The organism is Lactobacillus helveticus, assembly GCF_046109915.1.
Classification (GTDB): domain Bacteria; phylum Bacillota; class Bacilli; order Lactobacillales; family Lactobacillaceae; genus Lactobacillus; species Lactobacillus helveticus.
The window spans coordinates 979,325-1,036,995 of the sequence record NZ_CP151471.1 but is presented as its reverse complement, the minus strand read 5'-3'; the positions used below and the strand labels follow the sequence as shown (position 1 = coordinate 1,036,995).

The following is a 57,671-nucleotide window of genomic DNA, read 5'->3' as shown; positions in this document are numbered from 1 at the left end:
AGGTACCATACGTACCAAATAATAGCTACAGAACAATTACTTTGTTAATTGGAAAAGCTAAGAAGACTACTACTCATCAAACTAATGATAATAATAGTCAAAATGGTACAACTAGTGACAATAATACTAATAACAGTAATACTACTACTCAAAATCAAACTCAGAGCAGCTCTACTACTAGACACAATACTCAAACTAGTCACCAACCATCATCAACTACTCAAAGCAGTCAAACAAGACAAAGTAGTCAAACAAAACAATCATCTACTACCCAATCATCAACAACCACTACGCAAAATAATAATGCCGGTGGAAACGATAATGGCGGCAGTGGCAATGAAAATAATGGCAATTAAAGCTTAGGAGAAAATAAGAAGAATGAATTTACCTAATAAACTTACTGTTTTTAGAATCTTTTTGATTCCAGTATTTATGTTAATTATAATTTTTGGTGGCAATGCTCATACTGAAGTAGCTGGTTCAACCGTAGTTTGGAGCTGGGTAATTGCAGCTATTATTTTTGCTGTAGCTTCAGCTACTGACTGGTTCGATGGTCATATTGCTCGTTCACGCAACATGGTAACCAATTTTGGTAAGTTTGCTGATCCATTGGCAGACAAGATGTTGACTATGACAGCATTCATCTTCTTGGTTGAATTGAAGCTTGCTCCAGCTTGGATTGTAGCTATTATTGTTTGTCGTGAATTAGCTGTTACTGGTTTACGTTTGATTTTGGCTGAAAACAAGGGTCAAGTTTTAGCAGCTAAGATGCCAGGTAAGATTAAGACCACTTGCCAAATGTTATCAATTATCTTCTTGTTAATCGGTAACTTCTGGCACATTGGTACTATTTTGCTTTGGCTTGCATTGATCTTTACTATTTACTCAGGATATGATTACTTCCACCAATCATGGGGCGTATTTAAAGGATCTATGTAAAATTAAAGATAAATTAAAAGAAGCAGAAAATTGCTTCTTTTTTTATTTTCTCAGAAAAAAATTGCCCTTTTTTGCGTATTTAATAGTGTAGGCTAAATACTTTGAACATTAGTTTGTATATTGCTTGCAAAGTAGATAATGATCAAAGTATACTTATTGAGTACAAAAATTTAGGAGGAAAATATGGCCAAAGATGAAAAAAAGGCTGCTTTAGATGCAGCGCTCAAGAAAATCGAAAAGAACTTTGGTAAGGGTGCTGTTATGCGTATGGGTGAAAAAGCTGATACCCAAATTTCAACAGTTTCAACAGGTTCACTTGCTTTAGATTCTGCTATTGGTGTTGGCGGCTATCCTCGGGGACGTATTATTGAAGTATATGGACCTGAATCATCTGGTAAAACCACTGTTGCTCTTCATGCAGTAGCTGAAGTACAAAAACGTGGTGGTACAGCCGCTTATATTGATGCAGAAAATGCAATGGATCCAGCATATGCTGAAGCATTAGGTGTAGACATTGATTCACTTATTTTATCTCAACCTAATACAGGTGAAGAAGGTTTACAAATTGCTGATACTTTAATTTCTAGTGGTGCCATTGATATTGTGGTAGTTGACTCTGTTGCAGCGTTAGTTCCACGTGCTGAAATTGAAGGCGAGATGGGGGATGCTCATGTTGGTCTTCAAGCTCGATTAATGAGTCAGGCTTTGCGTAAATTATCTGGTACTATTTCAAAGACTAAGACCATTGCAATTTTTATTAATCAGATTCGTGAAAAAGTTGGGGTTATGTTTGGTAACCCAGAAACTACTCCAGGTGGTCGTGCTCTTAAGTTTTATTCAACTATTCGACTTGAAGTAAGAAGAGCAGAACAGATCAAGCAATCTGGTGATGTGATTGGTAACCGTGTCAAGATTAAAGTAGTGAAGAACAAGGTTGCTCCACCATTTAAGGTGGCTGAAGTAGATATCATGTATGGTAAAGGTATTTCCCAAAGTGGAGAATTGCTTGATATGGCCGCTGACAAGGATATTATTGATAAAGCTGGATCATGGTACTCATACAAGAGTGATCGGATCGGTCAAGGACGAGAAAATGCTAAGAAATATCTTGAAGATCATCCAGATATCTATAAAGATATTCAACAACAAGTTCGTCAAGCATACGGCATTGATAAAAAATCAGTAGCTGATCGTGAGGATCCTGAAAAAATAAAGGAAAAACGCGAAGAAGCAAAAGCAGAGAAGACTGCAGAAACTAAAAAGGCAACTGATGACAAATAAAAGATAATTTTTACCTTGGAATTATGTTCCAAGTTTTTTTCTTGTGGATTGACATGAACCAATAGGTTCTTTATCATAAAAGTTGTGTGAATAATTCTAAAAAAAGGCGATAGTAATCATGGATACAATAATTATGATTCCCGTCGCAACTGCCATTGTTTCACTTTTGGTGGGTACAGTGATTGGTTATGCTATTCGCAAACATTCTTGGGAACAAAAGGTTCAGAATGCTCAAAATGATGCTGATCATATTTTAGCTGATGTTCGAGCACAAGTTGCTGCAGTAGAAGCTGAGGTTAATGCACAAAAGCAAGCAGCAGAAGCTGTTAAGCAAAGTGCTGAAAACACTAAGAAAGAAAAAATTCTTGAAGCTCAAGAACAAATTCGTGATTATAAGCAAAAAACTGAAGACAAATTAAATTTAAAAAAGGATGATTTGGCTCGGCAAGAAAATCGTTTAAAACAACGTGAAGATACTTTAGATCACAAAAATTCTTTGTTAGATGAAAGAGAAGCTGAACTCACTAAAAAAGAAGATCAATTAAAGCAGCAAGATACTAGCTTGAAAGCAAAATTAACTGAAGCTGATGAATTAGTTGAAACTAGACGGCAAAAGCTTTATGACGTAGCTAAGTTGGATAAGGAAGAAGCCAAGAAGATTGTGCTTAATAAATTATCTGCTGAACTCGTTAAAGAACGTGCTGAATTGATTAGAAATAGTAATGAAGAAGTTAAAGCAAAAGCTGACCATTATGCTAATCAAATCATAGTTGATGCAATTCAGAGTAGTGCGGCAGATACTGTAGCAGAAACTACAGTGTCTGTTGTTGATCTGCCAAATGAAGAAATGAAAGGACGAATTATTGGACGTGAAGGCCGTAATATTCGTTCATTTGAAGCTTTAACTGGTATTGATCTAATTATTGATGATACGCCAAAGGTTGTAACTTTGAGCGGCTTTGATCCAATTAGACGTGAAATTGCTAAGAGAGCAATGGAACGTTTAATTAAAGATGGAAGAATTCATCCAGCACGAATTGAGGAAATGGTTGATAAAGCTCGTAAGGAAGTTAATGACGATATTTATGAAGCTGGTGAAAGTGCCTTAATAGAACTTGGAATCCACCGCATGAATCCAGAACTTGTTAAGACACTGGGCCGACTTAAATATCGTACGTCATACGGACAAAATGTTTTGTCACACTCAATTGAAGTTGGTAAGTTAGCTGGTACTATGGCTGCTGAATTAGGTCTAGATGAAAAATTAGCAGTTCGCGCGGGATTATTACACGATATTGGTAAAGCCATCGATCATGATATTGAGGGTTCACACGTAGAGATTGGTGTAGAGTTGACCCGTAAATATCATGAATCCGATGTTGTAGTTAATGCGATTGCTGCACACCATGGTGATGTGCCTAAGTTATCGTTTATTGCTGAACTTGTAGTTGCAGCAGATACGATTTCTTCAGCTCGACCAGGTGCAAGAAGTGAAAGTCTAGAAAATTACATCAGACGTTTGACTGAATTAGAAAAGATAGCTAAGAGTTATCAAGGTGTCAAACAGGCATATGCTATTCAAGCGGGACGTGAAGTTCGCGTGATGGTTGAGCCTGATGAAATTTCAGATGATCGTACAGTTATTTTGGCACGTGATATTCGGAATCAAGTTGAAAAAGAGCTTGATTATCCAGGTAATATTAAGATTACCGTTATCCGTGAAAAACGAGTTGTAGCGATCGCTAAATAAAGTAAAAAAGGTTTGAAATTAAAAGTTTCAAACCTTTTTTGGCTCTTTGTCAAATCCTGTTGATAGAGAGTAAATGAATAGAATCAGGCAGTCATTAAAAGGCTGTTTGGTTCTTTTTCTTTGTACAGATCTTCTTCCAAACGAATTCTGGTTAAGAGATTGGTAAAATTGGAATAGCCAAAAGCTGTTCGTTCGATTTGTTTGATTTTGCGATTGAAGCCTTCAAGACAGCCGTTAGAATAAGGCAGAGCTGCTCCGTTAAGCACAGCTGTTAGATTATGCTTAAAGGTTAATAGTGTTTTGTGCATTAAAGTTCCAATTTGATCTTGGCAGTTGATTAACGATTTGAGCTCATGCGTATTGCCAGTTTCAACGGCTTGAATAAAGCTTTGCATCAGGTTATATGAATTCTCTAAAGCAGTGCTGGTGTTAATGCCTTCTGTAACTACTTGTGCTTGAGTTAAGCAGTCTTTGTAATGCCAGTTGTAGCGAGGATGAACTTTTTCAAGCTCATCAAACTTCTTCAAGTATAATTTCCAGGGAGATTTGAGCAGCTGATACTGTCTGGATCTTTTATCAAAGGTCTTCATGACTTGGACTCTCAGTGAGTTGAAAGAACGCGTAAGCATTTGAATCATATGAAAACGATCGATGACAATCTGAGCATTAGGGAAACAAGCTCTGACAATGTCCTGATAGTAAAAGTTGAGATCCATCGTAACGGTTCTAACGTTAGCTCTAGCTTGGGGCGAGAAACGACCAAAATACTTAAGCAGCGTCTTCTTGTAGCGAGTTCTAAGAATCTGCACGACTTGATGACTATCGCCGTCTAAGCAGATAAAGTGCAGCTGACGGTCGACTCCTTTAAACTCATCAAAAGCTAAATGAGCTGGCAAATATTCGTAGCTGTCAATAAATCGGTGTGAACAGTTGCCCAGCACTCTCTGGACGGTATTGATCGAAACATTGTTTTCCCTGGCAATGCTGGTCATAGATCGGTCTTCAGTTAAAGCTGATAATACTTTAAGCTTGGAAGCATTAGAAATAGAACAGTATTTGTTTACTAATTCAGATTGAGCCATGGACCAGTGATCACAAGCGCGACATTTAACTCGTTGCTTAGCTAATCTGATAATGACAGGCAAACTTGCATTAGCTGTTAAATAGCGAATGTTGGTAACCAGATGTCCATTATGCAGGAGAGCCAAGGAGCCACAGTAAGGACAAGCAGGCTGAATCAATTCTGCTTCATAGATTTTGTGCTTTTTCATCTGGACCATTTTGTAGAAATAGGCTTTGAAAACAATATTTTTTTCTTTAATATCAAGATCAAATTTAATACAATGATTAAGAGAGGACATAGAAACACACCTTTATTTATAAAATATTTAGTAGGATAGATTTTTTATTACAGGGGACTATGTCCTCCTTTTTTATGCAATAAAAAACCTGTTAACAGCTTATCATATAGATAAGTCATCAACAGGAAAAATTATAGAGCCCCTTTTTTGTGTATTTGTGCAAAATCGGCTCTACTTGTATAATTAGAACAAGTAAATAAGGAAAGTAGCCAATTATGTTTAAAATTATTGTTGAATTATTTTTATTAGTAATTATTTCAGCGGCAATTACGCCTTTTATTCGGCGTTTGGCTTTTGTGTTAGGGGCTGTTGATAATCCTAATGCACGTAGAGTCAATAAAAAGCCAATGCCTACTATTGGGGGATTAGGGATTTTTGTTACTTTTAATATTGGTACATTTGTACTACTGCGAGAGCAATTTCCTACCCATGAAATTTTTTCAATTTTACTGGCATCAAGTGTAATTGTGTTGACGGGATTAATAGATGACATTCTTGAATTAAAGCCTAGACAAAAGATGTTTGGTATCTTTATTGCATCTTTAATTATCTATTTCTTGGCTGGCATTAGAATGAACGTCTTAAAAATACCATTTGTTACACATGAAGTTAATATCGGATGGTGGAGTTTTCCAATCACAATTTTTTGGATATTAGCTTTAACTAATGCTGTTAATTTGATTGATGGATTAGACGGACTGGCAGACGGAGTATCGATGATTTCTTTAACAACTATGGGAATCGTAGGATATTTCTTTTTGCACACGCATCAGCTATATGTGCCTATAGCTTGTTTTATGTTAGCGGCATGTTTATTAGGTTTTTTGCCTTATAATTTTCACCCTGCTAAGATCTTTTTGGGAGATACAGGTGCATTATATATCGGGTTTATGATTGCGGTTCTTTCGCTGAAGGGCCTGAAAAATGTTACTTTTATTTCTTTGTTAGTGCCAATTATTATTTTAGGTGTGCCAATTACAGATACTGTGTATGCCATGATCCGGAGAAAGTTAAATAAAAAACCAATCTCAGAAGCGGATAAACATCACTTACATCACCAATTAATGAGAATGGGATTAACGCATAGACAAACTGTTTTAACGATCTATGCACTGTCTTTGGTATTTTCTTTCATCTCATTATTATTCTTGCTATCACCTGCTTGGGGAACTTGGCTTTTGATTTTAGGATTATTGGTTGCACTTGAGTATTTCGTGGAATCAATTGGACTGTTGGGTGAAAAATATCATCCATTAATGTACGTTATCCAGAAGATTATTAATCAAAAGAGCAAAACAGATCCTACAGTTGAAGTTTGGCATTTAGGCGACGAAAAGCCAGATCAATTAAAAAATAAAAAGAAGACAAAATAAAAGAGTTTGGCTAGCAGCCAAGCTCTTTATTGTTCATGGTAGTTATTTTGTTCAACCGGAATTTCGTTATACCGTTTTTCACCGTTAGTGAAACTGATTTGACCAGCTAAAAGATTGGTTAAATCTTTTTTTGTTTGCTCTTGATCATCCATATCTAAGAAAATATGAATTTTGATATCTACGCCATATTCGGTGTCAGCTACAAAAAACTTATTTGTCTTAAGATAATGATCGACTTCATCAAATCGGTTATAAGATACACTGAAGATAAGTTCTTGTTGTAATACGCGTTTAACTACACCAATTTTTTCTACGGCATTGGTTACGCTGTTGGAGTATGCGCGAATCAAACCGCCTGCACCTAATTTAATACCACCAAAGTATCTAGTAACAACGACCGTGACGTTTTTTAGGTTCATTAATTGCAGAGCCTTTAATTCAGGGATGCCAGCCGTACCTGAGGGCTCACCGTTATCGCTAGCCTTCACCTGGTCATCATTTAAGCCAATGGTATAAGCAAATGTGTTATGGGTCGCATCACGATTCTTTTTTGAAATTTCTTGAATAAATGCGTTTGCCTCGTCTGTAGTAGTGGTTCGTGCCATACTTGCAATAAATTTACTCTTTTTAATTATTAGTTCCGCAGAACCGTTTTCTTTAATTGTTAAAAAATTTTCTTCTTTTGACAAAAAAAATCGCCTCTTTTTGCGTAATAGATAATAGAGGTGAAAAATATGGAAGATTTAACTCTATTATCAGGTCGTCAATGGATTGCTAATCAAGAGGATTCTAGCATACTTGAGGATTGTAGCAAAGTTCCAGTAATTGAAAATCATGTTTGCAATCGCTGTGGCAGTAAAGTTGAATGCAAATTGCCTAGTGGCAAATTATATTGCCGCGCTTGTATTGGATTAGGGCGAGCAAATGAAGGGGATCTTTTGATACGCTGCCACAGAAAAGTTGCATTTCCTGAATTGTCAGATGGCGGAATGACTTGGCGAGGTCAGTTGACTCCACTGCAGCAGCAAATTTCAGATAAGTTGGTTATTAATTTTAAGCAAAAGCAAAATAGCTTAGTTCATGCGGTAACTGGAGCAGGAAAGACCGAGATGCTGTTTCAATTAATTGCAGAATGCATGAAAAAGGGGAAGCGTGCCTGTATTGCTACACCAAGAATTGATGTGGTTAATGAATTATTTCCGCGATTTGAAGTGGCTTTTGCTGAAATTGGGATTGGTAAATATCACGGTCGCGAACACCAAGAGCCTAATTTAGATCAATTAACGATTTGCACTACCCATCAGCTATTGAAATTTTATGAAGCTTTCGATTTGCTAGTAATCGATGAAGTGGACTCCTTCCCATATGTCGGCAACGAACAATTGCATTTTGCGGCTAAAAATGCTGTAAAAAAAGATGGTGTTCGTGTCTATTTAACGGCAACACCGACAGATGATTTATTGGCAGAAGTTAAACAAGGGAAAATCCAGATTCTAAAACTTAATCGACGTTTTCATGGTGGTCTTTTACCGGTGCCACGGGAAAAACTATTTATTAAGCCCTTCTTAAATAGGCAGGGACAAATTCATGTCAATTTGCTTTCTGAAATAAGAAAAGTCGTTAAAAGTAAGCATCCCTTGTTAATTTTTATACCTCGAATTGAACAGATCCAAGTTTATCTAGCAGCTTTAAGAAAGAAGCTGGCAAATGATAATGTAAAGATTGCAGGCGTACATGCCCAAGATCCGCAAAGAATAGAAAAGGTGGCGGCTTTTAGACAGCGAAAGTATGACATCCTTTTAACTACTACGATTTTAGAACGTGGAGTAACTTTTAAAAACGTCTGGGTAATCATTGTTGCAGCTGATGATCCAATTTATACTGCTGCCAGTTTAGTGCAGATTGCAGGACGAGTGGGTAGAGCAAAAGACGATAAGACTGGCTTAGTGCTGTATTGCTATCATCGTTATACTAAAAATATTCGCATCAGCATTAAGCAGATCAAGGAGATGAATAAATGAGACGCTGTTTATTGTGTGAGCAAGAGTTTATTCCTCCGATTCGTTTTGTTCAAATATTTTCGTTAAAAACTTTTAGACAACCCAAAATCTGCTTTCATTGTTTAAATCAATTTGAAAAACTAACAGGAAATCGTTGCTCTATTTGTTCAAACATGATGGAACAGGGAATTATTTGTGCTGATTGTCAAAAATGGCAAAAAAAGTATCAAGGAGAAGTTTTGCATAATTTTTCCTTATATCGCTATAATTCTGCTTTCCATGATTTAATGGTGGCGTACAAGCGCAGGGGAGATTACGTTTTACGTGAAGTTCTGCAAGAATTGAGCTGGGAGTATTTGACTAAAGCAGAATTTGATTGTTACGTGCCAGTACCTACTTCACCAGAGCATCAGGCTAAGAGACAGTTTGATACAATTTTAGCTATTTATGGAGATATTGTGCCGCTCACACGGCTTTTAGCTAAAAAAGAAGGTAGTCATGCCCAAGGTGAGAAAAACAAAGAGGAAAGGCTAAAAACGCCCCAAAGCTTTTTTGTTGATAAAACTATAAAAATAAAAGAAAATATACAAACAGGGAAAGTGTTGCTATTAGATGATATTTATACTACCGGACGGACACTTTATCATGCACGAGATTGTTTGAAATCAAGTTTTCCAGGGATGCATATTGAAAGCTTTTCAATTTGTCGATAGATTTATTATGGAACGCTTACATTTTTTGGTATAATATATTTGTAAAGAAAAAAACGCTTTGCGGTGAAAGGAGAATCTTATATGTTAAAGTATAATGTTCGTGGAGAAAATATTGAAGTAACTGATGCTTTAAGAAGTTATGTAGAAAAACGGTTAAATAAATTAGAAAAATATTTTGAATTAAATCAAGACGTGATTGCACACGTAAACTTGAGAGTATACCGTGACCACTCTGCTAAAGTAGAAGTTACTATTCCTTTACCATACTTAGTTTTGAGAGCAGAAGAGACCACGGACGATATGTATCGTAGCATTGACTTCGTTTCCGAGAAACTTGAACGTCAAATTAGAAAGTACAAGACTCGTGTAAACAGAAAGAGTCGTGAAAAGGGATTACAAGATTTCTTTGTGGAACAACCCGAAGAAGAAGAAAAGAAGCCTAGCGAGTTTGATATCGTTCGTAACAAGCGAGTAAGCTTAAAACCAATGGATCCAGAAGAAGCAATTTTGCAAATGGACATGATGGAACATGATTTCTTTGTATTTGAAGATGCTGAAACCAATGGTATTAGTGTTGTTTACCGCAGAAACGATGGTCGTTACGGTTTAATTGAAACTAATGAATAATTAAGGTAAAATATTTATCAGTACGAAACCTCGCGTTTAACTTACGCGAGGTTTTTATTTAGAATGTTTTTAATTTATAAATAATCATGTTAAAATTAATCTGTATTTTTAGACTTTACGATATATAAGGACCGATTTAATGCTAAATATTTTATATAAGGACCGATTTAATGCTAAATATTTTAAAGAAATTATATAACGACGATAAAAGAGAACTTAAGAAATTCGAAAAATATGCCAACAAAGTAGAAGGCTATGCTGATGAAATGAGCAAGCTTACCGATGAACAATTGCAAGCTAAGACTCCAGAGTTTCGTGAACGGATCAAGAAGGGTGAAAGCTTAGATGATCTTTTGCCAGAAGCATTTGCTGTAGCACGTGAAGGTGCTAAGCGTGTTCTTGGTCTTTACCCATTCCACGTTCAAATTTTAGGTGGTATCGCACTTCACTTCGGTAACATTGCCGAAATGATGACTGGTGAAGGTAAGACTTTGACAGCTACTATGCCTGTTTATTTGAATGCCCTTGAGGGAAAAGGCGTTCACGTTGTTACTGTTAACGAATATCTTTCTAGTCGTGACGAAGAAGAAATGGGTCAACTCTATAAGTGGCTTGGTTTGACTGTAGGCTTGAACTTGAATTCAATGTCCCCAGATGAAAAGCGCGAAGCTTATAATTGTGATGTTACTTACTCAACTAACTCAGAATTAGGCTTTGACTATTTGCGTGACAACATGGTTGTTTATAAAGAACAAATGGTTCAACGTCCGCTTAATTACGCTATCATCGACGAAGTTGACTCAATTTTGATTGATGAAGCTAGAACGCCATTGATTATTTCTGGTGAAGCTGAACAAGCAAACAGTGACTACATTCGTGCAGACCGCTTTGTTAAGACTTTATCAGAAGATAAAAGCGATGACGATGTGGATGATGACGAAGATTATGGCGATTACAAGATCGATTGGCCAACTAAGACTATTTCTCTTACCAGAACTGGTATTGAAAAGGCATGTAAACACTTTGGTTTAAGAAACTTATATGATGTTGAAAACCAAAAGCTGGTTCACCATATCGATCAAGCTCTTCGTGCTAACTACATCATGCTTAAGGACATTGACTACGTTGTTCAAGATGGTGAAGTTTTGATCGTTGACTCATTCACTGGTCGTGTAATGGAAGGACGTCGTTATTCAGACGGATTGCACCAAGCCATTGAAGCTAAGGAAGGCGTTAAGATTCAAGAAGAATCTAAGACTCAAGCTACAATAACTTACCAGAATTTCTTCAGAATGTATAAGAAGCTATCCGGTATGACTGGTACTGCTAAGACTGAAGAAGAAGAATTCCGTGAAATCTACAACATGCAGGTAATCACAATTCCAACTAACCGTCCAATTGCCAGAAAAGATATGCCTGATATTTTGTACCCAACTTTGGATTCAAAATTCCATGCTGTAGTTGAAGAAATTAAGAAGCGCCATGCTAATGGTCAACCTGTTTTGGTTGGTACTGTTGCCATTGAAAGTTCAGAAAGACTTAGCCACTTGCTTGATGAAGCAGGAATTCCACATGCTGTTTTGAACGCTAAGAATCACGCTAAGGAAGCTCAAATCATTATGAATGCCGGTCAACGTGGAGCTGTTACTATTGCTACTAACATGGCTGGTCGTGGTACTGATATTAAGCTTGGGCCTGGTGTGAAAGAACTTGGTGGTTTAGCCGTAATTGGTACTGAACGACATGAATCGCGTCGTATTGATAACCAGCTTCGTGGTCGTTCTGGTCGTCAGGGTGACCCTGGTTATACTCGTTTCTATTTGTCACTTGAAGATGACTTGATGAAGCGTTTCGGTGGAGATCGTGTTAAGGACTTCTTAGATCGTTTATCAGATAATGATGATGATAAAGTGATTGAAAGTCGTTTGATTACCCGTCAAGTGGAATCAGCTCAAAAACGTGTTGAAGGTAACAACTACGATATTCGTAAACAGACTTTGCAATACGATGATGTTATGCGTATTCAACGTGAAATTATTTACGGTGAAAGAATGCAAGTAATTGATGCTGACAAGTCATTGAAGAATGTTTTGATTCCAATGATTCACCGTACAATTGATAGTCAAGTTGATATGTTTACTCAAGGCGATAGAAGTGAATGGCGTCTTGATTCATTGCGCGACTTTATTTCTTCAAGTTTGACTTCTGAACAAGTTACAGACTCAATTGATTTTAAGACTATCAGTGTTGAAGACTTAAAGAAAAAGTTATACGACATTGTAGAAAAGAACTTCGAAGATAAAGAAAAAGCATTGGGCGATCCTAGTCAAATGCTTGAATTCGAAAAGGTTGTTATCTTGCGTGTTGTTGATGATCGCTGGACTGATCATATTGATGCAATGGATCAATTGCGTCAATCAATTGGTCTTCGTGGTTATGGACAGCTTAATCCGCTTGTTGAATATCAAGATTCTGGTTACAGAATGTTTGAAGAAATGATTTCAAATATTGAATTTGATGTAACTCGTTTGTTCATGAAGGCTGAAATTAGACAAAATCTTAGTCGTTAATAAAGAAAGAAGGGGAGTTAACAGCTTCCTTTTTTTTGCAATTTTAGTAAAAGGAATTTGGTTTATTATGGAAATTAGTGAAATTCAAAGTGTGCTAGACGAACTAAAGAAGCGCCTAGATCACTTTAGGGGGTCTCTTTGACCTTGATACAATTGATGAAAGCATCGAAATAAATGAAGCAAAGATGATGCAGCCTGGTTTTTGGGATGACCAAGAAGGTGCCCAAAAATTAATTAGTGATAATAATTTGTTAAAAGAGAAACGTGATTCGTTTTTAAAATTACAACAGGATTATGAAGATGAATTAACTGCTCTTGAATTGTTGCGAGCAGAACCAGATGCTGATTTGCAGCAAGAAGTTGAAACTGATTTAAAAGATCTGCAAGAAGCGTTTCATAATTATGAATTAGACTTATTGTTATCAGGTAAATACGATAGTCATAATGCATTGCTTGAAATTCACCCAGGTGCTGGTGGTACTGAAGCCATGGATTGGGGGCAAATGCTTTTTCGGATGTATCAAAGATACTGTGATGCAGCAGGTTTCAAATTTGAGATTAATGATTATGAATCTGGTGAAGAAGCTGGCCTTAAGAGCGTAAGCGTTAGAATCAGTGGAAATAATGCTTATGGGATGCTTAAATCAGAAAATGGTGTCCATCGTTTGGTTAGAATATCACCTTTTGATGCTGCTAAAAGACGACACACTTCGTTTGCTTCGGTAGAAGTAATTCCCGAAATAGATGATAGTATTAAAATTGATATTGATCCTAAGGATTTGCGAATTGATGTCTATCGTTCTAGTGGTGCCGGTGGACAACATATTAACAAAACTTCTAGTGCTGTTAGAATCACTCACTTGCCTACAGGAATTGTTACTACTTCTCAAGCTCAGCGTTCACAGCTTCAAAACCGTGAAACTGCAATGAATGAATTAAGAGCTAAGCTTTTCCATTTGGAAGAAGAGAAAAAACGAAAGCAAAAGCAAGCTTTAAAAGGTGATCAAAAGGAAATCGGCTGGGGATCACAAATTAGGTCCTATGTTTTCCACCCATATAATTTAGTTAAAGATTTACGTACAGGGTATGAAACTGCAGATGTAAATGGCGTAATGGATGGAAAATTGCAACCATTTATTTATTCATATTTGCAATGGCTTCTTAGTCAAGAAAATCCGGAGTAAATGAAAGATGAGTTTTTTAGGCATTGTAACGTTAGTTTTAATAGCGTTAATTATTTTAAGTTTATTATTTGTCTTTTTTAAAGCATTTATTCTCTTATTGCCAGTAGCTTTAATTGCAATCGCAGTTATTTGGCTAATTGGCTGGTTTACTGGAAGAAAAAATAAGAATAATATGCCAAGTAGTGGTAATTACTATGATTGGTTTAAAAATGTTAATTCTACTCAGTCACAGACTCGCGCACGAAAAAAAGCTAAAAATGTGACTACAAAAGATATCGATAAATAGTTGGGAGGTAATCACTATGGCCGATGCAGTAAAATTAAGCAATTTAATTGAGGACAATAAGAGTATTCTTGAGGTATATCAAGGACATGAATATATTAAGGATGATGAAATATATGTTTCTGATATTTATCGTCCGGGATTAGAGTTAACGGGATACTTTGATTTTTATCCTGCACAACGTATTCAATTATTAGGTCGTACTGAAATTTCATATGCTGCTAGATTAGACCATGACATTAGAATGCATGTTTTCAATAAAATGGCGACTAAAGCCACACCATGCTTTTTAATATCACGTTCTTTACCTGTGCCTAAGGAATTATCAGAAGCCGCAGAAGAAGCTGATATTCCAATTTTGCAGACTGGCGAATCAACTACCTATATTTCAAGTATTTTAACTGAATATTTGCGAGCACGTTTGGCTAAAAGAACCAGTATCCATGGCGTTTTGGTTGAAATTAAGGGTATGGGTGTCTTGCTAACGGGTGCTTCTGGTGTTGGTAAATCTGAAACGGCACTAGGTTTAGTTCAAAGAGGCCACCGTTTAATAGCGGATGACCGAGTAGATGCCTTCCAAAAGGATCACAACACAGTTGTAGGTGAAGCTCCAAAGATTTTGCGTCACTTGATGGAAATCAGAGGTATCGGGATCATTGACGTGATGAACTTATTTGGTGCTGGTGCTGTAAAGAGTAGAACTGAGATTCAATTGGTAATTAACTTGGTTAACTGGGATCCCAAGGCTAACTATGATCGTTTGGGCTTTGAAGAAAATACGCGCACGCTTTGCAACGTGCCTATTCCACAAGTTAATATTCCAGTTAAGGTTGGACGTAACATCGAAAGTATTATCGAGGTAGCTGCAATGAACTTCAGAGCTAAGCAAATGGGTTACGATGCTACACAAACTTTTGATAATAATTTAACCAGTTTAATTTCAGAACATTCAAAAGAGGATACAAATAAGGAACCACATAATGATTAATATGGTAATTAATCCGGTTGCATTTCAATTAGGAAATTTAAGTGTAAAATGGTACGGTATTATTATGGCTGTGGCAATTATACTTGCTGCGTGGATGTCCATTGAGGAAGGCAAGAAAAGACAAATAATCAGTGATGATTTTATTGATTTGCTCTTATGGGCTGTGCCATTAGGCTATGTAGGTGCTAGAATATATTACGTGATTTTCGAATGGGGATACTATTCTCAGCATCCAGATCAAATTATTGCTATTTGGCATGGTGGTATCGCAATTTATGGTGGATTGATCGCAGGTCTAATAGTACTTTTAGTTTTTTGTTACAAAAGAATGCTACCACCGTTTTTGATGTTAGATATCATTACGCCAGGTGTAATGGCCGCTCAAATCTTAGGACGCTGGGGCAACTTTGTAAATCAAGAGGCGCACGGTAGTCCAACTACACTTCATTTTTTACAAAGTTTGCATTTACCAGAGTTTATTATTCAACAAATGAAAATAGGTGGAACATATTACCAGCCTACTTTTCTTTATGAGTCTTTTTTTAACTTGATAGGCTTAATTTTGATTCTGGCTTTGCGTCATCGAAAACACGTATTTAAGCAAGGAGAAGTTTTCATGACTTATCTTCTTTGGTATAGTGTAGTAAGATTCTTTGTTGAGGGTCTGAGAACGGATAGCCTGTATGCCTTTGGTATGATTCGAGTATCACAAGCATTAAGCTTGGTTTTGTTTATTGCGACGATTATTTTATGGATTTATCGTCGTAAAGTTGTTAAACCAAAGTGGTATTTGCAAGGTAGTGGGTTAAAATATCCATATACAAGAGATTAGTTTAGATAATAAAATTTCAATTAGAAAGTTTGAGAGAGAAAATGACAAAGATTGCAGTTTTAGGTAATGGTTCATGGGGTTCAGTTTTAGGTTCAATGTTAGCCGATAACGGTAATGACGTAACTCTTTATGGCAATATCGAAAGTGTTAACGAAGAAATTAATAAGACTCATACTAATAGTCACTACATGAAAGATTGGAAATTGAATGAAAATGCTAAGGCTACTGGAGATCTTGAAGAAGCACTTAACGGTGCAGAATTAGTTTTATTCGTTTTACCAACTAAGGCAGTAAGAATTGTTGCTAAAAATGTACGTAAAGTACTGGACAAAACAGGTGCTAAGCCACTTTTAGTTACTGCAACTAAGGGTATTGAACCAGGTACTAAGAAGCTCATTTCAGAAATCTTAACTGAAGAAGTTTATCCAAATGACGAAGATAAGATTGTAGCTATTTCTGGTCCAAGTCATGCTGAAAATGTTGCTCAAAAGGACTTAACTGCTATTGCATGTGCTTCAACTGATGAAGAAAATGCTAAAAAAGTTCAAAAGATTTTCTCAAACGACTACGTTCGTTTTTACACCAACGATGATTTAGTTGGTGTAGAAGTTGGTGGTGCCGTTAAGAACGTTATTGCCATTGCTGCCGGTATTTTAGTAGGACAAGGCTATGGCGATGATGCTAAAGCCGCACTTATGACTAGAGGTTTGGCTGAAATTACTCGTTTAGGCGTTAACTACTTTGGTGCTAAGCCAATGACATTCAGTGGTTTATCAGGTATTGGTGACTTAATTGTTACTTGTACTTCAGTTAACTCACGTAACTGGCGTGCTGGTAAACAAATTGGTGAAGGCAAGAGCTTAGATTACGTTCTTAAAAACATGGGTCAAGTAGTTGAAGGTGCAACTACTGTGAAGGCTGTTCACGAACTTAGTGAAGAAAAGAACATCGATATGCCAATTTGTGATGCTATTTACCGTGTTCTCTATGAAAATACTGATGTAGCTGAAGAAATTAAGCAAATGATGGGTAGAGATCCTAAGCCAGAAATCCGTCTTTAATATTTAGTAATAATGGCTCTTTGTCAAATCCTGTTGATAGAGAGTAAATGAATAGAATCAAGCGGCCATTAAAAGGCTGTTTGGTTCTTTTTCTACCTTAAGTCAAGTAATATCAATAATTTAATAGATTATTTTATTAGAATTATTGGTACGAATGAAGCTAATTAAGTTAGAAAACTAAATTTATTAATAATTATATGTAACACAAATAAGCCTATGAGTACTTGTAGTTTTTTCATAGGTTGTTATACTGAAGTTGATCATTTGATTTCAACTAAAGTCTTTGGTTATGTGTGGCTACGTTGTAATCATATAATTGATCATGTTTGATAAGAGCAAACATTGTACGTATCAGTTTATGAACTGATGCAATGGCGATTTTCTTATAGCCCCGGCTATTTGAAGATCGTTTTTTCTTATCATAATAATCAGTGATATGACAAGGCTGAGTAGCTTTGACAGTTTCCATTTGAGTAATTGTTCGATAAAGAATCTTTCTAGCTAAGTGATTGCCATGTTTGGTTATTCCTAAATGACTGTCCTTTTCACCTGATTGATAGCGGCCTGGATCAATGCCAACAAAGGCATCAATTTGGGCTGAAGTATCAAACCGTCTTAAATCACCTAATTCGGCTACCAACCTAACAGCAGTAGTTTTGGCAATGCCAGGAATACTCTCATAGATATTCAAAGACCGTGCATTTGCTTGCATAGCAAGCTTTTCCATATAATTGATCACATTATCTCTTTCGGCACTTAGAGAAAGCAAATTGGCAATATTACGCTGAATTGCTCGAATAGTAATACTGCTTTCATTGTCATATGGATAAGCTTGTCTGGCTAAGGCATAGAGCCTAGTTGTTAAATAATGAGCTCTTTGTCTGCCAATTCCTGAAATGGCCAACAAACTTTGAAAGACCTGGTTTTCATTGTGATTTAAAACATATTGGGCATGCGGGAATAAGCTGACAATCGTCCAATAAACTCTGCCAGATGAAGTTGAAAGGATACTCTCTATCTGAGGAAAAGTAGACTGCAAATTACGATGGAGCTGATTTTTATTGATTATCAGGGCTTGAGTAAGCTCTTCGTAATAACGACTCGCATTTTGCAGTTCATGATATTCCTTAGGTTGAGGAGCACGCAATTTTTGTGGCGCATTGAATTGAATTAAAGCTAACCGATAAGCATCAACTTTATCGGTTTTATTATGCCTTAGATTATTGTCCATCAGCTTCTTAGCCTTTAAGGGATTAAGCTTTAAATACTTGATATGATAATCTTCTAAAAAAGCCTGTAAACTCAATGAATAAACTCCCGTAGCTTCAAAAACTACTAAAGGCGTGATCAAGTATTGATTTAAACGATCCAATAGATCTTGATAGCCAAAGGAATCATTAGTAATCTTAAAGGTTTCACCTTGCTTAATTCGATCAATTACTACACAAACTGTAGACGATTTACTGCTAACATCAATGCCAAAGATAATATTTTGTTTCATCATTCTAACCTCCAAGTGAAGACAAACAGTTTTATCAACCTATTAATTCTCATTTTCTGAACTCGGCATCAAGTGCCCACAGACTTCGAAGAGACTTATAAATAGGCGGTAAAGCAGTCCGTTTTCTTTGCGACGTTACACGTCCAAAAGAACCAAGACTTTATTTGCTTTATCTTCACTTTCTATTTTAGACAAAATAAAAAGTGCCAGATCATGAATCCGTCGATTCATAATCCAACACTAGGTTAGTATGTTTTCTTTAAACAAGTTTTCCTCTAAACGAATTATGGTTAATAAATTGATAAAATTGGAATAGCCGAAAGCTGTTCGTTCGATTTGCTTGATTTTGCGGTTGAAGCCTTCAAGGCAGCCATTGGAGTAAGTCAAAGCTGCTCCGTTGAGTACCGCTTTTAGATTATGTTTGAAGGTTAGCAGCGTTTTATGCATTAAAGCTCCAATGGAATCTTTGCTGGCAATTAATGATTCAATTTTCTGAGTATCGCCGTCTTCAATCGCCTTAATAAAGCTCTGCATCAGATTATATGAGTTTTCTAATGTAGTGTTGGCACCGATACCCTCCATCACTACTTGCACTTGAGTTAAGCAATCTTTATAATGCCAATTATAGCGAGGATGAATCTTTTCGAGTTCATCATACTTTTTTAAATATAGTTTCCAGGGAGATTTGAGCAGCTGATACTCTCTGGATTTCTTGTCAAAGGTCTTCATGGTTCGAACTCTTAGTGAGTTGAATGATCGAGTGAGCATCTGAATCATGTGGAAGCGATCAATGACAATCTGTGCATTAGGGAAACAGGCTCTAACGATATCTTGATAGTAAAAATTAAGATCCATCGTGACCGTTTTAACGTTGGCTCTAGCTTGGGGTGAGAAACGACCAAAATATTTAAGCAGGGTCTTCTTATAGCGTGTTCTAAGAATCTGAACGACTTGATGATTGTCACCATTTAAACAGATAAAGTGCAGCTGACGATCAACGCCCTTGAACTCATCAAAAGCTAAATGAGCTGGCAAGTATTCATAGCTGTCAAGAAAATGATGCGAACAGCTGCCTAGAACTCTTTGGACGGTATTGACAGAGACATTGTTTTCTCTAGCAATGCTGGTCATGGAACTGTCTTCAGTCAAAGCAGATAATACCTTCAGTTTGGATGCATTAGAAATAGAGCAGTATTTGTTTACTAATTCTGATTGAGCCATTGACCAGCGATTGCAAGCGCGACATTTAACTCGCTGTTTAGCTAGTCTGATAATTACAGGATGACTAGCATTAGCTGTCAAATAGTGAATATTAGTAATCAAATGACCATTATGCAGGAGAGCCAAGGAGCCACAGCAAGGGCAAGCGGGTTGAATTAATTCGGCTTCATAGATTTTATGCTTCTTCATTTGAACCATCTTGTAGAAAAAGCTCTTAAAAACAATATTTTTTTCTTTAATATCAAGAGGCCGATTGTAAAATTAAGTTGAACACTTTGTAAAAAATAAAAGTCCATCTGGACCTGTTTGATAGAATGTTAATAACCACAAAAAACATCTATTGGAGGTCACAAATGGACTCTTTACATTCTACCATGAATCAGCACATTAAAGGCAAGCACTTGTCATTTGAAGAACGGGTTATTATCCAAACTCGCTTAAAAGATGGCTGCTCTATTAGAGCAATTGCTCGCGAACTGGGCTGCTCTCCTTCTACGATCAGCTATGAAGTCAGACGGGGCACTGTTTCTCTCTATCACGGCAAGCAGAAGCGCTACAAGGCTGATCAGGGCCAAAGCGTTTATCAAATAAATCGGCGCCACTGTGGCCGCAAATCAGATTTCTTGAAGAAGGCTGGCTTTATCAATTATGTCATTAAGCATTTCTTTGAAGACGGCTGGTCGCTTGACGTTTGTGCCAACCGTAGTTTAGCTACCGGGGAATTCTCGCATTATCAAACAGTCTGCACCAGAACTCTGTACAACTACGTTGATCAAGGACTGATGACCATCAAAAACTATAACTTGCCCGAAAAGCTCAAGCGCAATACCAAGCTTCATCATGTTCGCCAAAACAAGAAGAAGCTGGGACGAAGCATCGAAGAGCGGCCTAAAGAGATTGAGCAGCGCAGCGAATTTGGTCATTGGGAATGCGATCTTGTCTTGGGTCATAAGACCAAGGACGATCAGGTTCTGTTAACTCTTTCCGAGCGCATGAGCCGCGAATTCCTGATTATTCGTATACCTGACAAGACCTCTGCCAGCGTCATGCAGGCTTTTCAAAAGCTTCAAAAACAGTACAGCGAGCATTGGAACGATATCTTTAAGACAATTACTACTGATAATGGTTCAGAGTTTGCGGATCTAGCTAATCTGGAACAAGTCTCTAAAACGCTTATTTATAATGCTCATCCTTATACTTCTTGTGATAAAGGAACTGTTGAAAGACATAATGGCCTGATCCGCAGATTCATTCCTAAAGGAGACTGCATCAATAACTATTCTCTCCAACAAATCATTGATATTGAAACCTGGTGCAACTCTTTGCCCAGAAAGATCCTGGCATATCACACGCCAGATGAAATCTTTGAGAGAGAATTAGATCAAATCTATCAAGCAGCTTAAGCGTTCAATTTATTATTGCAATTTACGTTTAATATCAAGATCAAATTTAATACAATTATTAAAAGAGGACATAGAAACACACCTTTATTTATAAAATGTTTAGTAGGATAGATTTTTTATTGCAGGGGACTATGTCCTCCTTTTTTATGCAATAAAAAACCTGTTAACAGCTTATCATATTGATAAATCATCAACAGGAAAAATTATAGAGCTTATATTATAAATAAAGTCTTATAATAGTGGTATATTAAAAGTGGAAAGCGCATTCATTTTAAAAGAAAGAGGTATTTATGGAAATTCTTGAAGAACGGTATCGCAAATTCGGCGCTGGTACTGAGCTTAAGCTACAGGATATTTTGGGTTGTCATCAGATAGATCGTAACTTCAGGTTCAGTGTTTGGGCACCAAAAGCACGCCAAGTTTGGTTAGTTGGCGACTTTAATGATTGGCAAAAGACTTTGCCAATGTCAGAAAATGAACAAGGAATTTGGACAGTTATTACTGATCAGCCCCAGATTGGCCAACTTTATAAATTTTTGGTTAAGCAAGCTGATGGTACAGAAGTCATGAAGATTGATCCAATGGCAACGCAATTTGAACATCGTCCGGGGGATGCTGCAGTTGTAGCGAATTTGCCAGAAAAGCACTGGCACGATGCTGCTTGGATTGGCAGAAACAAGCAGATGAATCATTTTGCTAGGCCAATCAATATTTATGAAGTGCACGCTAGCTCATGGAAGAGACATGCTGATGGTTCACTTTATACATTGAAAGATTTACAAAAAGAATTAATTCCTTATGTGCAAAAACAAGGTTTTAATTATATTGAATTTCTGCCATTAACTGAGCATCCACTTGATGCTTCTTGGGGGTATCAGGCAACGGGCTATTTTGCATTATGTAGTACATATGGTACGCCTAGTGAATTGCAAGACTTCGTAGAGGCTTGTCACCAGCATAATATCGGAGTTTTTTGCGATTGGGTACCAGGGCATTTTTGTATTAATAATGATGCTTTGGCATATTATGACGGTACGCCTTGTTATGAATTTGCAGAAAAATGGCGTGCTGAAAATAAAGGCTGGGGCGCACTTAATTTTGATTTAGGTAAGCCGCAAGTACAATCATTTTTGCTTTCAAGCGCATTATTCTGGCTAGAATATTATCATTTAGATGGTCTGCGTGTAGATGCGGTATCTAATATGCTTTACCGCGATTATGATCGCGGGCCTGGTCAATGGCAACCAGATAAGTATGGCGGCAATCGTAACTTAGAGGGGATTGAATTTTTGCATAAGCTGAACCGTACGGTGAAGGGTTTGCATCCAGAGGATTTGATGATTGCTGAAGAAAGTTCAGCTCAAGTTAAGATTACAGGCCGAATTGAAGATGGCGGGTTAGGCTTTGATTTTAAATGGAATATGGGGTGGATGAATGATGTTTTACGTTTCTATGAAATGGATCCTTTATTTAGAAAATTCAACTTCAATTTAGCCACCTTTTCGTTTATGTATCGGATGAGTGAAAATTTTGTTTTGCCATTATCGCATGATGAAGTTGTGCATGGTAAACGAAGTTTAATGAATAAGATGTGGGGCAAGCGTGATCAACAATTTGCTCAATTGCGGAATTTATATACCATGCTGATGACCTATCCAGGCAAAAAGCTCTTGTTTATGGGGAGTGAATTTGGGCAATACTTGGAATGGCGCTTTAATGAAGGACTTGAATGGTCTGAATTACAAGATCCTTTGAATAATAAGATGCGAAGATTTGATCGTGTCTTGAACCAATTCTATTTGGATGAGCCGTCATTATGGCAATTAGAGCAAAAGAAAACTGCTTTAAAGGTAATTGATGCTGATAATAAGGATGAGTCAGTTCTATCTTTTATTCGTCAAGGGAAGCGAAGAAAGGATTTCTTAGTTATCATTCTGAACTTTACACCGGTAGAGCGAAAGAAGTTTGCAATTGGCGTGCCATATTCAGGTGAGTACAAGGAAGTGTTGAATACTGCTCGAGTAGAGTTTGGTGGTCATTGGAATCAAGCAGCGCAAATTTGCACGACGGTAAAGAAGCAGTTTAAGAATATGGAATATCAAGTTGAACTTGATGTCCCTGGATTTAGTGCATTGATCTTGAAACCTAAAGAGGTCAATATTAAGAGACATCTACGGCGCAAACATAGTCAAAGAGGAGGGAAGTAATAATTATGAAGAATAAAATGCTGGGAATGATTTTAGCTGGTGGGAAAGGAACCAGATTAGGCAAGTTAACACAGAATCAGGCTAAGCCTGCCGTTCCATTTGGTGGTCGTTATCGAATTATCGATTTTACGTTGAGTAATTGCGTAAATTCCGGTGTACGTGATGTGGGTATTATTACGCAGTATCAACCTCTTACCTTGAACAATCACATTGGTAATGGTGCTAGCTGGGGATTAGATGGATTGAATTCTAGTGCTACAATTTTGCAGCCGTATACAGATAGTCGTGGCAGCAAATGGTTCCAAGGTACGGCTCATGCGATTTACCAAAACATTGATTTTATTGATCGTCAAGATCCAGAGTATTTATTAATCCTATCAGGTGATCATATCTACAAGATGGATTATGAATTAATGCTGGAAGATCACATTAAGAACAATGCTTCTTTAACTGTTGCGGTAATTGATGTGTCGATGAAGGAAGCTCATCGTTTCGGCATTATGAATACTGATGTAAGTGATCGAATTATAGAATTTTGTGAAAAACCAGAACATCCACAAAGCAATCATGCATCTATGGGGATTTATATCTTTAACTGGAAGAGATTGCGTGAAGTTTTAACTACCGCCTTTTCAACTAATGACGACATGATCGACTTTGGTAAGGATGTTATTCCATACTACTTAAAGAGTGATGAACGTGTTTTTGCTTATCCATTTTCGGGTTATTGGAAGGATGTTGGTACCATCTATTCATTATGGGCAGCCAACATGGAATTTTTGGATACTGATAATGCTTTGGATCTCTATGATCGTTCATGGAGAATTTATTCTAAAGACCCAATTGCACCACCTCAAGTAATTACTGACAATGCTGAGATTGATAATTCAATGGTAGTTGATGGCTGTTTCGTTGATGGGACTGTTAAGCACTCGATTTTGTCAACCAATGTTGACGTGAAGAAGGGTGCACAGATTATCGATTCCGTCATTATGCCTGGAGTTAAGATTGGTAAAAATGCGGTAATTAAGCATGCGATTATCGGTGAAAACGCCGAAATTGGTACTGGCGCAGTCGTTGAAGATGAAAAGGGTAAAATTGCTGTAGTTGGAAATTCAGAGAGAGTAGGGGTATTGCAAAATGAAGAATAATAAAATGAGTGCCATTTTCAGCAACCAACATGAATATAAGGAACTCAAGCCATTAACGGATGAGCGCTCGCTATCAACGTTAGCTTTTGCAGGTAAGTATCGATTAATGGACTTTCCATTGTCAAGCATCGTTAATGCCGGAATTAACAATGTTTATGCATTAATCAATCAAGAGAAGGTCAGATCATACTTTGACCATTTAGGTGGCGGTAAAGAATGGGGACTGGATACGATCGGCTCGTATGAATATATTGATTTTTACCAAAAAATAATTCAGCGACAAGTTTCTGGTGAGCCATATTTTGCTGATATCATCGAATTTTTAAAAACGGCAAGTTACCCTTATGCTGTCTTTATTGGCAATAAAATGGTTGGTAATTTTGATTTGCAATCAGTTTTGCATTATCACCAAGAAAATGGCAACAAGATTACTGGTGTCTTTAAAAAAGTAAAGCATGATAGCTTAGCCTTTGATGATCAAGTATTTGTGCTAGATAATAACAATAATATTTTGGCTAATCAGCAGATGATGGATACGCAAAAGCAATTTGAATATAATTTGAGCTTGAATATTTATATTGCAAACACCGACTGGATTTTAAAGCAGCTTGAGAAGGCTCAAATGAGCGATTCAACTGCAGATATTTCTAAACTTTTGGCAGCCCTAGCAGCTAAATATAGATCAACGGCTTATGAATATACAGGCTACCTAAGAAATATTCGTGATATTAAGAGTTACTTCGATGCCAATATGGATATGCTGGATCAAAAGCAATTTGCTTCTTTGCTTCAAGGCAATCAAAAGGTAATTACTCGAATTAGAAATGAAGTAGGAAATTATTATTCAGCCGGCTCAATCGTGAAGAATTCCATTTTTGGGACTGGCTGCCGGGTATTCGGTGAAGTGAAGCACAGTGTGATTTCACGACGCGTAGAAATTGATAAAAACAGTTGGGTTCTTAATTCGATTGTAATGTCGAGCGTTAATATCAAAAAGGGTGCTCATGTTGAGTATGCTATTTTGGATAAAGACGTTACAATTGAAGCAGGCGTTACAATTAAAGGAACTCTAGAAAAGCCAATTGTAATCAGAAAGTATGATGATGTTAATGACGATTGGATTAGAAATAGAGGATAAATTTTGAGAATCTTATTTGCAGGTGCTGAATGTGCACCATTTGTCAAAACTGGTGGCTTGGGTGACGTATTAGGAGCATTACCTAATGAATTAGCTGAACGTGGCGATGATGTGGGCGTAGTTTTGCCGCTTTACCAAGATATTCCAGATAAATACCGTCAAAAGATGCAATACCAAGGAAACTTTATCGTACCAGTTGGCTGGCGTAATCAATATTGTGGTATTTTTACGTATAAGCATCACGGCGTAACATACTTCTTTATTGACAATGAGTATTACTTTAAGCGTCCAGGAATTTATGGTTATTACGATGATGGCGAGCGATTCGCTTATTTCCAGCAAGCAGTCATTATGATGATGGAGCGATTCAATTTTATTCCTAGTATTTTGCATTGTAATGATTATCACACAGCCTTCATTCCATTTTTGCTTCATGAAAAATGGGGCTTTGTCGATGCATATCGAGGTATTAAGACAGTTCTAACTATCCATAACCTAGAATTCCAAGGAAAATATAATGCCAAAACATTACCGGGTTTCTTCAATATGGGCTATGATTGGTTTGATAGCGGCATTGTTCGTCAAAGCGGTGATGTTAATTGGATGAAGACGGGTATTTTATACGCTGATCGAGTAACGACTGTTAGTCCATCGTATGCACGTGAGATTCAAACGCCTGAGTTTGGTCAAGGCTTAGATGGTATCTTGCGGATGTGCTCACACAAGGTTACTGGCATTTTGAACGGGATTGACTTCAAGCGTTATAATCCAGAAACTGATCCAGATATTAAAGCTAATTATAATGTGAGAAAATTGCGCAAGAAGGTGCAAAATAAGATCGCTTTACAAAAAGAACTAGGCTTAAAGCGGGCAGCTCATATTCCATTGATTGGGATGGTTACTAGATTAACAGCCCAAAAAGGTTGTCAATTATTGGTAGATGAGCTTGATAATATTTTGCAATTCAATGTACAAGTTGCAATTTTAGGTAATGGTGATCCATTCTATGAACATGCTTTAAGTGAAATCGCTAAACGTCATCCAGGCAAGATGAGTTTGACTTTAGCTTTTGATACTAAGCTTGCGCAAAGAATCTATGCTGGTGCAGACAGTTTCCTCATGCCTTCCGCATTTGAACCGTGTGGATTATCACAGCTAATTGCTTTGCATTATGGTACTTTACCAGTAGTCCACCAAATTGGTGGTTTGGCCGATACGGTTTGGGTATATGATAAGACCAAAAATGAAGGGACTGGTTTCGGCTTTAAAGAATTTAGCGGTTATCAAATGGTCCAAGCAATTAAGAAAATGCTCGCTGCTTATGGTGAAAAGGATATTTGGTTTAAGATGCAACGGACGGCGATGAAGTCAGACTTTTCATGGCATAAATCCGCTAGTGATTACCAATGGATTTACGGAGAATTGGTAGATTAAGGAAGTATCTATGCAAATTACAAAAGAAGAATTTAAGAAAGAGTTAGAGCAAAAACTCGATAGTCAGTTTGCTGTTGATGTGGAACATGCTAGTTTAGGCGAACTATATAGTGCCTTAAGCAATGTTCTGCGTGATGGCTATGCACCAAATTGGCGTGAAACTAGAATTAAAGAAGCACATGAAGGCAAAAAACAGGTTTACTACTTCTCAATTGAGTTTTTACCAGGAACGCTCTTGCGAAGCAATCTTTTAAACTTAGGTTGGATGGATACTGTTAAATCAGCTCTTAAAGATTTAGGCTTGAATCTTGACGATATTGCCGCTAAGGAACCTGATATGGCTCTAGGTAATGGTGGCCTAGGACGCTTAGCAGCAGCCTTTATGGATTCTTTAGCTTCGACAGGTTATGTAGGCAACGGTAACGGTATTCGTTACAAGTATGGCTTGTTTAAGCAAAAGTTTGTAAATGGTTATCAAGTAGAATTGCCTAATGATTGGTTGCAAAAGCATAATCATTGGGAAGTTATGCGAGACAACAAGTCTGTCTTAGTTCATTTTGGCGGACAAGTTAACTTAGTTCAAAAAGATAATTGGATGACTCCGGAATATAATGGTGGTTATTCGATTAAGGCGGTTCCATATGACATCCCTGTAGTGGGCTACCATACTGGAATAGTAAACACTATGCGTTTATGGGATGCTGAAATTCCAGAATCAGAAGAAATTAATTACCCTACTATTGATGATCGACGTAAAGTAGAGGATTTAACTTCGATTCTTTATCCAGATGACTCAAGTTATAGTGGTCGTTTATTACGTTTGAAGCAGGAATACTTCTTTGTTTCAGCTGGTTTGCAGAGCATTTTGCGTTACTACACTAAGGATCTTAAGCAAAATGATATGCATAATTTGCCTAAGTACGTTGCAGTTCATATTAATGATACTCATCCAGCTATGGCTGTAGCTGAGTTAATGCGGCTGTTAGTAGATGAGTACCACATTGATTGGGATGAAGCTTGGAAGATTACCGTACAGGTAATGAGTTATACCAACCATACGATTATGGCAGAGGCAATGGAAAAATGGGACATTAATATGATGACTCAATTATTGCCAAGAATTATGCAGATTATTACCGAAATCGATCGACGCTATGTCATTTCTTTGACTGGTAAGGTTGCAGAAAGCGTTATTAATGATACACGCATCGTTAATAACGGCAATGTGCAAATGGCCCACTTAGCAATTATTGGTTCTCACTCGGTTAATGGCGTTGCACCTTTGCATACTCACTTGCTTGAAACTGAAGTATTGAAAGAATTCTACGAACTTTATCCAGAACGCTTTAACAATAAGACTAATGGAATTACTTTGCGCAGATGGTTGCAGATTGCCAATCCAAAGTTGTCTAAATTGCTTGATCAAACTGTTGGGCGAGATTGGCGGACTGATTCCGCTAAGATGCTGCTTTTGCAAGATTCATACAAGAATGCTAAAGTTTTAAAGCAGATTAACGAAATTAAGTTAGAAAATAAAGAAAAATTAGCTAAATTTATTAAGAAGACAACGGGGATTACTGTAGATCCAACTGCTATCTTCGATGTACAAATCAAGCGACTTCATGCATACAAGCGGCAAACCTTGAAATTGTTGCACATTATTAAGCTTTACCATGACTTGAAGAACGGCATTGATCATCCTAAGAGAGTGGTTATCTTCGGTGCTAAGGCTGCTCCAAGCTATACTTATGCTAAAGATGTCATCAAAGTTATCAACGAAGTAGCTAATGTCATTAACAATGATGCAAGCATTCATGGCAAGTTGAAGGTTATTTTCCTTGAAAATTATGACGTTACTTTAGCCGAAAAGATCATTCCAGCGGCTGATGTCAGTGAACAAATTTCTACTACTACGAAAGAAGCTAGTGGGACTAGTAACATGAAACTTATGGCTAACGGTGCATTGACTGTAGCGACAATGGATGGTGCTAATGTTGATATTGCTAAGGCAGTAGGACAAGATAATATCTTTATCTTTGGTTTGAATAAGGATCAAGTCTATGACTATTATAATAAGCATGATTATAAGCCAAGGGATATGTACAACTCTGATCAAGTCATGAAGGAAACTGTTGATGCTTTAATTGATGGTAGTTTTAGTAAGGCAGCTAATGAAGGCAGAGTTTTATATGATTCATTCTTACAAGAAAATGAAGAATTCTTGGTTTTAGCTGATTTTGAAAGCTACTTGCAAGCACAAAAGAAGATTGAAGAAAACTGGCATGATCAACGCAGCTGGGCTCAAAAGGCTTTGGTTAATATAGCTCATTCAGAAGAATTTAACGCAGATAATACTGTTGCCCGTTATGCTAAAGACATTTGGGGCTTGAAGAAGCTTAATTAATGAAGATTAAATATAACGCTTGGGATACAGAATATAAGAGTCCTTTTGGAGCGATTAAGGCTAGAACTACAGTGACTTGGAGAGTCAAAATTGATGAACCGGTTGATTATATTAATTTATGGCTCACTAAGGCTGAAGAAACACCTGTACCATATCCAATGAAAAAGACAGATGAGCAGACTTACCAAGTACAGGTAACGATTGGTACATCGGGTTTATATCATTATTATTTTGAAATAAAGCAAAGCAATCAAATATCTTATTATCAGGAAGCACTTGGTGGTGAAGGCGAGCTGGTTACTAGCAATCAGAATTTAGCGCAATATCAGTTAACTTGCTATGATGAAGAGGTTCCACAAGTAGATTGGTATCAAGATGGAATTGTTTATCAGATCTTTCCGGACCGTTTTAATAATGGTAATCCGCATGGCGAAATCCTGGGGAAAAAGAAAAATAGTTTTATCTATGCAACTGAAGAAGATACTCCTTTCTATGTCAAAGATGAAAAAGGTCATGTTGTGCGCTGGGATTTTTTTGGCGGTAATCTAAAAGGAATTGAGCAAAAAATTCCTTACTTAAAGAAATTAGGAGTTACCATTGTTTATTTAAATCCTATCTTTTGGGCAGAAAGCAGTCACCGTTATGATACTAATGATTTTATGAAAATTGATCCTATGCTGGGGACTGAAGTTGATTTCATTAGTTTAGTACATGCGTTGCATAAAAATGGCATGCACTTGATTTTAGATGGCGTCTTTAATCATGTTGGTGATCATAGTCACTATTTTCAAGAGGCAATTAAGAGTAAGGCTAGTCCGTATTATTCTTGGTTTCATTTCACGAATTACCCCACAGAATATGATTCATGGTGGGGAATCACTAATTTGCCTAAAGTAAATAAAGCAAATCCTGGTTATCAAAATCTGATTTATGGTGAAGATGGGGTATTAGTCAAATGGACTAGCCTAGGAGTCGACGGTTGGCGTCTAGATATAGCAGATGAACTGCCCATGGAATTTTTGCGACAGATTAGAAGACGATTAAGTGCATTGGATTGTCAGGTTCTAATTGGTGAAGTCTGGGAAGATGCCAGCCATAAGTATGTTAATAATGAACTGAGGACATATACAAGTGGCGACAATTTAACTGGTACGATGAATTATCCTGTTCGTAACTTTATTTTAGAAATCTTGCGTTCACAGGATCACGAAGAAGCAATGCGAATTATTGATCGATATTTACGTATTGTCGAAGACTATCCAGCAGCATTTTTGAAGAACTGTTTAAACAATATTGGTACCCATGATACTGCCCGCATTAAGAATGAATTGGGCGAAAACGAAGATCTGGTTGCTTTAGCATTGGCGATTATGATGATGCTTCCGGGTGTGCCGTGCATCTATTATGGGGATGAAGCTGGTTTAAGCGGAGGTAAAGATCCACAGAATCGAGCATATTTTCCTTGGAATAGAGAAAGTGCAAAATTGGAGCAAATTACGCAGCTATGGTGTCGAAGAAGACGAAAAAATCGACTTTTAGTTGATGGTAGAATTGGCATAATCAGTACCACCCAGAATTTAACAGCAATAGTTCGTTACGATACTAAAGAGGTTAATTTGTTTTGGTTTAATAAAACAGAAAGCGAACATCAGTTGAATTTCGGTCAGGCCATCTTTTATGCCGTACCAGATCAAGTGCGTCAGATTATTGTTAAAAATGATTTAGGCAAGAAGCTAGCTGCAAGACAAGGACTTTTTGAAAAATTTAATCTGTAATTGAGTTAAATTAATTAAGCATAAGTCTTATAATGATTATTAGATAATAGAAATAGAATAAAAAGACAGCTATAAAAATCCATATTATTGAATGAATAGAGGATAAAATGAACGCTAAGGAAATTTATGAACAATGGCAAAATGCTAATAATTTACCTGATTATTTAAGAGACCAATTAGATACTTTAGGTAAAGATGAAAAATGGATTGAAGATGCCTTTGGTCAAGATATTAATTTTGGTACTGCAGGGATGAGAGGGCGTCTTGAACCTGGTACTAATAGAATCAATCTTTTTACAGTTGGCAGAGTTACTGAAGGTTTAGCACGATTGATTGATGAAAATGGTGAAGAAGCTAAAAAGCGTGGAGTAGCTATTTCATTTGACTCAAGATATCATTCAAGAGAATTTGCGGAACATGCCGCTCGTATTTTAGGTGCACATGGAATTCATGTATATTTATTTGATGATTTAAGACCAACACCTGAGCTTTCATATGCTGTTCGTCACTTGCATACTTTTGCAGGTATTAACATCACTGCTTCTCACAATGCTAAGCAATATAATGGTTACAAAGTTTATGGTGAAGATGGTGCACAAATGGCACCAGAAAACGCAGATCGTTTATTTGCTTATGCTCAAAAAGTTACTGACATTTTTGGCGTTAAGGCCGCACCTGTCCAAGAATTGCGTGCAAATGGTACTTTGCAATTAATCGGTGAAGACATTGATGAAGATTATTTGCAAGAATTAAAGCAAGTAACTGTCGACCCAGAAATGGTTAAGGCAAATGCTGATAAGTTAAAGATTATTTATACCCCACTTCATGGTACAGGTAAGATGCTTTATGATCGTGCATTTAGACAAGGTGGATTTGATAATGTGATTCCTGTTCCTATTCAATCAATTATTGATCCAGAATTTCCAACTACAATCAAGCCTAACCCAGAATATCGTGATGTTTTTGAACCAGGCTTTAAATTAGCTGATAAAGTCAAAGCTAACGTAATTATTGCTACCGACCCAGATGCTGACAGAATGGGTGCAGCCGTAAGAAAATCTGACGGTGATTTCCAAGTTTTGACTGGTAATCAAATTGCTACGTTGATGGCTTACTACTTGCTTGTTCATATGAAGGAAAGCGGCAAGTTGACTAGTGATTATGAAATCGTTACTTCAGTTGTTTCAAGTGCTTTGCCATTCAAGATTGCAGAAGACTTTGGCATTAAGACTAAGCACGTTTTGACTGGTTTCAAGTACATTGGTGAAGAAGTTGACCGTATGAAGAAGGCTGGCGATGCCAAGTTCCTGATGGGTTTTGAAGAAAGCTATGGCTACTTGTTCAAACCATTTGCTAGAGACAAGGATGCTATGCAAGGTGCATTGATGTTTGCCGAAGTTGCTAGTTACTATGCTTCTAAGGGCATGACTGTTTTTGATGGCTTGCAAGAAATCTGGAATAAGTACGGCGTAGCTTACGAAATTACCAAGGCTATCGAAATGCCAGGTATCGGCGGTCAAAAGAAGATGGCTGAACTTATGAGTAAATTGCGTAATGAACACTTAAGTGAAATCAATGGCGTTAAAGTTAACAAGATTCAAGATTTCTTAAAGAAAGAAACTATTGAAAATTGCAATGTAACACCACTTGAAGGCTTCCCAGAATCTAACGTTTTGAAATATTTCTTAGATGATGAAACCTGGGTTGCTCTTCGTCCATCAGGTACTGAACCAGTTATTAAGGCTTATGTTGGTGTAAATAAGAAGGATATTGCAACTGCAGAAAAGGCTGCACAAGATTACCAAGCAGCTTTAGCTGAACTTCTTAAATAAAATGGGCATATTTCGTGCGAAAACACGTTCGTGGTAGTAAAATATAAATACTAATTAGAAAGTTGGACAATTTGGTCCAACTTTTTTCATGAGGAGGAAAGCATGATTACACGACAAAAAGATCGCAAATTTGAATTAGTGTCTAAGTTTAAGCCAGCAGGGGACCAAGAGCAGGCTATTGATAAATTGACGGCCGGCTTTAAAAAAGGCTATAAAGAACAAATTCTAGAGGGTGCCACTGGTACTGGGAAAACTTTTACTATGGCCAACATTATTGCTAACTTGAATAAACCTACTTTAGTAATTACGCATAACAAAACTTTAGTGGGTCAACTTTATGGTGAGTTTAAAAGCTTCTTTCCTCATAATGCTGTTGAGTATTTTGTATCTTACTACGATTACTACCAACCAGAAGCTTATGTTCCGCAATCTGATACTTATATCGAAAAGGATTCAGCTATCAATGATGAAATTGATCAGTTGCGCCACGCCACTACATCAGCTTTAATGGAGCGTAATGACGTAATTGTTGTTGCTTCTGTTTCGTCAATCTATGGTTTGGGTGATCCAAAGGAATATGCTCGCAGCGTTCTGATGATTCATGAAGGTCAAGAATATGATCGTAATGTGTTATTACGTGATTTAGTAAATTTGCAGTATGATCGTAACGACATCGATTTTCAACGAGGACGTTTCCGCGTTCGTGGGGATGTTGTAGAAATTTTTCCAGCTGGCAATTCTAATCATGCTTATCGGATTGAATTTTTCGGGGATGAAATTGATCGCATTGTTGAAATTGACTCTTTGACTGGAGAAGTAATTGGTGAAAGAGAAAGCATTTCTTTATTCCCAGCTACCCATTTTATGACTAATGATGAGCAGTTGCGTCGTGCGCTTAAGGCGATTTCTAAGGAAATGAAGGTTCAGGTAAAGAAGTTTGAAGATGAAGGCAAACTTCTAGAGGCTGAAAGAATTAAACAACGTACTACATATGATATGGAAATGATGAGTGAAGTTGGTTATACCAATGGAATTGAAAATTATTCTCGTCATATGGAAGGCAGAAAAGCTGGTGAGCCGCCTTATACCTTGCTCGATTTCTTCCCAGATGATTTCTTGACTTTAATTGATGAATCCCATGCGACTATGCCTGAAATTCGTGCAATGTACAATGGTGACCGTAATCGTAAGCAAACTTTGATTGATTATGGTTTCCGTTTACCTTCAGCTCTTGATAACCGCCCGCTTAAGTTATCTGAATTTGAAAAGCATGTTCATCAAATACTTTATGTTTCTGCCACACCGGGTGATTATGAATTAGAGCGAACTAATCATAAAGTAGAACAGATTATTCGACCAACAGGATTGCTGGATCCAAAAATTGAGGTAAGACCAATTGAAGGGCAAATTGATGATCTAGTTGGAGAAATTAATAAACGAATAGATCGCAATGAACGGGTATTTGTTACAACTTTGACTAAAAAGATGGCAGAAGATCTGACTGATTATCTAAAAGATTTAGGTATTAAGGTGCAATATCTGCACTCTGATATTAAAACTTTAGAGCGAATGAAAATTCTTCGTGATTTACGTTTAGGTAAATTTGATGTGTTAATTGGAATCAATTTGCTGCGTGAAGGTATAGATGTGCCAGAAGTTTCACTCGTAGCTATCTTGGATGCGGATAAAGAAGGTTTCCTGCGTGCATATCGTCCATTAGTTCAAACAATGGGACGTGCGGCTCGTAATGCAAATGGTGAGGTAATCATGTATGCAGATACAATTACTGATTCTATGGGAGCTGCGATCAATGCAACTAAGAGACGGCGTAAGATCCAAGAAGAGTTTAACAAAGAACATGGAATTACACCTAAGACAATCATCAAACCTGTTCAGGATGTAATATCTATTACTAAGCCATCAAGTGGTGATAAGGATAAGAAATCTGATAGCTTTGCTGATTTGAACTTCGATGAATTAACTGCTAGTCAAAAGAAGACGATGATTAAGAATCTGCAAGAACAGATGAAAGAGGCTGCTAAGAAGCTCGACTTTGAAGAAGCGGCTAACTTGCGGGATGCTATTATCGATTTACAAAAGTCATCTAGAAAACCAAAGACAAAAAAGGGGAAAGCTTTTAATGGTAAATGATAAGATCGTTATTCGTGGTGCACGAGAACATAATTTAAAAGATATCGATGTAACTATTCCTAAAAATAAATTAGTAGTAGTTACTGGTCTATCGGGATCTGGTAAGAGTTCTTTAGCCTTTGATACCTTATATGCCGAAGGTAGAAGGCGTTATGTGCAATCACTTTCTAGTTATGCTAGACAATTCTTGGGTCAAATGGATAAGCCAGATGTTGATTCAATTGATGGATTAAATCCTGCTATTTCAATTGATCAAAAAACTACCTCACATAATCCGCGTTCAACTGTAGGAACGGTAACGGAAATCAATGACTATTTGCGTCTTTTGTGGGCTCGTGTAGGTCATCCTATTTGTCCTAATGATGGAACTTTAATTGAACGACAATCAGTTGATCAAATGGTAGATCGCATCATGGCTTTACCAGAAAGAACGAAAATTCAATTATTAGCCCCCGTTATTCGAGCTAAACGTGGTGAACATAAGGATGTTTTTAAGCGAGTACAGCGTGCAGGCTATGTCCGTGTTATTGTCGATGGCGAGATGCATGAAATTGGCGAAGAATTTAATTTAGCTAAAAATAAGCGTCATAACATTGATATTGTGGTAGATCGCTTGATCATGAAAGACAGCATTAAATCTCGTTTGTTTGACTCAATTGAATCAGCACTTCGTTTATCCGATGGCTACATGAATGTTGATGTCATTGGCGACGAGATGCTTAACTTTTCCGAATATTACGCTTGTCCTAAGTGTGGCTTTACAGTAGGAGAAATGGAACCAAGACTCTTCTCATTTAATGCGCCATTTGGTGCTTGTCCTGATTGTGATGGATTAGGGATGAATTTAGCAGTTGATGAAGATTTGGTTGTGCCTGATAAGAGTAAAACTTTAGCAGAAGGTGCATTAGCTCCTTGGAAGACGTCCAATTATTATACTGAAATGTTGGAGCAAGCCTGTGCAGCACTCGATATTCCAATGGATAAGCCTTTTAATAAATTGACTAAAAAGCAAAGAGAGACAATTCTTCACGGTTCAACTAAGCCGGTTAAATTCCATGTTACCGGTGATTTTGGCGTCAATGATACAACCCAGCCATTTGAAGGAGTAATGGATAATGTCGAAAGACGTTATAAGCATCCAATGTCTAAATTCATGCGTGATGTAATGGGCAAGTATATGACAGAACTGACTTGTTCAACTTGTCACGGTAAACGATTGAATGAAAAAGCTCTGGCTGTAAAAGTGATGGGTAAGGATATCGCTGAAGCTTCTGAACTTTCAATTAGTAAATCTTTGGATTTCTTTAAGAGCGTCAAATTAAGCGAACAAGAAACTGTGATTGCTAAGCCGATTTTGAAAGAAGTATGTGATCGTCTTTCATTCTTGGATAGTGTAGGATTAGATTATTTAACTCTTTCTCGTTCTGCTAATACTTTATCTGGTGGGGAAGCTCAACGTATTCGTTTGGCTACACAAATTGGTTCTAACTTGTCAGGAGTTATGTATGTTTTAGATGAGCCTTCAATTGGACTTCATCAACGTGATAATGATCGATTAATTGCTTCACTTAAGAGAATGCGGGACTTAGGTAACTCCTTGATTGTGGTTGAACATGATAATGAGACCATGCGTCAAGCCGATTATCTGATTGATATGGGACCAGGTGCCGGTGTATATGGTGGTAAGGTAATGGCTCAAGGTACGCCAGAAGAAGTAGAAAAGAATCCTAAATCATTAACTGGGCAATATTTGTCTGGTAAAAAATTTGTTCCTGTTCCATTGAAGCGTCGTAAGGGCAATGGTAAGAAGATCACTATTACTGGTGCACAAGAAAACAACTTGAAGAATATCAACGTTGATTTTCCTTTAGGAAAATTTATCGTAGTTAGTGGTGTTTCAGGTTCAGGTAAATCAACCCTGGTTAACATGATTTTGAAGCGAGCATTGGCTCAGAAATTAAATCATAATTCAACTAAGCCAGGCAAATATAAGTCGATTCGTGGGTATAAGAATATTGAAAAAATAATCGATATTGATCAAAGTCCTATTGGACGTACTCCACGCAGTAACCCAGCTACTTATACCAGTGTATTTGATGATATTCGTACGCTCTTTGCCCAAACAAATGAAGCTAAGATGAGAGGCTATACTAAAGCACGTTTTTCATTTAACGTTAAAGGCGGCCGGTGCGAAGCATGTCATGGTGACGGAATTATTAAGATCGAAATGAACTTCTTGCCAGATGTGTATGTTCCATGTGAGGTTTGTCACGGCAACCGTTATAATTCAGAAACTTTGGAAGTAACTTATCGTGAAAAGAATATTGCTCAAGTGCTTGATATGACAATTAATGAAGCATGCAAGTTCTTTGAAAATATTCCTAAAATTGCACGTAAACTGCAAACCATTGTCGATGTAGGGTTAGGCTATGTTAAATTAGGTCAATCTGCTACAACTTTATCTGGTGGAGAAGCCCAAAGAATGAAGTTAGCGGCAGAGTTGCAAAAACTGTCAACTGGTAAGAATTTCTATATTTTGGATGAACCAACGACAGGTTTGCATGCTGACGACATTAAACGTTTGCTTGAAGTTCTGCAGCGTTTAGTTGATGAAGGAAATACCGTTTTAGTAATTGAACATAATTTAGACGTGATTAAAAATGCCGATTGGATTATTGATTTAGGACCTGAAGGCGGTGAAGGTGGCGGCAATGTTGTTGCTACAGGAACGCCTGAAGAAATAGCTGAGGTAAAAGAGAGCTATACTGGTCAATATTTAAAGCCGGTTTTAAAGCGTGATACTAAATTAACTAGGGATGCAGAAAAATAAAAAGTAGAGTGTAAGTGTTTCTGTCCTTGAATAAGTGTAAAATAGGCACCAAGGAGGACGAATAATGGACATTTTTTCAAGTTCTAGAGATAATCGCGGCTTCGATTGGGGCGCCTTTATCGCTGGTGTATTAATGGTTGTTGTTGCTTTTTTGCTACTTAGACATCCAGCTAAGGGATTGCACGCATTTGTGCTAATCTTTGGTATTTTGTCAATTTTGCAAGGTTTAGTATGGCTAGCTGGTTATTCACGTTTCCGTGCTTTCTTTGCACGTAGTTGGGTAGCACTTATTTCAGGTATCTTAGATATCATCGTGGGTATTTTATTCTTATGCTCATATGATATTGGTGGATTAATTATTGCATATTTATTTGCAATTTGGTTCTTTGTTGACTCAGCTGTCGGAATTGCCTTTTCATGGCACTTGCGTGACTTTTCAACAGGTTACTTTATCTTTAACTTAGTTTTGAATATCTTAAGTTTAGTTATTGCTATTTTCTTGATCTTTAACCCACTTTTTGCGGCATTAAGCTTAGTATGGTTAGTTGCATTTTGGTTGTTGGTATTTGGTATCAACGAAATAGTCGTTGCATTTATGCACCGTTAATAATTATGAAAAAGAGGCCATGATGGTCTCTTTTTTTGCACTATAATAGAACACCCGGTATGATATAATTTACAGAAGGAGGGTCAACAATGGCTGATGATAAGAAACAATTATTAATTGTTACAGGAATGAGTGGGGCAGGTAAGACTGTTGTGGCTCATGATTTAGAAGATATGGGCTACTTCGTAGTTGATAACTTGCCACCAACATTATTGGGAAGTTTTTGGGATTATAATTCAAACGACTTCCACAAGGTAGCAGTAGTAATTGATTTACGTGTTAAAACTTTTTATACAGATTTATTAGATGAGGTAAATTCACTAGAAGATAATGGCAACGTTCAAGCAACCATTCTATTCTTGGATGCCTCAGATGATGTATTAGTGGCACGTTATAAAGAAACTAGACGACTTCCACCGTTAGCTAATAATGGCAAGGGACGTCTATTAGATGGCATTCAAGAAGAACGTCGTATTTTGATGCCAATAAAGAATCGTTCAAATTACATCATTAATACGTCTAATTTATCAACTAAAGATTTAAAACAGAAGTTAATTAATACGTTTAGTGATCGCAAGCGTCAACCATTTTCAATTGAAGTAATGTCATTCGGTTTTAAATATGGCATGCCAATTGATGCGGATATTGTAATGGATGTGCGTTTTTTGCCTAATCCATTTTATATTCCAGAGTTGCGCCCATTTACAGGATTAGATAAGCGTGTCTTTGATTATGTAATGAATAAGAAAGAGACGCAGGTTTTCTACCAAAAATTATTGGATTTATTGGAAACTGCCATTCCTGGTTATATTAAAGAAGGAAAAGAAAAATTAACAATTGCAATTGGTTGCACTGGTGGTCAACATCGTAGCGTATCAATTGCACAACAACTTGCTCGTGACTTATCTAAAAAATATCCAGTCGATATTACTCACCGTGAGGTAAGTCGCTACATTAGAAAGTAGGTATATCGCGATGTCATATGGAGAAACGCGAATTGTGCGCGTAATTAAAGGTAGACGTCCGCGGGTAGTAGTTATCGGTGGTGGTACTGGCTTACCAGTTATTTTGAATGCGCTGAAAGATCAAAATGCGGAAATTACTGCCATTGTTACAGTATCCGATGATGGTGGTTCATCTGGTTCTATTCGGAATTTTATAAACGTTGTTCCACCAGGTGATATTAGAAACGTGTTGGTTTCTTTGAGTGATTTGCCACAAGAAGAAAAAGATATTTTCCAATATCGTTTTGATTCATCTGATGCATTCTTCTCGGGCCATGCCATTGGTAATTTGATTATCGCCGCATTAAATGAAATGCAGGGCAATATTTTTGATGCTGTTCAATCTTTATCTAAAATGATGAAAGTAGACGGCCATGTATTCCCCGCTTCTAATGAGCCTTTAACTTTAAATGCTGAATTTGTGGATGGGACAACAGAAGCAGGAGAAACAGAAATCACATCTAAAGACAAACGAATTAAACGTGTTTGGGTAACTGATACTAATTCAAAAGCTACGCCTAAAGCTGTTTTGCCAGTATTGGCTTCAATTATGCAGGCAGATGCTGTAGTATTAGGGCCCGGCAGTTTATTCACTTCGATTTTGCCTAATTTAATGATTTCTAACTTAGGTGAAGCAGTTCGAGAAACTGAAGCTGAAGTAATTTATATTTGCAATATCATGACTCAACGTGGAGAAACGGATCACTTTAGCGATGCAGAACACGTTGAAGTGATCAATCGTCATTTAGGAGGAAATTATATCAACACAGCTTTGGTCAACGGGGCAAAAATTGATATGAGCAAGTTCCATCCTGAAGATTATGATGCTTATCTTGAACCGGTTAAGAATGATTTTAATGGATTAAGAGCACAAGAGTGTCGAGTAATTACTGATGATTTTATTGATCAACGTCACGGCTTGGTCTTTCATGATGGAGAAAAAGTAGCAAAAGAAATAATGAATTTGGCATTTGAGGCAATGTCACGTAAAAGAATGAAGGAAAATAATGGCTAGTTATGCTAGTGAAGTCAAAAAGGAGCTAACTTCGCTTGAGGTGCATCCGGAACATGCTAAAGCGGAGTTAGCTGCTTTTTTGCGGATGAATGGAGTTTTAAATCTTCATGATCATCAATTTAGTTTAGATATCACTACAGAAAATCCCGCTATTGCACGTCGAATTTTCAAATTAATTAAAGTGGCATATGGAATTGAACCATTGTTAATTGTTTCTCGTAAGATGAAATTAAAAAAGAATAACCAATATTTGGTTCGGCTTAATCGCGATGTGCAAAAGATATTAGAAAATTTAAATATTTGGGATCCAGCTAAAGGATTGGTTACCAGAATTCCTCAAAGGATTATGAAATCCAGTGAAGGTGCGATGTCGTATCTTAGAGGCGCATTTTTAGCTGGCGGCAGTGTTAATAACCCTGAAACTAGTAGATATCACTTAGAAATTTATTCAACTTATGAAGATCATAATGAAGATTTAGCTAAGTTAATGAATGAGTATTTTTATTTGAATGCTAAGATGACTAAACGTCGGCGAGGCTATATCGTTTATCTTAAAGAAGCAGCTAAGATTGGTGATTTTTTGCATGTGGTGGGTGCATTAAATGCTATGCTCAATTTTGAAGATTTACGAATTATGCGTGATATGCGCAACTCAGTTAATCGTTTGGTCAATTGCGATACAGCTAATATGAAAAAAACAGCTTCGGCTTCAGCCAAGCAGGTTGAAGATATTCAGTTGATTCAAAAAGAAAAGGGAATTGACAGCTTACCAGAAAAACTACAGATTTTAGCACGTTTTAGATTAGCTCATCCAGAACTAACTTTAAAAGAGGTAGCGGACCAAATTCCAGACGGACCAATTTCAAAATCTGGTGTTAATCACCGATTTAAAAAGCTACATGAATTAGCTGAAACTTTAAAAGAATAGAAAAAGAGGATTTGCAAAATGCAAATCCTCTTTTTTAAATATAATTAATGATTACTTCTTGTTAACCATAATTTCATCGATCAAACCATATTCCTTAGCTTCTTCAGCAGTTAAGTAGTTATCACGTTCAGTATCCTTTTGGATCTTTTCTAATGGTTGACCAGTGGTTTCGTGTAAGATTTCGTTAATCTTCTTACGACTTTTTAAAATTTCGTTAGCTGCAATTTGGATGTCAGTTTGTTGACCTTGAGCACCACCTAAAGGTTGGTGGATAAGGACAGTTGAGTTAGGCAATGCAAAACGCTTGCCCTTAGTACCACTAGTCAAAAGAATAGAAGCCATTGAAGCAGCCATACCAATTGCAATAGTTGATACGTCTGACTTAATGAAGTTCATAGTATCCATGATTGCAAGGCCAGAAGTAATAACACCACCTGGTGAGTTGATGTAAAGTGAAATATCCTTAGTGTTGTCTTGTGCATCAAGGAAAAGCAATTGAGCAATAATTGAGTTAGCCATTTGATCGTTAATTTCGCCGCTCAACATAATAATTCTATCTTTTAATAAGCGTGAGTAAATGTCGTAAGCGCGTTCGCCACGAGCAGTTTGTTCAATAACTGTAGGTACTAGCATATGTTTGCCTCCTAAATTTATTTCTTAATTAAATTAGCACTCTTTTAAGTACTGTGCTAATTAAATCACTTCGTAATAAAAGTGTCAAATAAAGAGATCTACGTGTATTCAAATTGTATTTTTGAGAATATTATTTATATATTATAATTGAGAATATTATTTATATATTATAATATATAATGTAGATTACTGTTGTAATATTGTAGGAGGACAAGCTTGAAGTATAAGAATAAGATTTTAACTGCAACATCAGCTGTTGCACTTAGTGTTGGTTTATTAATGGGTTATTCTAATCCTGTTTTTGCTACTAATTCTAAGACAACTGCTAAAGCAGACAAGACTAAAGATAGTTCAACCGATAAAAAAGAACCAGTTCAAACCAGTACTTCTTACGATTTGATGGTTAAAGTAGGTAGTAACAGAAATTATGGTGTTTATAAGAGCATTAAGAATGGTAAGCCTGTAAAGAAACTTGCCAGTGCTAGTGATTATCAATATGCTCATATTCAATCAGATCAACGAATTAAAACCCAACATGGTACTTATTGGCGTATTTATGTTAATGGCCGTAAGGTAGGATATGTTAACCAAAACTGGTTTACTAGAAATAAAATTGCTGTACCTAAGACCGTAAGCTTAGTAAGAAATAGTCATTCTGATTTTGCTCCAGAAGATGCTGTTAGTTACGTAACTAACCACATGGGAACTGTAATTCCAACTCAAGATATTACAATTTCTGAAGATGCAATTGATTGTTCCGAACCTGGCACTTATAAAGTGAAGTATAGCTATGGTAGTGCTAAGGCCACTGTTAAGGTTACTGTAAGAAAGAGCACCAAAGAAGGTGTAGCTGATGCAGATAGCGTGCAAGCCAAGCCATTTAGTGGTGATTTGAAGTCTTGGAAGACTTACTACGGTAGTTCTTCTAACTATGTAACTAAGACCGACTTTGCTCCAGATAAGTCAAAGCATAGTTACACTACTGATAACAGTAATATGACTTTCAAGACTCGCTACTTCCAACCAGTTTTGCTTAGCGTTGCTAGAGATATTAAAGACGACGATTACATTAATCGTGTAGGTCATATTCCAGAAGGTATTGCCATGTCAGATGGTTGGCTTTACAGTAGTTTGCTCAGCAGCACTAAGATTTCTAATGGTCACATCGTTGGCTATAATTTGAACCATTTAACTAATGCATTTAATGGTCAATACTTGCTTGATATGTCTCAAAAGGAGTTTAATTCTTACGTTAAGAACATTAAGGTAAGTCCATATATTCCAATCGGCCACGGTCAAGCTATGGGTGCAACTGATAAGTATATTTATGTAGTTAACTATGATAACAAGACATCATATAAGAGCAACAGATCAGAAGAATTACTTCAAATCCGTAAGAGTGATATGTGCATTAACAAGATTTGGACATTTAAATGCTGGAATGGTAGTGACTCAGAAGGTCGTTACTTCCATAATGGTGTCGTTGTAGATGATCATAAGATGTACACTACTCTTTACAATAAGCAAAAAGACCAAACTGAATACTGGAAATTCAACCGTAAAGGTGATAACTGGTACCCAACTATGTTAGGTGCAACTAAGACTGGTATTGTTTCAAATACTTATACTCAAGGTTTTGCATATGATCCTAAGAATGACAACTTCTATCTTGCATTTAACGATGTAATTGCTAAGATTGCTCGTGATGGTGAAGTTAAGGATACTTATCAATTCCACACTGGTCGTGAAATTGAAGGTATTGCTGTTTCAAACAATAGACTTTACATGAATTTAGCTCAACGTGCTGAATTACTTGAAAGTACAGAAAAGTTAACTAAATAATTTATTCATTAAAAAGGGCAATGAACGTTTAAGTTCATTGCCTTTTTGTGTTATCTATTTATCAGCATCTAAGTATTTTTGCAGTACTCTGAAAACTCCATTTTCAGTATTAGCTGGTGCAATATATTTAGCGTGCTTTTTAACAATTGGCATCCCATTGGCCATAGCATATGAGTATTTGGCAAAATCAAGCATGGCAATATCATTACCGCCATCACCAAATGCGATTAGATCGTCACCGGTTAAGTTTAATTTGGCTAATAGATGTTTTAAACCAGCACCCTTGTTAATGCCATACACGTTAGTATCAATAGCAGTATTGGCGGATCCAAATGCAGAAATCTTTTGTTCATGGTTTGCATTGAATTCTTTTTCAATTTCTGGAGCTTTAGAATTGTCTAAACTAAAAGTGATTTGCAAGATATCTTTTTTAGGCAAATCTTCCCAGTGATCAACGACTGCGCTTTGTCCAGCAAAGTATGCTAAAAAGTCACGTTCAGTCTTAGGAATTGCTCTATGAAAGTATGCTACATCAGTTTCAAAGACCATAGGAGCTACTTTGCCATATTTATCACTGACCTCTTTGAGCAGACTAAGTGCAGTTTCACGCTTTAATGGGTAAGAAGCAACAGTTTCACCATTAACAACAAGCATAGAACCGTTCAATGAAACAAAATCCATGCGTTCCGCAAAATCGCCAAAGTCTTGTTTTAATCTGGTGTACGGACGTCCAGAAGCTACAATGAAATGGACGTTTCTTTTCTCTAATTCTGTAAGTATTTGATCAAATTGTTCATGATTGAATTGCTTACGGTCATCTAAGAATGTTCCGTCCATGTCAACTGCAACAGTTTTAAAAGGTAATGTCATATTTTTCCACCTCATTTTTAATCTAAATGAAATTAAAAAATAAAAAAAGACCGCTGTCAACGGTCTTTTTAATATATCTATACATCTATACCTTAATTGGCCTTTGCTTCTTGATATTTTTTAATACCAGGAAGAATCAATCCCAATGCAATTAAAATGATTGGTGGCAAAATGTTAAGCATTAAAGTAAATGGATCTGGTGAATAAATACCGAAAATACAGCATGCTGCAGTAACTAAGAAACACCAAATACCCGCGGTATATGCTAAGCCTTGATATTTGGTCATTTGATAAGTAGTTTCAAATGATTTTTGATGCTTTCTCAAAGCAATGTAAGCTGCAAATACCCAAAGGTAACGAAGTGGCATAGTAGTTGAGTTTAACTTAACTAATTGAGCCATTACAGCTTGTGCGTTAGGAACAAATGCTTGAATAGCAATTAAACCACCTGATAAAACAACAATCATCCAAATACCATTAATGTAGGCACCATGCTTGTTAAGCTTGAATAAGCCTTTAGGGATAAATTCTTTTGCCTCTTTGCTTCCCAAAAGCATTCTAAGTGGTGCATCAATACTAATTACTAAAGTTGAGAATTGACCAATCACATTACACCATGAATAGATGTACATGAATAAGCCACCAACGTGATAGTATTCGCCCAATTTTTGAAAGGCCATGTAAGCACCATTGGAAATGTATTCATTCAAATTGGCATTAACGACCTTTGGATCAAACATCAATGCCATAGCAAAGGTACCTAAAATTGCTGATACCATAACCATGATTGCTAATGCCATCATTGCCTTAGGGAAGTTCTTGGATGGATCCTTAACCTTATTAACATAAGGAGAAATCTTTTCACAACCACCAACGGCAAATACTAAAATCGAAAGAGAAGTAAAGTATTTGACATTGAAAGTTGGCATTAAATTCTTCCAATTAAGATCAATGTGGTAAAAGTCTGCTCCTGGGTTAATGGCTGGAGCAGCAAACATCATGATAATAAATAAGATTGACATGATGAACATCGACGATCCCGCAACAGTAGCCAATCCTTTTAATACGGGAATTCCGCGACTGGCTACCCAGCAGAAGAATAAGAATATAACCAAGGTTGCAAATTGAGTCCAAGCAGTAGGCAAACTGTCATACCATCTAGTGTTGCCAAAAATGCCCCAAGCCATTGCTCTCAGGCCACCGGTACCTTTGCTTGAGATATATACTACGTGGCAAGCCCAAGAAGTCCAACCAGCGTAATAAGCCCATTTTGCACCCATTGTGGCGTTTACCCAAGATGAAACCCCACCTTCGGCATTCTTAAATGTAGCACCTAATTCACCAACCATAAGTGCGTAGGGAACAAAGTAGAGAAGAAACATGACTATCCAACTAAAGATGACCTTTGTTCCGTCAAAGTAGACATACCCATTGACAACGTTACCAAATCCCCAAACAGTGGAGAAAGCCATCATTGCCAGAGTAGTCCACATCATCTTTTTGGAATTGTTTTGTGATTCGACCATAAAAACACTCCTATAAAAATTTTGTACTTTTTCATTATATAGCAATGTCATTAGCGTGCCCTTATATTAATTTGTTTTTAATAAATAACGGTCCATTTTTGATAAATTGGTGCTATGATATGTGCATATATTGTTTTTAAGGAGAAAAAATGAATTAAAAACAATAAAAAGTTGATTTTAGCTGGTTTATTGCTTGCTGGAAGTTTATTGACTATTAATGGTCAAGCAAGTACTGTTCAAGCTAAAAGCTATGGCAAGGCTGTTACTAAAATAGCAGGTAATGGTAATTATGCAATCTATCACAATGTTTCAAGTAAAGGCCCAAGTGGCAAATTTACTTCAACCAAATATTTTAAGCATGGTCAAATTCAATCAAAAGAATCTAGATCAACTAAGAAAGGGGGGAAGATCATTGTTGATGGTCGAAACGTTGGTTGGGTAAGTGAAAAGTTCTTCGCTCGCAACCAAATTTCTGTTGCTAACGAAGTAAGTTTAGTTAAGAACAGCAGCTATAGTTTCCCAACTAGAGATGCTATTAACTATGCTACAGATGCACACGGTACAGCATTTAATCCTAACAAGGTGCATGTTTCTAGAAAATATGTAAGTACTAACCCAGGCAAGGTAACTTATAGTTATGGCAAGGCAAAGGCAGAAGTTGATATCGATGTTCATGATGGCGATATGGCTTCTCCAAGTGTTACTCCAAAGAAGGCCTTTAAGACTACTTCTACTTGGAATGGTGGTTCAAAAGGTTCATCTAGAAACTGGAATCGTGCATATGGATACCGTTCAGAAACTACCAGCAACACATTTAAGAGCAATGGCTTGACTCTTAGAACCTGTTTATTCCAACCTAGATTTTTGAGTTTAGGGTACGGCAAGCTGGGGATGTAATGGGCCAAGTTGGTGTAATTCCTGAAGATATGACAGTTAATAATGGCATCTTCACTACTTCATTATTTACAAGCAGCAATAGTCAATATGGACACTTAGTTTCATATAATTTAAATGCTTTAAAGAGTAAATATGCTACACAAAACTTAACCACTATGAAGTGGAGCACTTTTAAGTCATATGCTAAGAATATTAAAGTAAGTCCATACATTAAATTAGGTCACGGTCAATCATTAGGTTCTTCATCTAATTACATTTATGTTTTAGCTAATCACAATAAATACAATAATGGTCCTGCTTCAGAAGAAATTTTGCAAATCCGCAAGAGTGATATGAAGATCAACAAGATTTGGACATTTAGAATTTCAGACAACCATTACATTCATAACGCTACGTTTGTGGTGACGATACTATGTATGCTTTGTTCCACAATGGTGGTCACAATTGTTATGAATACTGGAAGCTAACTAGAGATGGCGACACTTGGAACGCTACTGAAGTTGGTGCAACTGAAGGTACATTTATTTCTAATTCACTAGTTCAAGGCTTTGCATATGGTGATGGTCACTTCTTCATTGGCTTTAATGACAACATCTTTAAGGTAAGTGAAAGTGGTTCAGCACAAAAGCATTATCACTTTAACACTAAGCGTGAAATTGAAGGTATGTCAGCAACTGGTTCAAGATTGTATGTACAATTTGCACAACGTGCTGAATTGACTTCTGGTAAGTTTTAAATAGTAAGCAAAAAGGCTAGAGCAATTGCTCTAGCTTTTTTTGTATGGGTCCCCTGGGAGTCGAACCCAGATTTTAAGAACCGGAATCTTACGTGCGATCCATTACACTAAGGACCCAAGTTACGCAACTTCTAGTATAACAGAAAAATAATTTAAATAAAAATGATTTTGTAAGCCTTACAATTTTTTTTAAATAGCACATCTTTTTCTTGAATTACGAAAAATACATTGGTATACTAACAGTGTCGATTGGGAAATGTATGAATTTGAGATAGTTATACGTTTCTCTTATATTTTTAAGTATTCTGGGACAGCAATCGACACAGATATGGTCACACATTGTCCCAGGAAAAGGAGGGAACGATGAATTCGGACTTTTCTTTGCTCGAAGCGCTCGTTCCCGACGTCTTAAAGATTCTTCGACAAAGGTATCTTGTCCTTGAGCAGATAGCACTTCATGCACCAATTGGGCGGAGAAGCGTGGCTCAGCATTTAGGGCTTTCAGAGAGAAATGTAAGAACTGAGACTGAATATTTAAGTCAGTTAGGTTTGATTGAAACTAAAAGTTTCGGCATGTTCTTAACTGAAAAGGGCAAGAAGACATTACAAGATGCAGGTCCGTTGATTGATCGTCTCTTTAATGCGGGTGAAACGGAATTGGCATTAGCTAAGAAGCTAGGGATCGAAAGAACCTTGATTGTGCCTGGCAATGCTGATTTACAAGATCGCGTTTATGAAGAGATGGGGGAAGAGTTAAGTTCAGCATTAAATTTACTCTTGCCATTAGGTCATTCAATAGTTACAATTCTAGGTGGAGCGGCTTTAGCAAAATCCGCTAAGTATTTATCTCCTAGTTTAGGAAATAACCGCCAGTTAGAATTTGTTCCCGGTCGAGGAGCCTTGGGCGAAAATGTAGAAACACAAAGTAATACAATCGTCCAAGAAATGGCAGCTAAAACCTCGGGTACTTACAAAACATTGTATTTACCTGAACAAGTTTCAGATGCAGCGTATAAATCTTTGATACGTGAATCCTCGATTGCGGATGTTCTGCAAGATATTTCGCAAAGCGATGCTGTGATTCATGGCATTGGGTTAGCCCAAGAAATGGCACAGCGAAGAGGATATAATTCAATTAGACTTTCCGAGCTTCGCGAAAAGAAGGCCGTCACCGAATGTTTCGGGTGTTTCTTCGATGAAAATGGCAAGGTTGTCGACCGTATCACCCAGGTTGGATTACAGTTTGAGAACTTATACAAAATACCCCACATATTTGCCTTTGCCTGTGGTGCAAGAAAAGCCAAGGCAATCAAAGCATATATGCCAAATGCACCTCATCAAACCTGGTTAATTACTGATGAAGGTGCCTCAAATATGATTTTAAAGGGGAAATAAAATCCCGTTTAAAATAAATTGTTGTTTATAGTTCTTAAGGAGGACTTTTAGATTATGACAGTTAAAATTGGTATTAACGGTTTCGGCCGTATCGGTCGTTTAGCATTCCGTCGTATTATGGATTTAGGCGAAAAGAGTAAGGATATCGAAGTTGTTGCTATTAACGACTTGACTACTCCATCAATGCTTGCTTACTTACTTAAGTACGACACTACTCATGGTACTTTCAACCACGAAGTTTCATCAACTGAAGACGCTATCGTAGTTGACGGCAAGAAGTACCACGTATACGCTGAACCACAAGCACAAAACATCCCATGGGTTAAGAACGATGGTGTTGACTTTGTTCTTGAATGTACTGGTTTCTACACTAGCAAGGCTAAGTCACAAGCTCACCTTGACGCAGGTGCTAAGCGTGTATTGATCTCAGCTCCAGCTGGTAACGACTTGAAGACTATCGTTTACTCAGTAAACGAAAACACTTTGACTGCTGACGATAAGATTGTTTCAGCTGCTTCATGTACTACTAACTCACTTGCACCAATGGCTAACGCTTTGGACAAGGAATTCGGTATCGAAGTTGCTACTATGACTACTATCCACGCATACACTGGTACTCAAATGACTTTGGATGGTCCTGCACGTAGTGGTAAGGAACAAGATGCTCGTGCTGCTGCTGAAAACATTATTCCTCATACTACTGGTTCAGCAAAGGCTATTGGTTTAGTATTGCCAAACTTGAACGGTAAGATGAACGGTCACGCACAACGTGTTCCAGTTCCAGATGGTTCAGAAACTGAATTAGTATCAATCTTGAGCAAGAAGGTTACTGCTGACGAAGTTAACGAAGCTATGAAGAAGTACGAAAGTCCAGCATTTGCTTACAATGGTGACCACATTGTTTCAAGCGATGTTTTGAACATGACTGCTGGTTCAATCTTTGACCCAACTCAAACTATGGTAACTACTGCAGGTGACAAGCAATTAGTTAAGACTGTTGCTTGGTACGACAACGAATACTCATTCACTTGCCAAATGGTTCGTACTTTATTACACTTTGCTACTCTTTAATCATTAATTTAAATTAACTGATTATAGTTAAGTGGTAATTGAGAAGGCGGAGGGAGATTCTTCCTTCCGCCTTTTTTTGAAGGAAAAATATCAAAATAATCGGAGGATTATAATGGCTAAATTAATCGTTGACGATCTTGATGTTAAAGGCAAAAAGGTTTTAGTACGTGTAGACTTCAATGTTCCTATTAAGGACGGCGTTATCGGTGATGACAACCGTATCGTTGCTGCACTTCCAACTATCAAGTACATCATTGAACATGGTGGTAAGGCTATTTTACTTAGTCACTTGGGCCGTGTTAAGTCAGATGCTGATAAGAAGGAATTATCATTAAAGCCAGTTGCTGAACGTTTAAGTGAACTTCTTAAGAAGCCTGTAACTTTTGTACCATCAAACGAAGGTAAAGAAGTTGAAGACGCTATCAACAACATGAAGGATGGCGACGTTGTTGTTCTTGAAAACACTAGATTCCAAGATATCGACAATGACTTTGGTAAGCGTGAATCAGGTAACGATCCTAAGCTTGGCGAATACTGGGCAAGCCTTGGTGACATGTTTGTAAACGACGCATTTGGTACTGCTCACAGAAGTCACGCATCAAACGTTGGTATTGCTACTGCAATGAAGGAAAATGGTAAGCCTGCAGCTGCTGGTTACTTACTTGAAAAGGAAATCAAGTACTTAGGTGACGCTGTTGACAATCCTGTACACCCATTCGTAACTATCTTGGGTGGTGCTAAGGTTTCAGACAAGATCGGTGTTATCAACAACTTGATTCCTAAGTCAGACCACATCTTAATCGGTGGTGGTATGGCTTACACCTTCTTAGCAGCTCAAGGTCACGAGATCGGTAAATCATTATTTGAAGCTGACAAGGTAGACCTTGCTAAGGAATTGCTTGAAAAGGCTGGCGACAAGATCGTTCTTCCAGTTGACAACGTAGCTGCAACTGAATTCTCAAACGATGCTTCACGTGAAGTTGTTGGTGATGACATTCCTGACAACATGATGGGTCTTGACATTGGTCCTAAGACTATTGCTAAGTTCAAGGACATCTTAAAGGATGCTAAGACTGTTGTTTGGAATGGACCAATGGGTGCTTTCGAAATGCCTAATTTCGCAGAAGGTACTTTGGAAATCGGTCGTGCATTAGCAAACCTTACTGACGCAACTACTATTATCGGTGGTGGTGACTCAACTGCTGCTGCTAAGCAATTGGGTATCGCACCTAAGATCAGCCACATTTCAACTGGTGGTGGTGCTTCACTTAACTACCTTGAAGGTAAGGTATTGCCAGGTATCGCTTGCGTACAAGACAAGTAATTTTAGCTAAGGAGATAATAGACTAATGAGTCGTACACCAATTATTGCTGGTAACTGGAAGTTACACATGAATCCAGAACAAACTACTGAATTCGTTGACGCTGTTAAGGACAAGTTGCCAGATCCAAGTAAGGTAGAATCACTTATTTGTGCACCTGCAGTTGACCTTGATGCTTTAAGAAAAGCAGCTAAGGGCTCAAACTTACACATCGGTGCTGAAAACTGTTACTTTGAAGATGAAGGTGCTTACACCGGTGAAACTTCACCTAAGGTCTTGAAAGAAATGGGTATGGACTACGTAATTATTGGTCACTCAGAACGTCGTGGCTACTTCCACGAAACTGATGAAGACATTAACAAGAAGGCTAAGGCAATCTTTGCTAATGGCTTAAAGCCAATTATTTGCTGTGGTGAATCACTTGAAACCCGTGAAGCAAACAAGCAAAAAGACTGGGTTGTTGGTCAAATTAAGGCTGCTTTAGATGGTCTTACTGCTGAACAAGTTTCAAACCTTGTTATTGCTTATGAACCAATCTGGGCTATTGGTACTGGTAAGACTGCTTCATCAGACCAAGCTGAAGAAATGTGCAAGACTATTCGTGAAACTGTTAAGGACTTGTACAACGAAGAAACTGCAGAAAACGTTCGTATTCAATACGGTGGTTCTGTAAAGCCAGCTAATGTTAAGGAATTAATGTCAAAGCCTGACATTGACGGTGGCTTAGTTGGTGGTGCTTCACTTAAGCCTGAATCATACTTAGAATTGGTAAACTACCAAGACTAATTTGATTACTAAAAAGGAACTTCTTACATAAAGAAGTTCCTTTTTGTATGCATTTAATAACAGACAATAAAACTAAAAGCTGCTACTTATGCCCAAATGTAAGGAAATACATTGATAAATAATAACATCTAACCTTTGTATTTTTTATCTAAAAAAGTATAATAGGTAATGGAGGTTGAAATAATACAGAGTAAACCTTCATTATTCAGTCTCTGCCTAATAATTCCTTATTACTTAATAAATACAAACTTTATGGCAGAAGATACATCTATATCTATATCACTTTCTAGAAAAACCGTTATGAAGATCTTTCATAACGGTTTTTTCTATTTAATTAGGATTTATTTCCAACTTTTTGGCAATTGGTGGAAATGTTGGCAATTTTAAGGGAGTGACATGCCATTGAGTAAATAATACTGAAGTGAGTAAGATAAATGGAATGTCCTCTGGCTTAGTGATATTGCAAGTTAAAACAACGCCGTGTTCTGCCACGATTGTTTTAACATTGGCAATACTCTTAAAGCCAGATCTAAAAGTATAAGTTCCTCGCTTAATGCTTCCCGTAACAATATATTTTAATTGAGTTAAATAAAATATGTTGGTATTAGGAGTGTTAAGCTTTTTAACACTAACTAAAGAATGATCTACTACGTCGATCGTGAAGGACGCAATCAATCCTGTACCATCAGTAAATAAACGCCCAATTTCATTTCTATTGGTGTCATATAGATATAAAGTATGATTTGGATTATCAAGATTACCTTGAATAATAAATTCAATTTTTCCCTTAGGATTGATCACAGGAATTTGACCATAATCTTTTTCTTGATTAAGTTCTAGCCAGAACAACATACTTTGTCACCTCTGATCCTGTTTATTTTCCTTTACAAATTGATTTAAGATATAAGCTACACCGTCTTCATTATTAGTTTTAGTAGTAATTTGTGCTAATCCTTTTATTACTGGAACAGCGTTACCCATCGCTACACCTATTCCAGCTTCTTGAATCATGCTTTCATCGTTGAGATTATCTCCAATAGCGGCAATTTCATCACACTTAATATTTTTTAGCTTAGCATAGTCGAGTAAGGCAATACCTTTTTGTGCTTGCTGAGCATTAATTTCAATATTAGATGATGAACTTGAAGTAACAACTAAATCTCCAATTTGCGCTACTTCTTTTTTAACATTATCAAAAGCTTCATGACCACGTGAATCAAATGCAATGATTTTCATCACTTCAACCTCAGGATCATGTAATAAATCTTCAAAATGGTCAACTTGCTTCATATTCATAATAGTCTTGTTTCCTGCAGAAATTGCAACTGCCTGCTTGAAATCAAGCAAAGGATTCAGGTCAACCATTAAATGAGCTACATTAGAGATACGTTGGTTTAAATCTTCAGTGTAAACTTGATCAGCGGTGATTATTTCAAAATAAAATCCTGCTTGATGCAATAATTCAACTATTTCTAAGGCTTTATAAGTGGGAATCTTATGTTTGACCATTAATTTACCGTCTTCATCAAAAACTAAGGCCCCATTTAAATTAATAAAACCCGTGTGCAAACCAGCATCCTTTAGAATGGCACGAGATTCACGTGGAGCTCGACCGGTAGCAATTAAAAATTCAATGCCATTATCTTGTGCATTTTTCACAGCTTGAATATTTGCTTCAGAAACGGACATATCAGAATTAAATAATATACCATCGAGATCGCAAGCTACCAATTTGATCATAAAATTTCCTCCCAATTACTATTAAATTAATGATACCATAAAGGAGATTAGAAAAGAGGGTGTAAGACTTGGCTAAAGAATTAATCGGTAATGACTGGGATAAGGTTTTAGATCCAGTTTTTGCAAGTGATAAGTATCACGAATTGCATAATTTTTTGAAGGAAGAATATTCTACTAAACGTATTTTTCCAGATATGTATCATATTTTTACTGCTTTTAAATTAACGCCATTTAATAAAACTAAAGTGGTGATTTTGGGCCAAGATCCATATCATAATCCAGGACAGGCAAATGGCATGAGTTTTTCTGTTATGCCAGGTACACCATTACCACCATCGCTTAGAAATATTTATAAAGAACTTTATGACGATGTTGGTGCACGTCCAGTTAACCATGGCTATTTAAAGAAATGGGCTGATCAAGGTGTATTGCTTTTGAATGCCGTATTAACTGTCCCTTATGGCCATGCTAATGGTCACCAAGGTAAAGGATGGGAAGATGTAACAGATACCGCTATTAAGGCATTAAGTGAGCGAGGAAAGGTTGTTTTCATTTTATGGGGTAGATTTGCTCAGAATAAAATCCCATTAATTGATCAAAGTAAGAACTTTATTATAAAATCATCTCATCCGAGTCCATTTTCAGCTGATAGAGGATTTTTTGGCTCGCGTCCGTTTTCACGTTGTAATACGGCACTACTTAATTTTGGCGAGACGCCAATCGATTGGCAATTGTCAGAAACAGTAAATAAATCTGATTTAGCATAAGAGGTATATATATGAGCGTATTTTCATTATTTAAAAAACAAGTTGAAGCAGCAAAAAATAAAAAGAGAATTGTGTTTCCCGAAAGCGATGATTTAAGAATCTTGACTGCCGTTTCTAATTTGAACAAGGACGGCATAATTGAACCGATTTTAATTGGTAACAAAGAGAATATTGCCAAGACAGCTGAAGAAAATAATTTGGATCTTGCCGGAGTAAAAATTTATGATCCTAATAATTATGCAGATTTAGATGAAATGGTAAAAGCATTTATAGAAGCTAGAAGAAAAGATACTAGTGAAGCTGAAGCCAGAGCAAAATTAGCTAAGGAAAATTATTTCGGCACCATGTTTGTAAAGATGGGCTTAGCTGATGGAATGGTATCAGGTGCAGCTCATTCAACTGCAAATACTGTTTTGCCTGCTTTGCAATTGATTCATGCGGCTGAAGGGATGCATCGTGTGTCCGGTGCCTTTGTCATGGAAAAGGGCGATGAAAGATACATTTTTGCCGATTGTGCAATTAATATTGAACCAGATAAAGAAACTTTAGCTGAAATTGGTTATCAATCAGCATTAACCGCTAAGATGGCTGAAATTGATCCAAAAGTAGCATTTTTAAGCTTTTCTACTAAAGGATCTGCCGAAGGACCAATGGTTGATAAGGTTCATGATGCAACCGCAGTGTTCCAAAAGAATCATCCAGAAATTCCTGCAGATGGGGAATTGCAATTTGATGCCGCATTTGTTCCAGCTGTTGGTGAAAAGAAAGCACCTGGTTCTAAAGTAGCTGGTCATGCAAATGTCTTTGTATTTCCAGAACTTCAATCAGGAAATATCGCATACAAGATGGTTCAACGTTTGGGTGGTTTCACTGCTGTAGGACCAATTTTACAAGGTCTAGCTGCACCAGTTAATGATTTATCTCGTGGATGCAGTGAACAGGATATTTATGACTTGGCAATTGTTACCGCTGCCCAAGCTTTAGCAAAGGATGAAAAATAATGACTAAGTTAGAAATTAATTCTGCAGAGGAGATGCAAAAATTAGGTGCATCTTTAGCTAAAACAGCTAAGCCTCATGATTTGCTTTTATTGAATGGAGATTTAGGTGCAGGTAAGACAACTCTTACACAAGGCTTAGGTCGTACGTTAGGCGTACATCGCCCAGTTAAAAGCCCAACTTTTACTATTGTGCGTGAGTATCGTGAAGCTAAATTACCACTTTTCCATATGGATTTTTATCGTTTGGAAAATGATGATTTGTCCTCAATCGATTTAGATGGCTATCTTGCTGAACCAGGCTTGGTAGTAATCGAATGGCCTCAATTAGTAATGAATGATTTGCCTGATGAATATTTGCAATTAACAATCACTAGAGTAGATGACAGCTGGGATTCAACCAAGCGTGTAGTTGAGTTAAATGCGCATGGCAAACGCAATGAAGAATGGGTTAAGGATGCTTTAACTGAATATGAAAAAGATCTAGGATTATTCATGTCCTAGATTTTTTTAAATTTGATAAATTAAATTTTTAATCGCTTCATCGCCGAATTTTTTATTCTGATTGATTAAAATCCCTGCACACGCTTCGCTGTCACTTAAGGCGTTGTGATGGTGCCATAATTCTACATCTAAAGCGTCTGAAACTGTATCTAACTTATGGTTAGGCAGTTCAGGTTCAAATAACTTGCTTGTAGCCAAAGTATCGATAACCAAATAATGTGGTTCTTCAATGTTATAACGCGCTAAACTTTGACGCATGACATTGGTATCAAATCTAGCATTATGAGCAGCGACCAACATACCTGGTTGGTACAATCCTTTTATTTTAGGCCAAACTTCAGCCATAGTCGGCGCATTTTTAACATCATCAGCGGTAATTTGATGTACTTGAATGTTACGAGCATCAAAAGACATTTGCGGATTAATTACTGTATAAAAACGATCTACGATTTTGTTGTCTCTAACCATTACTAGAGCTAGTGAACAAGCACTTTCAGGAAAATGATTGGCTGTTTCAAAATCCATTGCAATAAAATTCATAATTTTCTCCTTTGAAAATAAAGTATCACATTATTATGGGTGAATCCAGGCTCTATATGATGTAAAATAAAACAAGAAACTATAAGGAGGCAAAATTGTGGAATTACTTGATCTAAAAAAACAGGGAATTAATATTAAAGAGCAAATTCCATTAAGTAGATATACTTTTACTAAGACTGGTGGGGAAGCTGAATACTTAGCTTTTCCGGAGAGTACTGATGAAGTAGAAAAATTAGTGAAAGTTACTCGTGAAAATAAAATTCCATTAACGATTATTGGTAATGCCTCAAACCTGATTATTCGCGATGGCGGAATAGATGGTTTAGTTATTATTTTAACGGATTTAAAAGAAATAAAAGTAAAAGATAATAAAGTAACAGCTGATGCAGGCGCAAAGATTGTCGATACTGCTTTTACTGCAGCGCATCATGGATTAAGCGGCATGGAATTTGCGGCAGGCATCCCCGGCAGTATAGGCGGCG

General features: G+C 37.0%; 47 protein-coding genes, 1 tRNA gene and 1 pseudogene (2 of these 49 running past the window's edge). 38 read left to right on the top strand and 11 right to left on the bottom strand.

Annotated features, from left to right (window positions below):
• The 4 genes from AADV52_RS05280 to rny all read left to right on the top strand — a co-directional run.
• Positions 1-356, top strand: the final stretch of a protein-coding gene (locus AADV52_RS05280) for a helix-turn-helix domain-containing protein (protein WP_014919142.1). Its footprint begins 763 nt before the window's first position; only the last 356 of its 1,119 coding nucleotides appear in the window; its start codon lies beyond the left edge, outside the window; the stop codon is at positions 354-356.
• A gap of 22 nt (positions 357-378) precedes the next feature.
• A complete protein-coding gene (pgsA, locus tag AADV52_RS05275; protein ID WP_012211604.1) occupies positions 379-939 on the top strand; it encodes a CDP-diacylglycerol--glycerol-3-phosphate 3-phosphatidyltransferase in 561 nt (186 codons plus the stop codon).
• 183 nt (positions 940-1,122) lie between these two features.
• Entirely contained in the window at positions 1,123-2,220 is a 1,098-nt protein-coding gene (recA, locus tag AADV52_RS05270) for a recombinase RecA (RefSeq protein WP_014919141.1), read from the top strand.
• A 118-nt stretch (positions 2,221-2,338) separates the two neighbouring features.
• Positions 2,339-3,970, top strand: a complete 1,632-nt coding sequence (gene rny, locus AADV52_RS05265) for a ribonuclease Y (protein ID WP_014919140.1) — start codon at positions 2,339-2,341, stop codon at positions 3,968-3,970.
• An 83-nt stretch (positions 3,971-4,053) separates the two neighbouring features.
• Here the strand turns inward: rny and AADV52_RS05260 are convergent, their stop codons facing one another.
• Positions 4,054-5,331, bottom strand: a complete 1,278-nt coding sequence (locus AADV52_RS05260; protein ID WP_126096192.1) for an ISL3 family transposase — start codon at positions 5,329-5,331, stop codon at positions 4,054-4,056.
• Between the two features lie 215 nt (positions 5,332-5,546).
• Here AADV52_RS05260 and AADV52_RS05255 point away from each other — a divergent pair, with 215 nt between their 5' ends.
• On the top strand, positions 5,547-6,704 hold the full coding sequence (locus AADV52_RS05255; RefSeq protein ID WP_014919138.1) for a glycosyltransferase family 4 protein: 1,158 nt from the start codon (positions 5,547-5,549) through the stop codon (positions 6,702-6,704).
• A 26-nt stretch (positions 6,705-6,730) separates the two neighbouring features.
• Here AADV52_RS05255 and AADV52_RS05250 read toward each other — a convergent pair whose 3' ends face one another.
• Positions 6,731-7,393: a YigZ family protein gene (locus AADV52_RS05250; protein WP_014919137.1), complete on the bottom strand. Its 663-nt coding sequence runs from the start codon at positions 7,391-7,393 to the stop codon at positions 6,731-6,733.
• 45 nt (positions 7,394-7,438) lie between these two features.
• Between AADV52_RS05250 and AADV52_RS05245 the strand changes: the two genes are divergently transcribed.
• The 9 genes from AADV52_RS05245 to AADV52_RS05205 all read left to right on the top strand — a co-directional run bounded on the left by AADV52_RS05245 (position 7,439) and on the right by AADV52_RS05205 (position 16,962).
• Complete coding sequence (locus tag AADV52_RS05245) at positions 7,439-8,725, top strand: helicase-related protein (protein WP_014919136.1); 1,287 nt, start codon at positions 7,439-7,441, stop codon at positions 8,723-8,725.
• Positions 8,722-9,417 carry a ComF family protein gene (locus AADV52_RS05240; RefSeq protein ID WP_014919135.1) on the top strand — a complete coding sequence of 232 codons (696 nt, stop codon included), beginning with the start codon at positions 8,722-8,724 and terminating at the stop codon, positions 9,415-9,417. Before AADV52_RS05245 ends, AADV52_RS05240 begins: the two co-directional genes overlap by 4 nt.
• Before the next feature lie 81 nt (positions 9,418-9,498).
• Entirely contained in the window at positions 9,499-10,044 is a 546-nt protein-coding gene (gene hpf, locus AADV52_RS05235) for a ribosome hibernation-promoting factor, HPF/YfiA family (protein WP_012211611.1), read from the top strand.
• 170 nt (positions 10,045-10,214) lie between these two features.
• Complete coding sequence (gene secA, locus AADV52_RS05230) at positions 10,215-12,614, top strand: preprotein translocase subunit SecA (protein WP_014919134.1); 2,400 nt, start codon at positions 10,215-10,217, stop codon at positions 12,612-12,614.
• A 67-nt stretch (positions 12,615-12,681) separates the two neighbouring features.
• A protein-coding gene (prfB, locus tag AADV52_RS05225) for a peptide chain release factor 2 (RefSeq protein WP_119184511.1) occupies positions 12,682-13,798 on the top strand; the annotation gives its coding sequence in 2 pieces (ribosomal slippage) (positions 12,682-12,753 and positions 12,755-13,798; 1,116 coding nt in all).
• Between the two features lie 7 nt (positions 13,799-13,805).
• Entirely contained in the window at positions 13,806-14,084 is a 279-nt protein-coding gene (locus AADV52_RS05220) for a hypothetical protein (RefSeq protein ID WP_014919132.1), read from the top strand.
• Positions 14,085-14,100: 16 nt separating this feature from the next.
• Positions 14,101-15,069, top strand: coding sequence for an HPr(Ser) kinase/phosphatase (gene hprK / locus AADV52_RS05215; RefSeq protein ID WP_014919131.1), 969 nt, complete (start codon positions 14,101-14,103; stop codon positions 15,067-15,069).
• A complete protein-coding gene (gene lgt / locus AADV52_RS05210; protein WP_014919130.1) occupies positions 15,062-15,901 on the top strand; it encodes a prolipoprotein diacylglyceryl transferase in 840 nt (279 codons plus the stop codon). Before hprK ends, lgt begins: the two co-directional genes overlap by 8 nt.
• A 41-nt stretch (positions 15,902-15,942) precedes the next feature.
• Positions 15,943-16,962 (top strand): NAD(P)H-dependent glycerol-3-phosphate dehydrogenase, encoded by a 1,020-nt coding sequence (locus AADV52_RS05205; RefSeq protein WP_003626023.1) that lies wholly within the window; start codon positions 15,943-15,945, stop codon positions 16,960-16,962.
• A 274-nt stretch (positions 16,963-17,236) separates the two neighbouring features.
• Here the strand turns inward: AADV52_RS05205 and AADV52_RS05200 are convergent, their stop codons facing one another.
• Positions 17,237-18,466 carry an IS110-like element ISLhe4 family transposase gene (locus tag AADV52_RS05200; protein ID WP_013854585.1) on the bottom strand — a complete coding sequence of 410 codons (1,230 nt, stop codon included), beginning with the start codon at positions 18,464-18,466 and terminating at the stop codon, positions 17,237-17,239.
• A gap of 237 nt (positions 18,467-18,703) precedes the next feature.
• Positions 18,704-19,924, bottom strand: a complete 1,221-nt coding sequence (locus tag AADV52_RS05195; RefSeq protein ID WP_126096191.1) for an ISL3 family transposase — start codon at positions 19,922-19,924, stop codon at positions 18,704-18,706.
• Positions 19,925-20,037: 113 nt separating this feature from the next.
• Between AADV52_RS05195 and AADV52_RS05190 the strand changes: the two genes are divergently transcribed.
• From AADV52_RS05190 to whiA, 14 genes are all read left to right on the top strand, one after another.
• Entirely contained in the window at positions 20,038-21,087 is a 1,050-nt protein-coding gene (locus AADV52_RS05190) for an IS30 family transposase (protein ID WP_126096190.1), read from the top strand.
• 290 nt (positions 21,088-21,377) lie between these two features.
• A complete protein-coding gene (gene glgB / locus AADV52_RS05185; protein ID WP_014919127.1) occupies positions 21,378-23,294 on the top strand; it encodes a 1,4-alpha-glucan branching protein GlgB in 1,917 nt (638 codons plus the stop codon).
• A gap of 5 nt (positions 23,295-23,299) precedes the next feature.
• On the top strand, positions 23,300-24,445 hold the full coding sequence (locus tag AADV52_RS05180) for a glucose-1-phosphate adenylyltransferase (RefSeq protein ID WP_014919126.1): 1,146 nt from the start codon (positions 23,300-23,302) through the stop codon (positions 24,443-24,445).
• Entirely contained in the window at positions 24,435-25,583 is a 1,149-nt protein-coding gene (gene glgD, locus AADV52_RS05175) for a glucose-1-phosphate adenylyltransferase subunit GlgD (protein WP_014919125.1), read from the top strand. The genes AADV52_RS05180 and glgD overlap by 11 nt, the downstream gene beginning before the upstream one ends.
• Before the next feature lie 3 nt (positions 25,584-25,586).
• Positions 25,587-27,017 (top strand): glycogen synthase GlgA, encoded by a 1,431-nt coding sequence (glgA, locus tag AADV52_RS05170; protein WP_014919124.1) that lies wholly within the window; start codon positions 25,587-25,589, stop codon positions 27,015-27,017.
• Between the two features lie 10 nt (positions 27,018-27,027).
• A complete protein-coding gene (locus tag AADV52_RS05165) occupies positions 27,028-29,421 on the top strand; it encodes a glycogen/starch/alpha-glucan phosphorylase (RefSeq protein ID WP_014919123.1) in 2,394 nt (797 codons plus the stop codon).
• Positions 29,421-31,196 (top strand): glycoside hydrolase family 13 protein, encoded by a 1,776-nt coding sequence (locus tag AADV52_RS05160; RefSeq protein ID WP_014919122.1) that lies wholly within the window; start codon positions 29,421-29,423, stop codon positions 31,194-31,196. Before AADV52_RS05165 ends, AADV52_RS05160 begins: the two co-directional genes overlap by 1 nt.
• 107 nt (positions 31,197-31,303) lie before the next feature.
• The gene (locus AADV52_RS05155; protein ID WP_014919121.1) at positions 31,304-33,028 is read left to right on the top strand and encodes a phospho-sugar mutase; all 1,725 of its coding nucleotides are present in this window, start codon (positions 31,304-31,306) and stop codon (positions 33,026-33,028) included.
• A gap of 102 nt (positions 33,029-33,130) precedes the next feature.
• Positions 33,131-35,179: an excinuclease ABC subunit UvrB gene (gene uvrB / locus AADV52_RS05150; RefSeq protein ID WP_014919120.1), complete on the top strand. Its 2,049-nt coding sequence runs from the start codon at positions 33,131-33,133 to the stop codon at positions 35,177-35,179.
• On the top strand, positions 35,169-38,009 hold the full coding sequence (uvrA, locus tag AADV52_RS05145) for an excinuclease ABC subunit UvrA (protein ID WP_014919119.1): 2,841 nt from the start codon (positions 35,169-35,171) through the stop codon (positions 38,007-38,009). Before uvrB ends, uvrA begins: the two co-directional genes overlap by 11 nt.
• Positions 38,010-38,073: 64 nt before the next feature.
• A complete protein-coding gene (locus AADV52_RS05140) occupies positions 38,074-38,616 on the top strand; it encodes an HdeD family acid-resistance protein (protein WP_014919118.1) in 543 nt (180 codons plus the stop codon).
• 89 nt (positions 38,617-38,705) lie between these two features.
• The gene (rapZ, locus tag AADV52_RS05135) at positions 38,706-39,581 is read left to right on the top strand and encodes an RNase adapter RapZ (RefSeq protein ID WP_012211622.1); all 876 of its coding nucleotides are present in this window, start codon (positions 38,706-38,708) and stop codon (positions 39,579-39,581) included.
• Between the two features lie 10 nt (positions 39,582-39,591).
• Positions 39,592-40,635 carry a gluconeogenesis factor YvcK family protein gene (gene yvcK / locus AADV52_RS05130; RefSeq protein WP_014919117.1) on the top strand — a complete coding sequence of 348 codons (1,044 nt, stop codon included), beginning with the start codon at positions 39,592-39,594 and terminating at the stop codon, positions 40,633-40,635.
• Entirely contained in the window at positions 40,628-41,563 is a 936-nt protein-coding gene (gene whiA / locus AADV52_RS05125; protein ID WP_012211624.1) for a DNA-binding protein WhiA, read from the top strand. The genes yvcK and whiA overlap by 8 nt, the downstream gene beginning before the upstream one ends.
• Before the next feature lie 51 nt (positions 41,564-41,614).
• On the opposite strand, the gene clpP is transcribed toward whiA, so the two are convergent.
• Positions 41,615-42,196 (bottom strand): ATP-dependent Clp endopeptidase proteolytic subunit ClpP, encoded by a 582-nt coding sequence (clpP, locus tag AADV52_RS05120; protein WP_014919116.1) that lies wholly within the window; start codon positions 42,194-42,196, stop codon positions 41,615-41,617.
• A 216-nt stretch (positions 42,197-42,412) separates the two neighbouring features.
• Between clpP and AADV52_RS05115 the strand changes: the two genes are divergently transcribed.
• On the top strand, positions 42,413-44,038 hold the full coding sequence (locus tag AADV52_RS05115; RefSeq protein WP_014563927.1) for an SH3-like domain-containing protein: 1,626 nt from the start codon (positions 42,413-42,415) through the stop codon (positions 44,036-44,038).
• A gap of 54 nt (positions 44,039-44,092) precedes the next feature.
• On the opposite strand, the gene AADV52_RS05110 is transcribed toward AADV52_RS05115, so the two are convergent.
• Together AADV52_RS05110 and AADV52_RS05105 are read right to left on the bottom strand one after the other, a co-directional pair.
• Positions 44,093-44,908 (bottom strand): Cof-type HAD-IIB family hydrolase, encoded by an 816-nt coding sequence (locus AADV52_RS05110; protein WP_014919115.1) that lies wholly within the window; start codon positions 44,906-44,908, stop codon positions 44,093-44,095.
• A 92-nt stretch (positions 44,909-45,000) separates the two neighbouring features.
• Positions 45,001-46,434 (bottom strand): APC family permease, encoded by a 1,434-nt coding sequence (locus tag AADV52_RS05105; protein ID WP_014919114.1) that lies wholly within the window; start codon positions 46,432-46,434, stop codon positions 45,001-45,003.
• Between the two features lie 153 nt (positions 46,435-46,587).
• Here AADV52_RS05105 and AADV52_RS05100 point away from each other — a divergent pair.
• Positions 46,588-48,067: pseudogene (locus AADV52_RS05100) on the top strand (hypothetical protein).
• A gap of 45 nt (positions 48,068-48,112) precedes the next feature.
• Here the strand turns inward: AADV52_RS05100 and AADV52_RS05095 are convergent.
• Positions 48,113-48,184 (bottom strand) — tRNA-Arg (locus AADV52_RS05095).
• A gap of 246 nt (positions 48,185-48,430) precedes the next feature.
• Between AADV52_RS05095 and AADV52_RS05090 the strand changes: the two genes are divergently transcribed.
• The 4 genes from AADV52_RS05090 (at position 48,431) to tpiA (ending at position 52,641) form a co-directional block, all read left to right on the top strand.
• On the top strand, positions 48,431-49,462 hold the full coding sequence (locus AADV52_RS05090; protein ID WP_014563924.1) for a sugar-binding transcriptional regulator: 1,032 nt from the start codon (positions 48,431-48,433) through the stop codon (positions 49,460-49,462).
• 54 nt (positions 49,463-49,516) lie between these two features.
• Positions 49,517-50,533 carry a type I glyceraldehyde-3-phosphate dehydrogenase gene (gap, locus tag AADV52_RS05085; RefSeq protein ID WP_014919113.1) on the top strand — a complete coding sequence of 339 codons (1,017 nt, stop codon included), beginning with the start codon at positions 49,517-49,519 and terminating at the stop codon, positions 50,531-50,533.
• Between the two features lie 112 nt (positions 50,534-50,645).
• On the top strand, positions 50,646-51,857 hold the full coding sequence (locus tag AADV52_RS05080) for a phosphoglycerate kinase (RefSeq protein ID WP_003633479.1): 1,212 nt from the start codon (positions 50,646-50,648) through the stop codon (positions 51,855-51,857).
• Positions 51,858-51,882: 25 nt separating this feature from the next.
• Positions 51,883-52,641 (top strand): triose-phosphate isomerase, encoded by a 759-nt coding sequence (tpiA, locus tag AADV52_RS05075; protein ID WP_014919112.1) that lies wholly within the window; start codon positions 51,883-51,885, stop codon positions 52,639-52,641.
• A gap of 330 nt (positions 52,642-52,971) precedes the next feature.
• Here the strand turns inward: tpiA and AADV52_RS05070 are convergent, their stop codons facing one another.
• A complete protein-coding gene (locus tag AADV52_RS05070) occupies positions 52,972-53,493 on the bottom strand; it encodes a hypothetical protein (RefSeq protein WP_012211631.1) in 522 nt (173 codons plus the stop codon).
• Between the two features lie 6 nt (positions 53,494-53,499).
• Positions 53,500-54,381, bottom strand: coding sequence for a Cof-type HAD-IIB family hydrolase (locus tag AADV52_RS05065; RefSeq protein WP_014919111.1), 882 nt, complete (start codon positions 54,379-54,381; stop codon positions 53,500-53,502).
• Between the two features lie 68 nt (positions 54,382-54,449).
• On the opposite strand from AADV52_RS05065, the gene AADV52_RS05060 reads away from it, so the two are divergent.
• The 3 genes from AADV52_RS05060 to tsaE are packed head-to-tail and all read left to right on the top strand — an operon-like array spanning position 54,450 to position 56,649.
• Positions 54,450-55,148 (top strand): uracil-DNA glycosylase, encoded by a 699-nt coding sequence (locus AADV52_RS05060; RefSeq protein WP_014919110.1) that lies wholly within the window; start codon positions 54,450-54,452, stop codon positions 55,146-55,148.
• Between the two features lie 11 nt (positions 55,149-55,159).
• The gene (gene pta / locus AADV52_RS05055; protein WP_014919109.1) at positions 55,160-56,149 is read left to right on the top strand and encodes a phosphate acetyltransferase; all 990 of its coding nucleotides are present in this window, start codon (positions 55,160-55,162) and stop codon (positions 56,147-56,149) included.
• A complete protein-coding gene (tsaE, locus tag AADV52_RS05050) occupies positions 56,149-56,649 on the top strand; it encodes a tRNA (adenosine(37)-N6)-threonylcarbamoyltransferase complex ATPase subunit type 1 TsaE (RefSeq protein ID WP_012211635.1) in 501 nt (166 codons plus the stop codon). Before pta ends, tsaE begins: the two co-directional genes overlap by 1 nt.
• 6 nt (positions 56,650-56,655) lie before the next feature.
• Here tsaE and AADV52_RS05045 read toward each other — a convergent pair whose 3' ends face one another.
• Positions 56,656-57,189 carry a 3'-5' exonuclease gene (locus AADV52_RS05045; protein WP_012211636.1) on the bottom strand — a complete coding sequence of 178 codons (534 nt, stop codon included), beginning with the start codon at positions 57,187-57,189 and terminating at the stop codon, positions 56,656-56,658.
• 97 nt (positions 57,190-57,286) lie between these two features.
• Between AADV52_RS05045 and murB the strand changes: the two genes are divergently transcribed.
• Positions 57,287-57,671: the start of a UDP-N-acetylmuramate dehydrogenase gene (gene murB, locus AADV52_RS05040; RefSeq protein ID WP_014919108.1), read on the top strand. The gene runs 512 nt beyond the window's last position; only the first 385 of its 897 coding nucleotides appear in the window; its start codon is at positions 57,287-57,289; the stop codon falls past the right edge of the window.

Bases quoted from the DNA above. Each gene is read 5' to 3' on its own strand.
- AADV52_RS05190 (WP_126096190.1), top strand. From the start codon at position 20,038: ATGGACTCTTTACATTCTACCATGAATCAGCACATTAAAGGCAAGCAC.
- pta (WP_014919109.1), top strand. From the start codon at position 55,160: ATGAGCGTATTTTCATTATTTAAAAAACAAGTTGAAGCAGCAAAAAAT.
- AADV52_RS05220 (WP_014919132.1), top strand. From the start codon at position 13,806: ATGAGTTTTTTAGGCATTGTAACGTTAGTTTTAATAGCGTTAATTATT.
- rny (WP_014919140.1), top strand. From the start codon at position 2,339: ATGGATACAATAATTATGATTCCCGTCGCAACTGCCATTGTTTCACTT.
- lgt (WP_014919130.1), top strand. From the start codon at position 15,062: ATGATTAATATGGTAATTAATCCGGTTGCATTTCAATTAGGAAATTTA.
- AADV52_RS05160 (WP_014919122.1), top strand. From the start codon at position 29,421: ATGAAGATTAAATATAACGCTTGGGATACAGAATATAAGAGTCCTTTT.
- whiA (WP_012211624.1), top strand. From the start codon at position 40,628: ATGGCTAGTTATGCTAGTGAAGTCAAAAAGGAGCTAACTTCGCTTGAG.
- AADV52_RS05065 (WP_014919111.1), bottom strand. From the start codon at position 54,381: ATGATCAAATTGGTAGCTTGCGATCTCGATGGTATATTATTTAATTCT.
- AADV52_RS05240 (WP_014919135.1), top strand. From the start codon at position 8,722: ATGAGACGCTGTTTATTGTGTGAGCAAGAGTTTATTCCTCCGATTCGT.
- AADV52_RS05070 (WP_012211631.1), bottom strand. From the start codon at position 53,493: ATGTTGTTCTGGCTAGAACTTAATCAAGAAAAAGATTATGGTCAAATT.
- AADV52_RS05105 (WP_014919114.1), bottom strand. From the start codon at position 46,434: ATGGTCGAATCACAAAACAATTCCAAAAAGATGATGTGGACTACTCTG.
- AADV52_RS05260 (WP_126096192.1), bottom strand. From the start codon at position 5,331: ATGTCCTCTCTTAATCATTGTATTAAATTTGATCTTGATATTAAAGAA.
- AADV52_RS05245 (WP_014919136.1), top strand. From the start codon at position 7,439: ATGGAAGATTTAACTCTATTATCAGGTCGTCAATGGATTGCTAATCAA.
- AADV52_RS05180 (WP_014919126.1), top strand. From the start codon at position 23,300: ATGAAGAATAAAATGCTGGGAATGATTTTAGCTGGTGGGAAAGGAACC.
- AADV52_RS05200 (WP_013854585.1), bottom strand. From the start codon at position 18,466: ATGATGAAACAAAATATTATCTTTGGCATTGATGTTAGCAGTAAATCG.
- tsaE (WP_012211635.1), top strand. From the start codon at position 56,149: ATGACTAAGTTAGAAATTAATTCTGCAGAGGAGATGCAAAAATTAGGT.
- uvrA (WP_014919119.1), top strand. From the start codon at position 35,169: ATGGTAAATGATAAGATCGTTATTCGTGGTGCACGAGAACATAATTTA.
- glgB (WP_014919127.1), top strand. From the start codon at position 21,378: ATGGAAATTCTTGAAGAACGGTATCGCAAATTCGGCGCTGGTACTGAG.
- clpP (WP_014919116.1), bottom strand. From the start codon at position 42,196: ATGCTAGTACCTACAGTTATTGAACAAACTGCTCGTGGCGAACGCGCT.
- AADV52_RS05255 (WP_014919138.1), top strand. From the start codon at position 5,547: ATGTTTAAAATTATTGTTGAATTATTTTTATTAGTAATTATTTCAGCG.
- glgD (WP_014919125.1), top strand. From the start codon at position 24,435: ATGAAGAATAATAAAATGAGTGCCATTTTCAGCAACCAACATGAATAT.
- secA (WP_014919134.1), top strand. From the start codon at position 10,215: ATGCTAAATATTTTAAAGAAATTATATAACGACGATAAAAGAGAACTT.
- rapZ (WP_012211622.1), top strand. From the start codon at position 38,706: ATGGCTGATGATAAGAAACAATTATTAATTGTTACAGGAATGAGTGGG.
- AADV52_RS05090 (WP_014563924.1), top strand. From the start codon at position 48,431: ATGAATTCGGACTTTTCTTTGCTCGAAGCGCTCGTTCCCGACGTCTTA.
- pgsA (WP_012211604.1), top strand. From the start codon at position 379: ATGAATTTACCTAATAAACTTACTGTTTTTAGAATCTTTTTGATTCCA.
- tpiA (WP_014919112.1), top strand. From the start codon at position 51,883: ATGAGTCGTACACCAATTATTGCTGGTAACTGGAAGTTACACATGAAT.
- AADV52_RS05080 (WP_003633479.1), top strand. From the start codon at position 50,646: ATGGCTAAATTAATCGTTGACGATCTTGATGTTAAAGGCAAAAAGGTT.
- AADV52_RS05110 (WP_014919115.1), bottom strand. From the start codon at position 44,908: ATGACATTACCTTTTAAAACTGTTGCAGTTGACATGGACGGAACATTC.
- gap (WP_014919113.1), top strand. From the start codon at position 49,517: ATGACAGTTAAAATTGGTATTAACGGTTTCGGCCGTATCGGTCGTTTA.
- hprK (WP_014919131.1), top strand. From the start codon at position 14,101: ATGGCCGATGCAGTAAAATTAAGCAATTTAATTGAGGACAATAAGAGT.
- AADV52_RS05165 (WP_014919123.1), top strand. From the start codon at position 27,028: ATGCAAATTACAAAAGAAGAATTTAAGAAAGAGTTAGAGCAAAAACTC.
- recA (WP_014919141.1), top strand. From the start codon at position 1,123: ATGGCCAAAGATGAAAAAAAGGCTGCTTTAGATGCAGCGCTCAAGAAA.
- uvrB (WP_014919120.1), top strand. From the start codon at position 33,131: ATGATTACACGACAAAAAGATCGCAAATTTGAATTAGTGTCTAAGTTT.
- AADV52_RS05140 (WP_014919118.1), top strand. From the start codon at position 38,074: ATGGACATTTTTTCAAGTTCTAGAGATAATCGCGGCTTCGATTGGGGC.
- AADV52_RS05205 (WP_003626023.1), top strand. From the start codon at position 15,943: ATGACAAAGATTGCAGTTTTAGGTAATGGTTCATGGGGTTCAGTTTTA.
- AADV52_RS05155 (WP_014919121.1), top strand. From the start codon at position 31,304: ATGAACGCTAAGGAAATTTATGAACAATGGCAAAATGCTAATAATTTA.
- AADV52_RS05045 (WP_012211636.1), bottom strand. From the start codon at position 57,189: ATGAATTTTATTGCAATGGATTTTGAAACAGCCAATCATTTTCCTGAA.
- yvcK (WP_014919117.1), top strand. From the start codon at position 39,592: ATGTCATATGGAGAAACGCGAATTGTGCGCGTAATTAAAGGTAGACGT.
- hpf (WP_012211611.1), top strand. From the start codon at position 9,499: ATGTTAAAGTATAATGTTCGTGGAGAAAATATTGAAGTAACTGATGCT.